68 protein-coding genes (2 of these 68 cut by a window edge) are annotated in these 55279 nt (G+C 48.6%); 19 read left to right on the top strand and 49 right to left on the bottom strand.

The window, feature by feature from the left end:
• Together EOE65_RS03565 and EOE65_RS03560 are read right to left on the bottom strand one after the other, a co-directional pair.
• Window positions 1–1850 carry the 5' portion of an OsmC domain/YcaO domain-containing protein gene (locus EOE65_RS03565; protein ID WP_127692915.1) on the bottom strand. It extends 331 nt beyond the left edge of the window, so the window shows 1850 of its 2181 coding nt (coding positions 1–1850); its start codon is at window positions 1848–1850; the stop codon falls past the left edge of the window.
• Between the two features lie 136 nt (window positions 1851–1986).
• Complete coding sequence (locus tag EOE65_RS03560) at window positions 1987–2886, bottom strand: AraC family transcriptional regulator (RefSeq protein WP_164847001.1); 900 nt, start codon at window positions 2884–2886, stop codon at window positions 1987–1989.
• Window positions 2887–2996: 110 nt separating this feature from the next.
• On the opposite strand from EOE65_RS03560, the gene EOE65_RS03555 reads away from it, so the two are divergent.
• Together EOE65_RS03555 and EOE65_RS03550 are read left to right on the top strand one after the other, a co-directional pair.
• The gene (locus EOE65_RS03555) at window positions 2997–3377 is read left to right on the top strand and encodes a hypothetical protein (RefSeq protein WP_127692913.1); all 381 of its coding nucleotides are present in this window, start codon (window positions 2997–2999) and stop codon (window positions 3375–3377) included.
• 160 nt (window positions 3378–3537) lie between these two features.
• A complete protein-coding gene (locus EOE65_RS03550; protein ID WP_127692912.1) occupies window positions 3538–3714 on the top strand; it encodes a DUF6435 family protein in 177 nt (58 codons plus the stop codon).
• 49 nt (window positions 3715–3763) lie between these two features.
• Here EOE65_RS03550 and EOE65_RS03545 read toward each other — a convergent pair whose 3' ends face one another.
• The 4 genes from EOE65_RS03545 to EOE65_RS03530 form a co-directional block, all read right to left on the bottom strand.
• Complete coding sequence (locus tag EOE65_RS03545) at window positions 3764–4381, bottom strand: LysE family translocator (protein ID WP_127692911.1); 618 nt, start codon at window positions 4379–4381, stop codon at window positions 3764–3766.
• 107 nt (window positions 4382–4488) lie between these two features.
• Window positions 4489–4998, bottom strand: a complete 510-nt coding sequence (locus tag EOE65_RS03540; RefSeq protein WP_127692910.1) for a P-loop NTPase family protein — start codon at window positions 4996–4998, stop codon at window positions 4489–4491.
• A gap of 58 nt (window positions 4999–5056) precedes the next feature.
• Window positions 5057–5272, bottom strand: a complete 216-nt coding sequence (locus EOE65_RS03535; protein ID WP_127692909.1) for a TIGR02450 family Trp-rich protein — start codon at window positions 5270–5272, stop codon at window positions 5057–5059.
• A 170-nt stretch (window positions 5273–5442) separates the two neighbouring features.
• Complete coding sequence (locus tag EOE65_RS03530; RefSeq protein WP_127692908.1) at window positions 5443–5661, bottom strand: hypothetical protein; 219 nt, start codon at window positions 5659–5661, stop codon at window positions 5443–5445.
• Between the two features lie 598 nt (window positions 5662–6259).
• On the opposite strand from EOE65_RS03530, the gene EOE65_RS03525 reads away from it, so the two are divergent.
• The 4 genes from EOE65_RS03525 (at window position 6260) to EOE65_RS03510 (ending at window position 9302) form a co-directional block, all read left to right on the top strand.
• Window positions 6260–6907: a hypothetical protein gene (locus EOE65_RS03525; protein ID WP_127692907.1), complete on the top strand. Its 648-nt coding sequence runs from the start codon at window positions 6260–6262 to the stop codon at window positions 6905–6907.
• A 442-nt stretch (window positions 6908–7349) separates the two neighbouring features.
• Window positions 7350–7937 carry a hypothetical protein gene (locus EOE65_RS03520; protein ID WP_127692906.1) on the top strand — a complete coding sequence of 196 codons (588 nt, stop codon included), beginning with the start codon at window positions 7350–7352 and terminating at the stop codon, window positions 7935–7937.
• Between the two features lie 39 nt (window positions 7938–7976).
• On the top strand, window positions 7977–8774 hold the full coding sequence (locus tag EOE65_RS03515; protein ID WP_240656900.1) for a glucose 1-dehydrogenase: 798 nt from the start codon (window positions 7977–7979) through the stop codon (window positions 8772–8774).
• Between the two features lie 93 nt (window positions 8775–8867).
• Complete coding sequence (locus EOE65_RS03510; RefSeq protein WP_206052594.1) at window positions 8868–9302, top strand: hypothetical protein; 435 nt, start codon at window positions 8868–8870, stop codon at window positions 9300–9302.
• Between the two features lie 29 nt (window positions 9303–9331).
• On the opposite strand, the gene EOE65_RS03505 is transcribed toward EOE65_RS03510, so the two are convergent.
• Window positions 9332–10285 carry an IS110 family RNA-guided transposase gene (locus EOE65_RS03505; RefSeq protein ID WP_127692903.1) on the bottom strand — a complete coding sequence of 318 codons (954 nt, stop codon included), beginning with the start codon at window positions 10283–10285 and terminating at the stop codon, window positions 9332–9334.
• Between the two features lie 848 nt (window positions 10286–11133).
• On the opposite strand from EOE65_RS03505, the gene EOE65_RS03500 reads away from it, so the two are divergent.
• The 5 genes from EOE65_RS03500 to EOE65_RS03480 all read left to right on the top strand — a co-directional run bounded on the left by EOE65_RS03500 (window position 11134) and on the right by EOE65_RS03480 (window position 15658).
• Entirely contained in the window at window positions 11134–11535 is a 402-nt protein-coding gene (locus tag EOE65_RS03500; RefSeq protein ID WP_127692902.1) for an OsmC family protein, read from the top strand.
• A 1179-nt stretch (window positions 11536–12714) separates the two neighbouring features.
• Window positions 12715–13491 (top strand): Lcl C-terminal domain-containing protein, encoded by a 777-nt coding sequence (locus EOE65_RS03495; protein WP_127692901.1) that lies wholly within the window; start codon window positions 12715–12717, stop codon window positions 13489–13491.
• A gap of 721 nt (window positions 13492–14212) precedes the next feature.
• The gene (locus tag EOE65_RS03490) at window positions 14213–14614 is read left to right on the top strand and encodes an OsmC family protein (RefSeq protein WP_127692900.1); all 402 of its coding nucleotides are present in this window, start codon (window positions 14213–14215) and stop codon (window positions 14612–14614) included.
• A 57-nt stretch (window positions 14615–14671) separates the two neighbouring features.
• The gene (locus EOE65_RS03485) at window positions 14672–15202 is read left to right on the top strand and encodes a hypothetical protein (protein WP_127692899.1); all 531 of its coding nucleotides are present in this window, start codon (window positions 14672–14674) and stop codon (window positions 15200–15202) included.
• A gap of 99 nt (window positions 15203–15301) precedes the next feature.
• The gene (locus EOE65_RS03480) at window positions 15302–15658 is read left to right on the top strand and encodes a VOC family protein (protein ID WP_127692898.1); all 357 of its coding nucleotides are present in this window, start codon (window positions 15302–15304) and stop codon (window positions 15656–15658) included.
• Window positions 15659–15971: 313 nt separating this feature from the next.
• Here EOE65_RS03480 and EOE65_RS03475 read toward each other — a convergent pair whose 3' ends face one another.
• Window positions 15972–16178: a hypothetical protein gene (locus EOE65_RS03475; RefSeq protein ID WP_127692897.1), complete on the bottom strand. Its 207-nt coding sequence runs from the start codon at window positions 16176–16178 to the stop codon at window positions 15972–15974.
• 580 nt (window positions 16179–16758) lie between these two features.
• Here EOE65_RS03475 and EOE65_RS03470 point away from each other — a divergent pair.
• A complete protein-coding gene (locus EOE65_RS03470; protein WP_127692896.1) occupies window positions 16759–16944 on the top strand; it encodes a hypothetical protein in 186 nt (61 codons plus the stop codon).
• 748 nt (window positions 16945–17692) lie between these two features.
• Here the strand turns inward: EOE65_RS03470 and EOE65_RS03465 are convergent.
• From EOE65_RS03465 to EOE65_RS03275, 40 genes are all read right to left on the bottom strand, one after another.
• Window positions 17693–24511 carry an LPD38 domain-containing protein gene (locus EOE65_RS03465; RefSeq protein ID WP_127692895.1) on the bottom strand — a complete coding sequence of 2273 codons (6819 nt, stop codon included), beginning with the start codon at window positions 24509–24511 and terminating at the stop codon, window positions 17693–17695.
• 31 nt (window positions 24512–24542) lie between these two features.
• On the bottom strand, window positions 24543–25139 hold the full coding sequence (locus EOE65_RS03460; protein WP_127692894.1) for a hypothetical protein: 597 nt from the start codon (window positions 25137–25139) through the stop codon (window positions 24543–24545).
• Entirely contained in the window at window positions 25136–25672 is a 537-nt protein-coding gene (locus tag EOE65_RS03455; RefSeq protein ID WP_127692893.1) for a hypothetical protein, read from the bottom strand. The genes EOE65_RS03460 and EOE65_RS03455 overlap by 4 nt, the downstream gene beginning before the upstream one ends.
• Entirely contained in the window at window positions 25672–26583 is a 912-nt protein-coding gene (locus tag EOE65_RS03450; protein WP_127692892.1) for a hypothetical protein, read from the bottom strand. Before EOE65_RS03450 ends, EOE65_RS03455 begins: the two co-directional genes overlap by 1 nt.
• A 2-nt stretch (window positions 26584–26585) precedes the next feature.
• Window positions 26586–26912: a hypothetical protein gene (locus tag EOE65_RS03445; RefSeq protein ID WP_127692891.1), complete on the bottom strand. Its 327-nt coding sequence runs from the start codon at window positions 26910–26912 to the stop codon at window positions 26586–26588.
• Window positions 26912–28069 (bottom strand): hypothetical protein, encoded by a 1158-nt coding sequence (locus tag EOE65_RS03440; RefSeq protein ID WP_127692890.1) that lies wholly within the window; start codon window positions 28067–28069, stop codon window positions 26912–26914. The genes EOE65_RS03445 and EOE65_RS03440 overlap by 1 nt, the downstream gene beginning before the upstream one ends.
• Window positions 28070–28107: 38 nt before the next feature.
• On the bottom strand, window positions 28108–28533 hold the full coding sequence (locus EOE65_RS03435; protein ID WP_127692889.1) for a hypothetical protein: 426 nt from the start codon (window positions 28531–28533) through the stop codon (window positions 28108–28110).
• Entirely contained in the window at window positions 28533–29057 is a 525-nt protein-coding gene (locus EOE65_RS03430; protein WP_127692888.1) for a glycine-rich domain-containing protein, read from the bottom strand. The genes EOE65_RS03435 and EOE65_RS03430 overlap by 1 nt, the downstream gene beginning before the upstream one ends.
• 35 nt (window positions 29058–29092) lie before the next feature.
• A complete protein-coding gene (locus EOE65_RS03425; protein WP_127692887.1) occupies window positions 29093–29983 on the bottom strand; it encodes a hypothetical protein in 891 nt (296 codons plus the stop codon).
• Window positions 29976–31436 (bottom strand): hypothetical protein, encoded by a 1461-nt coding sequence (locus tag EOE65_RS03420; protein WP_127692886.1) that lies wholly within the window; start codon window positions 31434–31436, stop codon window positions 29976–29978. The genes EOE65_RS03425 and EOE65_RS03420 overlap by 8 nt, the downstream gene beginning before the upstream one ends.
• Window positions 31433–32065: a phage adaptor protein gene (locus EOE65_RS03415; RefSeq protein ID WP_476739121.1), complete on the bottom strand. Its 633-nt coding sequence runs from the start codon at window positions 32063–32065 to the stop codon at window positions 31433–31435. Before EOE65_RS03415 ends, EOE65_RS03420 begins: the two co-directional genes overlap by 4 nt.
• Before the next feature lie 2 nt (window positions 32066–32067).
• Window positions 32068–32478 (bottom strand): hypothetical protein, encoded by a 411-nt coding sequence (locus tag EOE65_RS03410; protein WP_127692884.1) that lies wholly within the window; start codon window positions 32476–32478, stop codon window positions 32068–32070.
• Between the two features lie 68 nt (window positions 32479–32546).
• Complete coding sequence (locus tag EOE65_RS03405) at window positions 32547–33542, bottom strand: N4-gp56 family major capsid protein (RefSeq protein WP_127692883.1); 996 nt, start codon at window positions 33540–33542, stop codon at window positions 32547–32549.
• A 179-nt stretch (window positions 33543–33721) separates the two neighbouring features.
• Complete coding sequence (locus tag EOE65_RS03400; protein WP_127692882.1) at window positions 33722–34660, bottom strand: hypothetical protein; 939 nt, start codon at window positions 34658–34660, stop codon at window positions 33722–33724.
• Between the two features lie 41 nt (window positions 34661–34701).
• Window positions 34702–34902, bottom strand: coding sequence for a hypothetical protein (locus EOE65_RS03395; protein ID WP_127692881.1), 201 nt, complete (start codon window positions 34900–34902; stop codon window positions 34702–34704).
• The gene (locus EOE65_RS03390; RefSeq protein ID WP_127692880.1) at window positions 34902–37004 is read right to left on the bottom strand and encodes a hypothetical protein; all 2103 of its coding nucleotides are present in this window, start codon (window positions 37002–37004) and stop codon (window positions 34902–34904) included. Before EOE65_RS03390 ends, EOE65_RS03395 begins: the two co-directional genes overlap by 1 nt.
• A gap of 26 nt (window positions 37005–37030) precedes the next feature.
• The gene (locus tag EOE65_RS03385; protein WP_127692879.1) at window positions 37031–37747 is read right to left on the bottom strand and encodes a phage terminase large subunit family protein; all 717 of its coding nucleotides are present in this window, start codon (window positions 37745–37747) and stop codon (window positions 37031–37033) included.
• Entirely contained in the window at window positions 37744–38442 is a 699-nt protein-coding gene (locus EOE65_RS03380; RefSeq protein WP_127692878.1) for a terminase large subunit domain-containing protein, read from the bottom strand. The genes EOE65_RS03385 and EOE65_RS03380 overlap by 4 nt, the downstream gene beginning before the upstream one ends.
• Window positions 38426–38992, bottom strand: a complete 567-nt coding sequence (locus EOE65_RS03375) for a terminase small subunit (RefSeq protein WP_127692877.1) — start codon at window positions 38990–38992, stop codon at window positions 38426–38428. Before EOE65_RS03375 ends, EOE65_RS03380 begins: the two co-directional genes overlap by 17 nt.
• Window positions 38993–39232: 240 nt before the next feature.
• Entirely contained in the window at window positions 39233–39568 is a 336-nt protein-coding gene (locus tag EOE65_RS03370) for a hypothetical protein (protein WP_127692876.1), read from the bottom strand.
• The gene (locus EOE65_RS03365; RefSeq protein WP_127692875.1) at window positions 39552–39731 is read right to left on the bottom strand and encodes a hypothetical protein; all 180 of its coding nucleotides are present in this window, start codon (window positions 39729–39731) and stop codon (window positions 39552–39554) included. Before EOE65_RS03365 ends, EOE65_RS03370 begins: the two co-directional genes overlap by 17 nt.
• Window positions 39728–40129: a M15 family metallopeptidase gene (locus EOE65_RS03360; RefSeq protein WP_127692874.1), complete on the bottom strand. Its 402-nt coding sequence runs from the start codon at window positions 40127–40129 to the stop codon at window positions 39728–39730. The genes EOE65_RS03365 and EOE65_RS03360 overlap by 4 nt, the downstream gene beginning before the upstream one ends.
• A gap of 39 nt (window positions 40130–40168) precedes the next feature.
• On the bottom strand, window positions 40169–41293 hold the full coding sequence (locus EOE65_RS03355) for an immunoglobulin-like domain-containing protein (RefSeq protein WP_127692873.1): 1125 nt from the start codon (window positions 41291–41293) through the stop codon (window positions 40169–40171).
• The gene (locus EOE65_RS03350; RefSeq protein WP_127692872.1) at window positions 41294–43105 is read right to left on the bottom strand and encodes an Ig-like domain-containing protein; all 1812 of its coding nucleotides are present in this window, start codon (window positions 43103–43105) and stop codon (window positions 41294–41296) included.
• A complete protein-coding gene (locus tag EOE65_RS03345; protein ID WP_127692871.1) occupies window positions 43105–43338 on the bottom strand; it encodes a hypothetical protein in 234 nt (77 codons plus the stop codon). The genes EOE65_RS03350 and EOE65_RS03345 overlap by 1 nt, the downstream gene beginning before the upstream one ends.
• On the bottom strand, window positions 43335–43601 hold the full coding sequence (locus EOE65_RS03340; RefSeq protein ID WP_127692870.1) for a pseudouridine synthase: 267 nt from the start codon (window positions 43599–43601) through the stop codon (window positions 43335–43337). The genes EOE65_RS03345 and EOE65_RS03340 overlap by 4 nt, the downstream gene beginning before the upstream one ends.
• Complete coding sequence (locus tag EOE65_RS03335) at window positions 43594–43863, bottom strand: hypothetical protein (RefSeq protein WP_127692869.1); 270 nt, start codon at window positions 43861–43863, stop codon at window positions 43594–43596. The genes EOE65_RS03340 and EOE65_RS03335 overlap by 8 nt, the downstream gene beginning before the upstream one ends.
• Window positions 43860–44075, bottom strand: coding sequence for a hypothetical protein (locus EOE65_RS03330; RefSeq protein WP_127692868.1), 216 nt, complete (start codon window positions 44073–44075; stop codon window positions 43860–43862). The genes EOE65_RS03335 and EOE65_RS03330 overlap by 4 nt, the downstream gene beginning before the upstream one ends.
• Entirely contained in the window at window positions 44068–44595 is a 528-nt protein-coding gene (locus EOE65_RS03325; protein WP_127692867.1) for a hypothetical protein, read from the bottom strand. Before EOE65_RS03325 ends, EOE65_RS03330 begins: the two co-directional genes overlap by 8 nt.
• Window positions 44596–44787: 192 nt before the next feature.
• Complete coding sequence (locus tag EOE65_RS03320; protein WP_127692866.1) at window positions 44788–45405, bottom strand: hypothetical protein; 618 nt, start codon at window positions 45403–45405, stop codon at window positions 44788–44790.
• On the bottom strand, window positions 45405–45893 hold the full coding sequence (locus EOE65_RS03315; protein WP_127692865.1) for a hypothetical protein: 489 nt from the start codon (window positions 45891–45893) through the stop codon (window positions 45405–45407). Before EOE65_RS03315 ends, EOE65_RS03320 begins: the two co-directional genes overlap by 1 nt.
• Before the next feature lie 64 nt (window positions 45894–45957).
• A complete protein-coding gene (locus tag EOE65_RS18010) occupies window positions 45958–46113 on the bottom strand; it encodes a hypothetical protein (RefSeq protein ID WP_164847000.1) in 156 nt (51 codons plus the stop codon).
• Window positions 46110–46469, bottom strand: coding sequence for a RusA family crossover junction endodeoxyribonuclease (locus EOE65_RS03310; protein ID WP_127692864.1), 360 nt, complete (start codon window positions 46467–46469; stop codon window positions 46110–46112). Before EOE65_RS03310 ends, EOE65_RS18010 begins: the two co-directional genes overlap by 4 nt.
• The gene (locus EOE65_RS03305) at window positions 46466–46756 is read right to left on the bottom strand and encodes a hypothetical protein (RefSeq protein WP_127692863.1); all 291 of its coding nucleotides are present in this window, start codon (window positions 46754–46756) and stop codon (window positions 46466–46468) included. The genes EOE65_RS03310 and EOE65_RS03305 overlap by 4 nt, the downstream gene beginning before the upstream one ends.
• Before the next feature lie 2 nt (window positions 46757–46758).
• Complete coding sequence (locus tag EOE65_RS03300) at window positions 46759–47259, bottom strand: recombination protein NinB (RefSeq protein ID WP_127692862.1); 501 nt, start codon at window positions 47257–47259, stop codon at window positions 46759–46761.
• On the bottom strand, window positions 47256–47516 hold the full coding sequence (locus EOE65_RS03295) for a hypothetical protein (protein WP_127692861.1): 261 nt from the start codon (window positions 47514–47516) through the stop codon (window positions 47256–47258). The genes EOE65_RS03300 and EOE65_RS03295 overlap by 4 nt, the downstream gene beginning before the upstream one ends.
• Entirely contained in the window at window positions 47513–48067 is a 555-nt protein-coding gene (locus tag EOE65_RS03290; RefSeq protein ID WP_127692860.1) for a replication protein P, read from the bottom strand. The genes EOE65_RS03295 and EOE65_RS03290 overlap by 4 nt, the downstream gene beginning before the upstream one ends.
• Window positions 48039–48929: a hypothetical protein gene (locus EOE65_RS03285; protein ID WP_127692859.1), complete on the bottom strand. Its 891-nt coding sequence runs from the start codon at window positions 48927–48929 to the stop codon at window positions 48039–48041. The genes EOE65_RS03290 and EOE65_RS03285 overlap by 29 nt, the downstream gene beginning before the upstream one ends.
• A 361-nt stretch (window positions 48930–49290) precedes the next feature.
• Entirely contained in the window at window positions 49291–49611 is a 321-nt protein-coding gene (locus EOE65_RS03280) for a hypothetical protein (RefSeq protein WP_127692858.1), read from the bottom strand.
• 54 nt (window positions 49612–49665) lie between these two features.
• A complete protein-coding gene (locus EOE65_RS03275) occupies window positions 49666–49881 on the bottom strand; it encodes a Cro/CI family transcriptional regulator (protein ID WP_127692857.1) in 216 nt (71 codons plus the stop codon).
• A gap of 99 nt (window positions 49882–49980) precedes the next feature.
• Between EOE65_RS03275 and EOE65_RS03270 the strand changes: the two genes are divergently transcribed.
• From EOE65_RS03270 to EOE65_RS03260, 3 genes are all read left to right on the top strand, one after another.
• Window positions 49981–50685 carry an XRE family transcriptional regulator gene (locus tag EOE65_RS03270; RefSeq protein WP_127692856.1) on the top strand — a complete coding sequence of 235 codons (705 nt, stop codon included), beginning with the start codon at window positions 49981–49983 and terminating at the stop codon, window positions 50683–50685.
• 775 nt (window positions 50686–51460) lie between these two features.
• Window positions 51461–52009: a hypothetical protein gene (locus EOE65_RS03265; protein WP_127692855.1), complete on the top strand. Its 549-nt coding sequence runs from the start codon at window positions 51461–51463 to the stop codon at window positions 52007–52009.
• A 106-nt stretch (window positions 52010–52115) separates the two neighbouring features.
• The gene (locus tag EOE65_RS03260) at window positions 52116–53438 is read left to right on the top strand and encodes a hypothetical protein (protein ID WP_127692854.1); all 1323 of its coding nucleotides are present in this window, start codon (window positions 52116–52118) and stop codon (window positions 53436–53438) included.
• Window positions 53439–53621: 183 nt separating this feature from the next.
• Here the strand turns inward: EOE65_RS03260 and EOE65_RS03255 are convergent, their stop codons facing one another.
• Window positions 53622–54044 (bottom strand): thermonuclease family protein, encoded by a 423-nt coding sequence (locus tag EOE65_RS03255; protein ID WP_127692853.1) that lies wholly within the window; start codon window positions 54042–54044, stop codon window positions 53622–53624.
• 313 nt (window positions 54045–54357) lie between these two features.
• On the opposite strand from EOE65_RS03255, the gene EOE65_RS03250 reads away from it, so the two are divergent.
• The 4 genes in view from EOE65_RS03250 to EOE65_RS03235 are tightly spaced (at most 15 nt apart) and all read left to right on the top strand, a layout consistent with a single transcriptional unit that may run on beyond the window.
• On the top strand, window positions 54358–54546 hold the full coding sequence (locus EOE65_RS03250) for a hypothetical protein (protein WP_127692852.1): 189 nt from the start codon (window positions 54358–54360) through the stop codon (window positions 54544–54546).
• Between the two features lie 5 nt (window positions 54547–54551).
• On the top strand, window positions 54552–54791 hold the full coding sequence (locus tag EOE65_RS03245; protein WP_127692851.1) for a hypothetical protein: 240 nt from the start codon (window positions 54552–54554) through the stop codon (window positions 54789–54791).
• 15 nt (window positions 54792–54806) lie between these two features.
• Window positions 54807–55061, top strand: coding sequence for a hypothetical protein (locus EOE65_RS03240; RefSeq protein WP_127692850.1), 255 nt, complete (start codon window positions 54807–54809; stop codon window positions 55059–55061).
• Window positions 55058–55279: the 5' portion of a PD-(D/E)XK nuclease-like domain-containing protein gene (locus EOE65_RS03235; RefSeq protein ID WP_206052593.1), read on the top strand. The gene runs 666 nt beyond the window's last position; only the first 222 of its 888 coding nucleotides appear in the window; it begins with the start codon at window positions 55058–55060; the stop codon falls past the right edge of the window. The genes EOE65_RS03240 and EOE65_RS03235 overlap by 4 nt, the downstream gene beginning before the upstream one ends.

Here is a 55279-nt window from a genome sequence, read left to right as displayed (position 1 = left end):
GCGAGGTAGATCAGGATTTTAAGCTCAAGAACAGTGAGCTGGCCCCACACTGTGTTTTCATCAAACTCAACACCAATCAGCGTACGAATATCGGTGTAGTTGTCCTCTTCGCTCTCCTCCAAACGCTCAACCAGTTCAGCTAATGCATCTTCATCTAAGCGATGTAGGTTAAGGATATCTTCGCGGAAGTAGAGTGCCTTGTTTGTGTTATCCCAAATCAGATCTTCCACGGGATAAACTTCAGAAAAGTCCGGCACGATAATACGACACGCCGCGGCGCCTAAATCATCAAACGTGGCAACGTATACCTCTTTCTCTAGCGTTGCCAAGATACCCATCAAGCTTTCACACTCCTGCTCATTGGAGCCGGAGAAATCCCATGCCACGAAAGGGTAATCAGCATTGGTGCTAAAGAAACGCCATGAAATAACACCTGTCGAGTCGATAAAGTGCTCCACAAAGTTATTCGGTTCAGTGACTGCATGGCTGTTGAATGTGGGTTTCGGGACATCATTTAAGCCCTCGAAACTGCGGCCTTGGAGCAGCTCCGTTAAGCTGCGTTCCAGCGCCACTTCAAAGCTTGGGTGCGCGCCAAAAGAAGCAAATACTCCACCGGTTCTTGGGTTCATCAAGGTGACACTCATGACAGGAAACTGCCCACCCAACGACGCATCTCGAACGACAACCGGGAAGCCATTTTCCTCAAGACCTTTGATCCCCTCAACGATTGCAGGGTATTGCGCTAGCACCTCTGCTGGTACCTCAGGTAAAACAATCTCCTCTTCAATAATCTTGCGCTTGATCGCGCGCTCGAAAATTTCAGATAAGCACTGCACCTTTGCCTCAGCTAAGTTGTTACCCGCACTCATACCGTTACTCAGGTAGAGGTTTTCTAGCAAGTTTGAGGGGAAGTAAACCACCTGCTGATCCGACTGGCGTACAAAAGGTAGTGAGCAAATGCCGCGCTCGATATTTCCAGAGTTCGTATCAATCAAATGCGAACCACACAGCTCGCCCTCGGGATCGTAGATAGCACGCGTATACTCATCGAGAATCCCATCAGGTAACTGGTCATCTTCGGTGAGCGGGAACCATTGCTCATTGGGGTAATGTACGAATTCAGCGTTGGCGATCTCTTCGCCAAAGTACTGGTCGTTATAAAAGAAGTTACAGTTCAAGCGCTCAATAAACTCGCCAAGCGCCGAACACAACGCGCTCTCTTTAGTCGCACCTTTTCCGTTGGTGAAGCACATCGGTGATGCTGCATCGCGGATGTGCAGTGACCAAACATTCGGCACGATATTGCGCCACGAAGATATCTCTATCTTCATTCCCAAAGACTCGAGCAGCTCAGACATATTCCGGATGGTCTCTTCCAGCGGCAAGTCCTTACCAAGGATCATCGTCTGGCCTTCATCTTCAATGCCTACTGCCATAATGCCGGAGTCGCTATCAATATTTTCCACCGTCTCGATGGCAAACGTTGGCGACTGCTGAACCACCTTTTTCACTGTGCAACGATCAATCGAGCGCAAAATACCCACGCGATCTTTTTCAGAAATCGTATCGGGTAGTTCAACATTGATCTGGAAGGTTTGGTCATAGCGGTTTTCGGGATCAACGATATTGTTCTGCGATAAACGAATATCATCCGTTGGAATATCCCGCGCGTTGCAATAAACCTTCACAAAGTACGCCGCACACAGAGCAGAAGACGCTAAAAAGTAATCAAATGGGCTAGGCGCAGAACCATCACCTTTATAACGAATCGGTTGATCCGCAATCACGGTGAAGTCATCAAACTTCGCTTCTAGGCGCAGGTTATCTAAAAAATTTACTTTGATTTCCATTTGAAAACTCGTCTTAGTTAGTCAGCAGGCCAACCGGAAGATTGTCAGGCGGCATTCGGCAAGGGCGCTATCTTACAGGATTCAGCAAGATAAAACGAAAGTCGCACCCATATAACGTGTTAGCCAATGTAGCCTTCTAGTCCGCCGCTCTTCTGACCTCGCCCGGTGTCTTGCCGGTCACATGCTTAAACGCTTTACGGAATGCCGCTTCGGACTGATATCCGCAACGCTCTGAAATATCAAACAGGGTTAAATCGGTTGTTTGCAGCAGCTCAGCTGCGGTCAACATGCGCCACTCAGATAGGTAGGCAATGGCTGTTTTGCCCGTTAAGCTTTTAAATTCGGCCGCGAAAACGGCACGGCTCATACCCACGGCACTCGCCAATGAAGCCAGAGTCCAGGGCTTAGCAATATCGGCATGGATCAACGTTAGCGCCTTACCTACTTGCGGTGAAAACAGGGCTTTAAGAAGCCCAGAGGGTAATCCTTTCTCTAGCTGACTGCGCAGGATATGAATGAAGAGCACGTGCGCTAAATAGTCGACAGCTAACGAGGCACCTGCGCCCTGCTCTTCGAGCTCAGCGATAAGCAACTGCAACAGAGCGCGCGTATTACCTAGGCGGCTGGTATCGCTCAGCTCTAACACAATCACTGCTGGCAAACTATCCAACAAAGGCCAGTCGGCTTTGTTCTCAAACATAAAGTGGCCGCAGGTTAGCCCGGTCACCTCCCCCTGCGCGGGAGCCCCCAACTGCGCCATCGTTTGATCAACCAGTTCAGCATTCGGGCAATGGCTCTCACTGCTTAAATAGTGCTGCGCATCATGCGGAAATATCACTAAATCCCCCGCCGACAACAACCTCGGGGCCTCATCCTGCAAATGCAGCCAACTGCGGCCGCTGTGCACTAAGTGAAATGGTACAGAGCGGCTACCAGACGTATCGACCGCCCAACAGCCCTGAAAATCGGTATGCAGGTAAACCTCCGCTTTAAGGCGCAGCCACTTCAAGATATCGCTGAGAGCATCGGTATGCATAAAAATACTCCTGAACATAAATACGAGACATTAAGACATATATCGTCTTAATAAGCGCGTTTAAAGTAAACCCCACAAACATAAAGCAAAGCAAAACCAAGGAGAAACACATGCAGTTCTTTAAACGAATCACAGCACTGTTTGTATTGTTAGCTGCTGTTGCTGCGGCACCATTTGCTACAGCGGGCACGCCAGAAACACGCGCTGATGGCGTAACAGTTATCAACCTAGATCAATATGGTGGTCACTTCACCGCTGACGAAACGTTAGCCGACCTAAAAGCGGGCGAGTATGAGTTTGTTGTAACAAACAAGACAGACAAGATTGTTGGCTTCCAGATTCAGAACTTTAAGACTCATGCAGGTCTGGACATGTTCCCACTTGAGCCGGGTCAAACGCGTATCTCTCGCGTATCAGTTACGCAAGATGGCGTTCGTTTCCGTTGCCCGATCAACCCAACACCTTGGTACGATTTAGACAACATCAACTAAGTCTCCAACAACGTTAGTTAACAAGGCGGCCAAACAGGTCGCCTTTTTTATTGCTCAGTTATAGAGGAGCAGATCAGCACATGAATACAAGTCAGCAACGCTCATCGCTTTTATCAAACGCCCCGTATAGAAATGAAAGCAAATTTCAGGAGCCACCCTCATGTTTTCATATTTCAAAAGTGACCCAACCAAAAAGCTGAAAAAGCAGCACTCGATGCTATTAGAGGAAGCGATGCATGCCCAACGTAATGGCGACATAATGACCTACTCTAAGCTCACGGCCGAGGCTGAGGCACTGTTTAAACAGATTCAGGATATGGATGGAGAGAAACGCTGATCCTGGGTTAAACGGGCCCACCGCGATCATTCAGCTAGTTTAGCGGTGCTTACTTGATATTCCGACTGCCGAGCATGACTGCCGCTCCAATTAAAAGAGAGCCGCAAATTTTGTTTATAACGCCGTGCGAGCCAAAAGAGAGATGGCCTCTTACCCAGTCTGCGAATCGACCATAGCCAAATAGAAAGGCACCATCCAACGTAAGATACGTTATGCTTAGCACAATAAACTGCGGTAACAGGTCGTTTTGCGGGTTAATAAATTGAGGAAACAGCGCTGCAAAGAAGATAACCGCTTTTGGGTTTGCGGCAGAGGTGATAAAGCCCTGCCAGTAAAGTGAAGATACCGACCGCTGCGCAGCCTCTTGCCCACAGTGTAATGGCTGCGATGATAAAATCTGTCGCGCACCTAAATACACAAGGTATGCCACACCTGCCCACTTCACCACCATGAAGAACGTTTCGGAGCGGGTGACCAAACTCGCTAAACCAACGGACGCTACAATCATCTGTAAGAAGTTAGCCGTAAGATCACCTGCTGCGGTATACATTGAGCGCCCCAAACCATAGCTGATGCTATTTGAGAGCATCAACAGCTGGCTCGGGCCCGGCGTACTCATCAACACCAGCACAGTAGCCACGTAAGTGAACCAAACGATAGCATCCATATAATCACCTTAATCACTGCCGTTAAATACTCAGGGAGCCCAAGATATACCTTTCAATGGATCAATAATCTGCTTAAAGCAACTTAAAAACGCAGCAACCCGCCTTATCATGAGCCGTGTTGCTGCTGCCGAACCCTTTGCAGCGCATCGGCTGCCGATGTCGCGATGATGAGGGTTTTCTCGTGGTCAAGGTCGGCCAGTTTTTCCATCAATAGTGGTTTCGACTTACGAGGATAATACCAAAGAAATTTGAGAAACCCGAAGTCGACCCGCTCGTTACAGCCTTCAGCTAAATCGTGCCGGTTACGACTGATCAGAGAGCGCTTGAGTGCTCGATAGATACAACTCAGCCGGTTAACATCTAGGAAAATAACGGTATCGCAGGCAGCGAGCCTGATATCTAGTGTGCTTTGATAGTTACCATCAATAATCCACGCCGTTTCTTCACAAAGCGAATGCTGTAGCGCAACCCACGCCTGTTTTTCGGTTTTGACCCAATTAGGCTTCCAGTAAAGCCGATCAAGATGATAAACCGGCAAGTGCAGCTCATCAGCTAACCAAACCGAGAGCGTAGATTTACCTGAGCCACCAGACCCAACCACCATCACTTTTTTCATCGTGCCTATTTCGACAATACGCTTTAGTTCCGAAACCTGCGAGGCAACACGTTAAGCACTACTTCCAACCTTGACGCCAATAAGCTTGATCTTTGAGGGAGCGCCAGTCGATCGATATTTCACGCTTAGACATAACCGCCTCGATCAAACAATGCACCACCTGCCCCTCTTCATCAAACTCGACCTCAGTGACTAAAAAGTGCTTCTCTTTATTGACCGGTTTCACAGCGGTCCATTTGCTGTGCAGGAGCTTTTTCGGGTTAATTCTATGCATGGGTTTCGCCTAGCTGTTAATCAATACTTGCTATACGTAACCACCATTGAACCTAGTTCACCTGAAATCTATTTTGAAAAGAGGTACTTACAAACGATCAAGCCAACCCAGCGCCGTGCGCATTGAATAGGTAAAAGGTATACAGCCACAGTGACTCGATAAACTTGGTGCTAGTCATCATCCTGCATCGGTATCATAAAAGCACCCGCATTAAGGCCTGCAATGCGCACAGCAATCAGCGCCTCATCTTCTGGCGACAATGTGCTTAAGCCATCTTCGATCTTGAAAAGGTGCTCATCCTTAACCGCATCGAACACGATCTTGCCAAGGATTTCGCCACTTTGATTGATACAGTCCAACTCTTGCTGGATGGGGAAGAACAACACCATGATTAGCGCCCATATACAAAAAATCGAGACCGGATAATAAGCTTTGCGCTGGTCCGACTCAATTGGTACTGCAGCTATGTAGCCAGCGTAGAGCCAAAAAAGCTAGCAAAGGTCACTCGCAGTATAAAATCACGAATACCTTGAGCCATGTAACTGCTGGTACAGCCATCGGAGGAAACGTATTGGCAACAACTTATTTTTTACTAGTGAACCGAGAATAAGTTACAGAAAAGTAATAATGGTGGAGCCTAGCGGGATCAAACTAGCAATAAAAATTATTTAATTACAAACACTTAAATATCAAAAAAACAAAAAAGCACCCCCACACATACCCATATTCTTTACGTTAGTAGTCCGAACCTAAGCCGTGCGAATACTTACTTTTAGCTATTTAGATCTAAAAAATGCGGGGCGCTCATTATTTCCGCACAGAATGTGTGATTAAATTGCCAAAATTCTAATAAAGCTAAGGAAGATCAATAACATGCACAGAAGCATAGGAGCACTATCTCTTTGCTCAGTTTTGGCAATGGCTTCAACAAACTCACAAGCCGCACCACGACCAGATTTAATGCTTTGTGGCACGTCAGATGCTAGTTTGTCAGACGTATACACCAGCCCTAATTCATACAACGAAATCACGGGATGTACGCCGGACTCCAACACAGAAGCCTTGCTCATAACTAGAAACGCGACGATTGCAGGCAATGGTGCTCAATGGCTAAGCTACTTGAACAATGGCGGCGTTATTATTACCGAGTATAACAATCCAGAACCAGTCTATAACGAACTCTACGGTACGTCATATACCAACGATTCCGCCGGCGACTGCCGCGATATGATCATGCCCTCTACTATCGTGAACGCCAGCGATCCTTTCTGGGTTGCAACCGGAGGTATAACTCCGGTTCCTGACTCTGAAGATAGCTGTGGTAGTGATTTAGCCGATATAGTAGCCGGCGAGGGCGGAACCGTAATAGCACTAGGTGAGCGTACACCTGAAGGCACAACCTCCTTAGCATATAGATCTCAGGGGTTAGGTGTGTTGTTTCTAACTGGTGCAGATTGGCAAGACAGCAGCACAGCCAGCGCTGGAGCGGAGGCATCATCTGCTCAACTATTCGGGCACATGATCGCCTACTCATCTGCCGCTACATCTAATGCTATTCCAGTGCTACCGGCGTGGGCAATGGTACCCCTGCTCGGTTTGATTGGGTTAGGTGCTCGCAAACACTTGAAGAAGTAATACTTAGTTATGTAAAGAGACCCTCACCTTGGGGTCTCGCTCCTATGTCACTGCTGCCGCTCAATTTCGTAACACGTCTCTTCATTAGCAAAGTTTCTACCAGCGTTTTGCATCCATACAGCCTTGATCCTGTTCACATGAGCGGGTATTGTTTTAAGAGGATTGTGACGAGCATGCGCTCAAAGTAAGCGATGCTTGGCAGCAGGAAGCTGGATTCTACGAAGGATACCTTTCAAGGCTATATGGGTACACAGAATTTTTTCCTGCCGCTTGTCAAAGCAAAAATTTACCATTTAAATTTTCGTTGAGCTCATGGTGCTGTGCTGGTTTAAAGGGCTTGGAAACAAGTCTAAAAGCCAGAAAAAACAAAGGTCTTTGAATAATTATTCACGACTCCCACCAGAATGCTGGCGCATTGAGAGTTTGGAGAGGGGGGCCTTCATTGCCGCATCAGCTCAATGGATTCAATATAATCTTTGGTCTCATCTCAAGAAAGCCGGCAGAGCTGATCGACAATCTTCGTCTGGAAGCGGAACACCGCAAAACTATCCGACAAACGGAGCTCGAACAATCGCGGTCAGAGCTATTCGCGATTAAGGAGCAGGAGCTAATTGAGCGAGCTAAACGCGATGAGGAAGTAGGCAGGATAGAGGATGCAGACGCAAAAGAAAAACTGACCGCCCAGCTCGAAAGTTTGCGCCGGGAGCGTGATCAGCTCTCAGATCAACTAAAGAATCAAACGATAATTGGGGGAACAACTGAAGACAGCATTTCATCGGAAGCCATCGAGATTCTGAAGGCAGCGCCTGAAAGCACGAGTGGTACGATTCTTAAACCAAGATCTATCGGAAATCGATCTATTCAAGTTGGCAAGAAATCACTTGGCTCCGAGGACTCTAGAGATTTCGCGCAATACGAGGACGCACTTGAGGAGCTAATTTCCCACGGTCTCGTCAAAAGTCTCGGCGGTAAGGGTGAGATGTTTAAGCTAACTAGTAAAGGATGGCAAACCGCAGATACGTTCCACTAGATCGCTGCAGGTAAAATTTGACATTAAGAGGGTAGAATTTTGAAACTCCAAGGAAAAGTTGCTTTGGTCACTGGCGCTGCCAAAGGAATTGGTGAGTCGATAGCTCGGCATTTTGCAGAGGAAGGCGCTTTTGTTTATGTAGCGGATATCGATAGCGACAATGGGCAGCAAGTAGCGTCATCCCTCGGTCAATTTGCTTGCTTTGCTTTGTTGGATGTTCGCCATGAAGGTGCTTGGCAAAGACTGACAGAGGAAATAATCAGGGCACACGGTCGGCTTGATATTGTCGTTAACAATGCCGGAACTACTGGCTTTGAAGAAGGCTACGTCCCGCATGACCCAGAAAACGCGACCTTGGATGCTTGGCGCAAGGTGCATGAGACAAACCTCGACGGGGTATTTTTAGGCTGTAAGTACGCCATCAAAGCCATGCGCGCCACAGGTAAGGGATCTATCATTAATATGTCGTCGCGTTCTGGTATTGTTGGTATTCCAACTGCTGCTGCCTATGCTTCCAGTAAAGCGGCTGTGCGGAATCATACTAAAAGCGTTGCCTTGTACTGCGCACAGCAGAACTTAAAGGTGCGGTGTAATTCTATTCACCCTGCCGCAATTTTGACACCTATGTGGGAACCGATGCTGGGTAATGGCCCCGAACGTGAGGCGAATATGGCCGCCTTTGTTCAAGATACACCGCTTAGGCGCTTCGGCTTGCCCGAGGAAGTAGCCTGTGTTGCTGTAATGTTGGCTTCAGATGAGTCTGGCTATTTGACAGGAACAGAGATCAATATTGATGGTGGTATTCTTGCTGGTTCAGCAGGCGCACCTGCGAAATAACGTCTAACAAAGCGTGGCACTTAATCCCTACAGTCGCTGGAATGTTGTCTACCTGCATAGCGTTACAAGCTATTTAGAATAATGGAGTACCAATTGAACTTAAAAGGAGTTCTTGCATTGTCCATAGGGGCATTAATTGCAATTGCTACGGCGGTAGCGCACCTATCATGTATTTTTTTGGGCCCATCATGCTATCAGGCGCAAATGGCCCCCCCTGAGATAGTGCAGTCGGCGACTGAGGGAACTCTATTAGCCCCAATGGCTACCCTTATTATTTCATTCCTATTTTTAGTCTGCGCCGTATTTGCCATGTCTGGCGCTGGTTTTATAAAGAAGCTGCCATTCATTGAACCTGTCTTGGCAACTATTTCAGGATTGTCTTTGCTGAGAGGTTTAGCGACTATCCCTTCATCTTATGCTTTTCCAGAAATGGTCAGTGCCTTTAGCATTACAGCAGGGTTAATTTGGTTTGTCGCCGGTTTACTATATTTTTATGGTTTTCGAAGTTTGCGTCAGCCTAGTTCATAACAAGTGACTGTGGTGTTTAGTCAACTGTTTTAAGCTGTTTTCTGGCACCACAACTCTTCATTTTTTACCATTGTGTTTAAGATTACGATCATCTTCCTCATGCAAGCAACGATAGCCACTTTAGGGATTTTCCCAGCAGTCTTAAGACGTTCATAGTAACTTTTGAAAACGGGGTTACATTGAACGGCTGACAGCATCGCCATAAACATCACAGTTCTAACCCGGTGCCTGCCGCCACGTATTCGTCGTTTGCCATTGAAGGAACCACTTTCCTTATTCATAGGTGCTACACCGACGAGCGCCGCGATCTCTTTGCGGTTTAAGCTACCTAGCTCTGGTAGCTCACTGAGCAGGATATAAGCTAAGACTTTACCGACACCTGGCACACTGGTGAGGACTTCAGTTTTGAGTCGCCAGTGCTTTACCTGGCTCACCAAATCATCGATTTTTTTAGTGACTTTGTCGATCTGGTGTTCTAAATGTTTCAACATGGATTTGATAGAGCTATGAAGTTCTTTGGGCATAATCTGTAGTCGATTTTTCTCCATTGTCTGCATCTCTAATAGCTGTGATCTTCTGATCAGTAAGTCTTTGATAATTCGCGACTGTTTATCGGGTAGAGCCTTGCTATCCGGTTTCATAGTGGCAGCAAACTTGGCAATTATTGCTGCATCTATTTTATCGGTTTTAGCGAGTACGCCGAGGGCTTGTGCAAAGCGGCGTATCTTGATCGGGTTGATCACTGAAACAGGAATTCCCGCTTTATCGCAAGCGTAGACAAAGGCATGTTCATAGCGCCCGGTAGCTTCCGTAACGACACGTTTAACCTGATGCTCTAATAGGACTTGTATAACTTTTTGAATCGCTTTAGATTCGTTAGGTATAGAGAAATGGATATCGAGCGGATGAAGGACAATATCCAGTTGCGACTTACCGACATCAACGCCGACGTTGATCTCAATTTGGCTTTCCATAGTTTCCATAATAAGCTGACTCTGCTTTGCTATGTGGGCTCGAGGCCCCAATGACTGTTCGAGTTATTGCTATAGAGTTATGCAGTGCTTCCCACTTGTTACCGGTCTCTCAAAGAGGAGCCAACAATCAATCGAGCTACTGCATAAAGGCCCTCAACGGCCATTGAGGGTGGGCCTCCAATTTATCCGGAAATGGAACGGAATTAACCATACAAGCACGTCAAAAGTCGCCCTTTATAAGCGCGGGCTGGACTCGCTACCCTACAATCTGCAGACGCTTTCTTTAGTTATATTTAAGATGTCCTGAAAGTGAGACGTAAGAATACCAAGAGACTGCTAGACCACAAGCACCACTCGACCATGGATATCCATGCAGATACTCGTGGCCAAGATTGGTTTTAGTGGGTATTGGCAACCCATAAGCCCCCAGTGAATAACCAGTCCTAGATAGGATTGCAGTTTTTATACCTATTTAGGAAAAGGTTTTGCGGAAAATGCAAGAGGAATTTTGGGTTGTCTTGGGGGGAAAGGGTTCCTTCTGGAGGCTGTCACACTGATTATAACCAAACAAGTGCAACTCCCTGCCCTACTTTGCCTGAAACCGCTGATGATTAAGCCTTGATCCCGTTCATATGAGCGAGTACTGTTTTAGGAAGATAGTGGCGAGCGTGCGCATAAGCTGTTCGACGCAGAGAGCAAGTAAGCTAAACTGGGTGAGGCAGGTCTTCGAGGCATAATCAGTTTAATATTCTCATAGTTCTTCACGCCCAACAAAGCAGAAGAATAAAATTAATATTCAACCGCAACATAATCACACCATAAATAATAAGCGAAATCCTTAAACAAAGTAGGAAAGTATGAGTATAAAAGTAAAATGGGACGGCGATTGTCGTTTTAAAGCTTCGACGCAAGGCGGTTTTACATTTGATATTGATGCTACGAGTAACCAAGCGCTTTGCCCAACAGAAGTTCTTTTATCGGCTCTAGGCTCATGCAGTGCAACGGATGTCGTTTTGATACTACAGGAGCGCGGTTTTGAAGTTAAGAGTCTAGAGAACCAAATTAGTTTTGTTTTGACTGAATCTGAGCCTCGCTTGTATAAGTCAGCTAATCTGCACTTTGTAGCAAAAGGCACTGGACTTTTTGAGTCCGATATCTTGCAAGCTGCTGAAGAATCGGTGAAAAAAAATTGTCATGTTTGTCTTATGCTGGCTCCGGCAATTAATATCACTTATTCGGCAAAAGTAGACGAAAAATAAATTTAACAGCTGTTAATTTAAAACCTTAATTTAGCGCCAGTCTAATTAGGATATTATATGAGTGATAAAATAATCGCAGTTTTGCTAGCTGGCTCCATATCTTTAATAGTTTCGCTTTCAATCACATGGTGAAGATCTTCTGTAGAGTTAAAGAAGCTTAAACAAGAAATTGAGCATCAGTATGCTTCAAAGCTATTCGAGGCTAGATTAGAAAGGTACCCATCCTTATATTCCTATGTTTCCAGCTTTGCAAAACTCTTAGAGAAAAACCAAGCTTCTCTAGATGACTTAATAACATTAAAGAACCAAGTTGATACATGGGATAGCGATAATGCCCTTTTATTAAATAGCAATTCAGTTCGCATAATGTACCGACTTCGAAAGTTACTATATGCGTATACAGAAAGAAACACACCTCTTTGTATAAATGATAGAAAAAATATAAAGAGCGCCATTATAGATATCGAACCTTCAATAAAGTATGAAGTTGGTATACATGATATAAACCCTCTTGGGAAAATTAAAAATGAAGATATAGTACACAATTCATTCGACGAGCTTATACAAGCGGTAAAAGATAGCTCATAAGACTAAACATGCTGGATTCGCCCTGCGACGTCCTCGGCTGCAGGTGCATTATTAGTAGTCTAAATTTATATGTATTAACTTATCCTACCTTGAAAATCATGAGCTACCACATGAGCCGGTAAACATACGATTTACTGAAAAGATCATAGGTGGAAAGTTCTGATAAGAATCATCACGAAGAGACTTACAAATCCTTATGAATGCGTACCGCTCTCATAGGAAAATAGTTTTTGTCCGGTTAGTAAATCATAACCTTGAGAGGTAGATATATGGTGGAGCCTAGCGGGATTGAATCAGCAACAAAAATCATTTTATTACAAATACTTAAATCTTATAAACAAAAAAGAACCCCCAAACATACCCCCAATGATTTTTTAGGGCTCTTTACAGAAAATTGTGTAGTCAGTTTAGCGGTCAGCCATGAAAGACACCCTGCATGAAGCTGCATCCATGTATTTACTTGCCTGCTTTTTATGAATACGGCAGTTTCTGAACACGGCACCGTTTGTATTTAGTACATAGATTTTGCAACAAAACTCAATTTGGTTAAAATCAAGGAAAATCAAACACATCTTCTCTTAGGATTAAATCATGAAAAAGGGACTTTTAGCCCTGGGTGCAGCTGTTGCACTGTCTTCTGTGGCTCCAGCTAATGCTGCATTAGCTCCAGCTTCCCCTGGTCTGATCAACGACACCACTCTTAATATCACTTGGCTTCAAGACGCCAACTTGGTAAAAACCAGTTGCGATGCCAATAATGCCCTTTGGCAAGCTTTTGATCCAAGTACTTCAACAGGTAACACTCGGAGTAAAGCCCAAATCTGTGCGGATAACGGACGTTTAAATTGGTACGAAGCGGAAGATTGGGTTGCTGTGTTAAACTCTCAAAGTTACTTAGGCTATAACGACTGGCGTCAGCCAGAGACCACACAACCGGATGCAAGCTGTTCACTTGTTGATGGCAGTAGTCAAAACTATGGCTACCGTTGTACCGGCTCTGAGCTAGGCCACCTGTTTAATGTCTCATTAGGAAACCCAAACGAGGTAGATAACAGTTGTTTTGGTGTTTATCCACACTGTCTGCAAAACACCGGACCTTTCAGTAATATGCAATCCTTTACGTACTGGTCGGGTACGGAGTACGCTCCTCTTCCTACTTTTGCATTTTACTTCGGTACCGATAACGGCTACCAGGACGAGGACGTTAAGGACGTTAGCAACCTTTTTGTTTGGCCCGTTCGCGGAGGACAATCGGCAGTCGCTCCTACCACTGCCCAAGCGATTCCCGCACTGGGTGGTTTCGGTTTAGTGGCATTGGGTGCTTTATTGGCTGGGCTTGCCGGGTGGCGCATTCGGCTATTTGGGTGATCGAGTTATTTGAAGGTTTCAGGGGGCTACCCCTGAAGCCTAAAAAGTTAAAGCTAGAAGGTGCCGATTTGGTGATAGGGACGTTACGAATACTTACCCACCTATAAGCGGGTGGCATTGCGTTTTAATACTGATCGTTGCAGGCCTTAGCCTCTATCACAGATACTCCTTGGATGCAGAACTGCGCAACCCCAAAAAAGAATTCGTCAGCTTAATTATTCGCGCCAGTACCTATTGATTATCAATTTCATCAGCAAACAGACTGGTCTGCGAAGAACACACCAAGCAATCTCGAATAAATTATCTGCTCGGTATACTCTCACTCAGGAGCGGAGTACTCTTGCTCGAGCACTCGAGACGTAGACCATGAAACACGGCGGAAGATAAGGACATCACATCTGGTAACGTCAATATCGCTATTTGCGTGACTTTTTGGTAATACTTCCCCTATTCTGCCTTACAGCAACAAGTCAACATGCAATCCTTGATCCGGTGCATATGAGTGAGTACTGCTTTAAGTAGCTTGTGACGAGCGTGCGCATAAGCTGTTGACGCAGAGAGCAAGGAAGCTAAGCTGGGTGAGGAGGTCTTCGAGGCATAATCAGTTTAATATTCTTATAGTTCTTCAAGCCCAACAAAGCAGAAGAATAAAATTAGTATTCAACCGCAACATAATCACACTATAAATAATAAGCGAAATCCTTAAACAAAGTAGGAAAGTATGAGCATAAAAGTAAAATGGGACGGCGATTGTCGTTTTAAAGTTTCGACGCAAGGCGGTTTTACATTTGATATTGATGCTACGAGTAACCAAGCGCTTTGCCCAACAGAAGTTCTTTTATCGGCTCTAGGCTCATGCAGTGCAACGGATGTCGTTTTGATACTACAGGAGCGCGGTTTTGAAGTTAAGAGTCTAGAAAACCAAATTAGTTTTGTTTTGACTGAATCTGAGCCTCGCTTGTATAAGTCAGCTAATCTGCACTTTGTAGCAAAAGGCACTGGACTTTTTGAGTCCGATATCTTGCAAGCTGCTGAAGAAGCAGTGAAAAAAAATTGTCATGTTTGTCTTATGCTGGCTCCGGCAATTAATATCACTTATTCGGCAAAAGTAGACGAAAAATAAATTTAACAGCTGTTAATTTCAAACCTTAATTTAGCGCCAGTCTAATTAGGATATTATATGAGTGATAAAATAATCGCAGCTTTGCTAGCTGGCTCCATATCTTTAATAGTTTCGCTTTCAATCACATGGTGGAGATCTTCTGTAGAGTTAAAGAAGCTTAAACAAGAAATTGAGCATCAGTATGCTTCAAAGCTATTCGAGGCTAGATTAGAAAGATACCCATCCTTATATTCCTATGTTTCCAGCTTTGCAAAACTTTTAGAGAAAAACCAAGCTTCTCTAGATGACTTAATAACATTAAAGAACCAAGTTGATAAATGGGATAGCGACAATGCCCTTTTATTAAATAGTAATTCAGTTCGCATAATGTACCGACTTCGAAAGTTACTATATGCGTATACAGAAAGAAACACACCTCTTTGTATAAATGATAGAAAAAATATAAAAATCGCTATTATGGCTATCGAATCTTCAATAAAGTATGAAGTTGGTATACATGATATAAACCCTCTTGGGAAAATTAAAAATGAAGATATAGTACACAATTCACTCGACGAGCTTATACAAGCGGTAAAAGAGAGTTCATAAGACTAAACATGCTGGATCGCCCTGCGGCTTCCTCGGCTGCAGGTGCATTATTAGCAGTCTAAATTTATATGTATTAACTGCCCTTTATAAGGAAGCATTATGACTAATAAAAATATCAACGGTGTAGTCTCAATCATCTCAGTTCAAGAATTTGATCAAGCTCTCAACTTCTATACTCGTCTTTTTATGAGGGAGCCGGATCTTATCCCGATGGAGGGTGTTGCTGAATGGCAAATTCTCCAAGAAGCTTGGGTTCAGCTTGCTTTTGATTCCGAAAGAGCGGGCTCTGCTACTGTAGTTATCACAGTTAATGATATAGAAGAGCAACATCGGCTCTGTACGTCACATAGCTTGCCAATTGGCGATATAACGGAATACCCAGATGTGATAAAAATGGCAGAACTAATTGACCCCGAGGGCAACAAGATATCCTTTGTACAAGATATCTCTCGATAGTCTTCAGTAAAATTAGCGCTCTACACCAAAGTGGCAGTGAACAATCTCCTGCATCCTATCTAGTGCTATGTACAAAGCTAGCAGCAGGTACCAGAGATGAGTGTGACAAGGTAATGCTTGTGTGGTGCGATGAGTTTTTAAGTAAGTGCGAATTCGATAGTTTCCCATCGTTCTTCTCTATCACTCTTACGAGCAGCACCGGCTTCGTTTCCACATAAAAAAAGCGCTCCGAGGAGCGCCTTTAACGGGATGTATGAGTGCTGAGACTCAATTCAAATTAGTCCACTATTACGAGTTATTCAACTAATCAGTATCAGATAGCATCTAGGCGCTGTTCTATCTGCTCAAATTTCTGGTGAAGATCATACAAAATAGTAATTAACGTCTTTTTTGGTAAAGCATCAAGCGACTCGTCTACTGAAATCGCAACAGCAATAGCAGCCCCTTGGCTAGCGAGCAGACTGAGGTCCGACAACTCACTCTGGGTTTTATGACTTAAAGTTTGTGCTAGACTGCTCATGTCAGTTGTCCTCACGTTATGGATCAATTTGATATCTGAGCCCAAAGCAGTTGCAGCTGCTTTGGGCCTTTCTCGTTTCTGGTCGATTTACACATCAAATCCTCGCTTATTTCTTCATGTAATGATGTCTAGTCATACGATGATAACTGATAAATTCAGAACCAATGCGGGCCAAACGTTCCAAAAGAACGCACGACGCAGCAAGTCACCATCTAATACATCAAATCTTATCAATGTTTTTTCTAGCTGCATAAATCCAGTTGCAGATATCCAGCGTTGGATGTTCACAGTATTGCCTCTCGGAAATAATCACTAAAGTACCAATCTGCGAACCTACGCATTGACACAGCGCTTCCTCTACCCTCAAGTCATTTTCCCGCATATATTGTTCATGCTGCGTCTACATCGACCATTAGCTTAGCCAGCTTGGTTGGCCCTTTGTGAACACAGAAAGCGTCCCTAAAGAGTATTCTTTTCGCTGCACTCTTACGCTTGCGAGGTCCCAGTGCGACATCAATTAGATTTATGTGCTTTTCAGGTATATACTGACTTAGTAAATCCATATCAGTTAGAATCACTTATGCAAAGCACAACAGCTACTAGACGTAAGCAGGTACCTAAGCACAGGTTTGATCTGCAACGAATGCAGCAAGCTGTAGAAGGCAAGGACTCCTCTACCGCATTGACTTTATCAGGCAACATGACACCTGAGCAGGTTATGCGTGCGCTAATGGAAGCTAACGTTGAATCAGGTTCTTCTCAGTAATCATTTTCTCAAAGTCTTTCAGAACCTAGTATCTAGCGTAAAGCCCTCAAAGCGCAATGACCCGGATACTGACGGTTATAAGATATCTATCTTCATATCAGAATTCTTAGCCAATGGCTTTGATAGCTCATTGAGAGGGCGAAATAAGCCCTCTTTTCTGGTGCCAACCGATGACCCTCAATGGAAAAAAAAGGTTGACTACGCCAAAAAACATAATCTATATCACTACCATATAGGCATACCTGACTACGAAACAGATTCAAACGGGGATCTGACATCGGAGTATGTGGTCCACTACCAGAAAATAGATAAGTACACAATCAAGCTGGTAGATTTAGACTCACATCCACCCTTTAATCTTCCCCCAGAGACGGTAATGACAGGCTCAAATAACTTTTTGGACATATTGAAAGAAGAGTAACCCTCTTCTCTATGGGAATTTTATCGGCAAGTGGACCTACCTGGATAGGTTAACCTAAAGGCTCTAGAGCAAATTATCCGTTCGCTATACGTTCACCATAGAGCCGAGTATCCTAATGTGAACACTAGGAAAGTGAGCCATGAAACATGACGGAAAATAAGGATATTCTAGGTGATATCGTTACCAACGGTTTTCTTGCATCTATCGTCTGTGTAGGGCTGTATGGGCTAACCGGGGAACGGTTCTTTGCCGGCTTATCAATACTCGGCATACTTCCATTTATGGCCGCAGTATTGATAGCGATTTTTTGCCCCATTGTGGTTTGGATTATAGAACGCTTTGAGTAGCGCGGCGGTATGCCAGGTTAAACTGATCTACCACCTTCTTCATGTCTCGCTCGACGGCTTTAAGGCGACGATCTCGCTCAGCAGCAGACAGGTTCATTGCGTAGATTAGATCACGTCTCTTTCTGAGCATCTTTAGCTGCTTCTCAACTTGCTTCACTTTCGGACGCAGCGATATCAACCCTCTATTTTCCCGATAAAACGCCCCTCTTTCGCGCCCATTAAGCGCTTTAAATTCAGCATACGTTTGCCCTATTTCGTTACGTCGATCATAGAACGCTGATTGATCGGCATACGGCAATACCTGCCCGTTCACTCGACGCAGAAAGAGCGTTTTGTGCAATGGGAGGTCCACGCCATTGGCAACCCGATAGACATTATCAGGAAGCTTATCAGCCACGAAAGCACCCGCACCGCCCGTAACGAAATTTACAAAATACCGCATGACATCAGGGTTGATATCGAGTGCACCGGAGCGCCAACGAGAACCACCGGAGACCTCGTTTAAGAACTCAGCTATAGCTTTGTAGCCCTCGGGTGTGGAACGTCGTGAAAGGTGGCTATCAGGCTTTGGTGTACCGAAGGGAAAGTTTTCGTTATAGATGGAAGAGCCCATGAAGTTCTCATTTGCGACCACATCTACCAGTGGCTTAGCGATAGTGGGCGCAACGTTCTTCATGATGCCAACGCTCAAGGAGTTACTATCCTGAAAACCGATTGGCGAAAAGCTACCTAGCGTCGCCAACATCAAATCTGCAGCAGCACGTGGCACACTGGTTTCACCAATAGCCGCTGCTTCAACCGATGTCCCAAACACATGGAAAATGTTGTAACCGTAAGGCAAAGGAATTTTCCAATAGGAGCCGTCTTGCTCGCCACCCAAGAGAGACTTCATGATTACTAGGTTGCGCTCTTTAACGTACTGCGGCACTTTGTCGTACCAGTTTTCGCCATCCTCATCATCACCTGCTCCCGCCCGGTTAGCCATTGCAATCGCAAACGACCCTGCCATGAGGCCAGCACTGATCTTCTGGGCAGTATGCAATCGCTGCCAAACAGGATCGCCTTTCTCGCCTCGCAAACTACCCATCGTCCGAGCAAAGTTCATGCTGCCCTGTATCGATGCATTCGCAAACATATACAGCGCATTCAGCGTAGTACCTGCCTCGCCGCGCCGGTTAAAGTTCACTGTCATGTTCTTCGCCAAAGACGCCGCTTTCGCTTTGCTGACGCCAGCACGACGAGCATTGACATAAGCACTCAGGCGTACAGCGTTTTCTACCGATTGGTTGAGGTCTTCAACTAGCTTTAAGGTAGCACCACCCCACTTTATAAAGCCTCCCTTCACGCCGCCCTTCGCGATATCAACTAGGTGCTGGATATCGGCCGCCTGACCATCGATATCCTTCATATCGAAGTAGCCAGTTTTAGCACCTGCCTCGCGAAACTCATCAAAGTATGCGGCCCACTCGTTTTTAGACGCTTTACCACGCAGTGATCGATAGATCGAACGCATCGCAACAGGAACATCCTTTACGGTCTGCTTGACGATCTTCTCACCTTGGATCTTACCGTCGGCTCGAGACTGCTCTGCGGATAGATTAAGTACCGCCGTTTGAATATCACGTGCGAAGTTGCCTACAACAAATTCGGGGTTAAATGATGTATTTACCGACGATAGGAACCGGTTAACTTTTGCCAGCCCTTGTATGAAGAAGTTACTCGAATCAGGACCAATGTTCTTCATTGCCTTCATCAAGCGGGGATCTTCGAGCTTAATGTAATATGTAGTGCCGTCACGTTTAGTGCTGAAGTAACGATCAGACAGCATCGCCATGGGAATGGGCCGCTCAACGACCTCCTCGTATTTGTTGCCCGTCTCAGGATCTGTTCTTTGAACAATGCGTCGATCCATCTCTGGCGAGTCGTCGGTAAACACTTGCCAATAGTCAGTGTTCGGATTCTCTTCCACCAGAGCGAGGAAAGCATTACCGACTTCGTTCTTACGCTTACGAATCAACGTTTCGGTCAAGTCTTGTATTGCATATGAGGAAGGGCTGGCAGCTTGTGATTTACGTCCGAGCGCACGCTTTGACTCCTTCCCACCTATCGTAAAGCCCTTGCCGCTGCGAGGTAGTCCTTCTTGCTGCTCATCGACAGCAAAGCCTTTGAGCGGAACATAATGCTCGTATTTGCTTTCCCACGCATCGATCAGGCCGGTATCTTCCAAGCCATTCTCTCGGATTTCGTAGCGGCGAGACTCCAGCAAATCATAAACAATGGTGGCCAGCTTTTCGTAATCCGCTTGTTTACCATCTGCTTCAACGGTACGAAGAACGTCAGCCGCTTCTGCATTAGTCATCCCAGAACCGCCATCCGGGAGATCAGGGTTAATGCTGGCAATATGCGCGTTTCGCTCTGGTGCATGCTTGGCGTACAAGTATTGGTCGAGCTGCTCTTGCGTAATACCCAGCTTCACCATCTGCTTCGCGAGAGGTTCGATGTAGGTATCTCGCATAAGCCGCAGATCGTTCTCTGCCTTACCGTGGAATAGCTCCTCCGCTAGATACGCATCAGATTGTTCAGAGATACTGCCACCAGAAGACTCGATATCAGCCTGTAGCTTTTTAAGCACATGAAACTTATCCGCGATCCAAGAAATAGCTTGGCGAGATATTGTTTCCTCAGGTGCACTGAAGCCGTCATCTAGCGGAGTTTGAGTGCGAGAGAATCGCGTATCTTGATTGTACTCTTCAACAGCGTTCGCTAGACTGTAAATGGCCTCTGCAGAGCGGATTGAATCCAGGTTAATGCCATCGGCTTTAGCGACTGTCTCAACCCACCAAGCTGCAGAGGTTTTTTCGTTTAGCTCCACAGACTCAAGAGAGTAAAGAGGATTATTTTGTCCTGAACGAGCGGTTTCCTTAACCGTGAGTTTTACAATGCTCGCTTTTCCATCAACCACAAATGGCGCAAAGTAACGATGAATTGCTTTGATGCTAGCCTCACCTTTACTGTCAGCCTTTGACCAGCCCAAAACAGCCTTTTCGAACAAGTGATCCGCGTTAGCAACCGCCATTGAATGACCAGCTGGGCTCTCTGATTTTGTAACAGCTTTGCGGCTCAACATTTTGTCGAGCGTGTTGCGAGATACCACGGCCTCCATTTGTGTTTCTTCATTAACTAAAACACTCCCCTGGAAGTCTTTCACAGCTAACCGTGCCTCAGAGAAGTTGTGTGCCGAACGCTTTGCTTGGTAGTCGTCGAGTGCCCCCCCGTGCAAGTCTCCTGCGGTGCTTGGCTTACTGTCTTCAGCAGCATTTGATGGAGTACTTGGAACTTCAGCGTCATTGGAAGCTGGCTCGCCATACATTGCATCTTCAAAGGTTTTGATAAAGCGAGGGTCATGAGTCAGTGTAGTAATTCGCGCTTCACCTTTAACAACCGCTTTTCGAGCAGCAGCGACGACTCGCAGAATCTCCACGTCGGTCATGGTATCGAGCGACTCGGCAAACCGAGTACCAGACATCACCTTGCGAAGGCCGCGGCGAATGATATGCGCGATCCGCTGAATCAAGTCTGGGGCGACTTTACCGGTCCCAGCGATATGCGCGACGAGCTCATCAGCCATCATTTGGCGACGCTCTGCTATGCTCATACCGCTGCTGTTATCCCAATAGCCTGAAAGGTCGAAACCATACTTCTGGCCTAACTGCTGAATACCAGAGTAGCCGCCCACTTGTTCAAAAAGACGATCCATATGGAATTCAAGCGCGCTACCATAGAGCTGCCGTAATCCGTAGTGACCAAGCGCTTCGTGCAGTACAATACGTTCCACGTCGGCTTCAGTCCGAATCTTGTCAGCTACGAGGTAAAACCGGCCATTATGGAATACGCCATCTATTTGGTTACGTGCGTTTTGCTCATCTATGGTGGCTTGAAGATCCGCAGGAAGCTCGCGATCCGTCGCAACGGTTATCATTTCGGGAGCATTCGCCCAGTCAGCGGTAATACGAACGGCAATCGCATCTACTTGATCACGCGAGATCGGCGTGTTTGTATTACGCGAAGCACCAGACCGTGAAAAACTCGCAGCACCAACAGGCCGATACATACTCTCGCTTATTTCGTAATCACGATTTCGGCCCTTATTCTCCACGAACCCCAACCGCTTATACCATGCTGTTAACTTCGCTTTATTGCCGCCAAAATCAGATGATGGTGTGAGAACGAGAGTTTTCTGCTGCTTATCTGCGTGGCTGATAATCTGTTCCATAACTGCCGATCCAATACCTTTGGAACGTAGCTCTGGAGGCACTTCTATCTTAGAGACTTCGAGTTGAGTATCGCTTTCCATTACGCTGAGCTTTACCTCAGGATGGAGAGACTTAATGGAGTCGATGAGAGTTTGAGTCTCGGGCGTTCGACTAAACCGACTCTCGATAGTATCTCTATTGAATTTGCGTACTGTGTCGTCGCCAGCGCGTGCACCTGTATCATGCGCAGAGTAAATAACAGCATTAGGGGCTTTGCCATTGTGCATGGCCAAGCGGCGCACAGCCTCAGATAGGAAGGACTTGGTCGCAGTATTGCCGATATTGAGCTTGAGGTATTTCAGTCCCTGAGGACTGGTTTTGCCAGTGTCGCTTAAGTATTCCGTACCGGCCAGAGCTTGAGCCGCCGCGCCGCCTTCAACAGGTCCAAGAACGCCAACCTCATATTCGTTGTTGCCGGTATTTTTGAGAGATACCGTTAAAATGGACGCGCTTTCAGTAGCGCCTTTCTGCATCAGTTCAGGAGGTATTACTCTAAGAGTAAACACCTCTTGGCCTGCTTTATTTCGTGTTACTTGTCCGTCGGTGACGATTCCTCGGAACCCTGCGACTTCGCCTCCAAAGAACAGAGTTTCTCTACCTCCGCCAGGAGTTCCGGCGAGAACTCGTGGTCTGCCCCGGTCAAATCCATGTCCAGCGGTGATTCTTTCTTCCACCCAAGCTTTTTGAGCCTCTCGACTGTTTCCGGGTCCGCGTCGAAGTGCGCCATTATTAAACTCCTCCCAAAACGTTTTCTTCGCTTCAGAAGTATATTCAGGATCAATGCTGCTGTCTTGTTGGCTGGGTGCCAAACCATTATCAGGCACTTCAAGAGAAGCATCAGGCAATAACGCTGCGCTTTCTGGAGTAGCACCCACATCAACACCGACCTCTAGCGGTTGATCATAGGTTTCACCTACCTTTGCACCCTCTGTCTTTACAGAGCTAGCAAGCTCACCACCGACAACCTCACCAGTACTCACATAAGGCGCAGGAAACTGGTTAGCCACCTCTCGAACTTGCTCGTTGGTCTCTGTCGCACTTCGAAACAGATCATCTGCCCGACGGTACATGGCTTCTGCAAGCCGCTCGTTACCGCCGGCCTTTGCCCTCGCAGCGCGCTGGTAAACACGCTTGGCAGTCGACAAGGTAGACACCTCATCAGCAAAGCCCATTCGCTCCGCCGCGATGATCAAGCCGTCAATACCAGACATATCACGATGTGACGCCGTTGGCCGCTCTTCAAACACAGGGGCTTCTTGAATCAGCGTTGCACTGTCTTGGGCGCCAGAATCAATTTGCTCTCGTGCTTTCTGAATTTCAGTGGATGTCGCAACGGCATTTGGTAGTTCTTGGCTGGCCGTATCCGCCCTAGCAGACGCCTGGTCAAGAGCATCGCCCCCAGCTGCCGCAGCCTCTTCGCCGGCGCTTTTGATATTGGAAGACGCATTATCAAGTATAGTACGGGTGGCAACTGCGACATCGATGGGCGTCGTTACAAGCTCACCCACGGCCTCTGCCGCAATCGCTCGACCATCTGTGATCTGGCCGTCAGTAACCAGCTGTGCGCTGGCCTCCCCTGCAGCTCCGCCCCCAATCTGAACGGCACCCTGAGTGGCCATATTGGTTAACTGCTTCGTTACACCTTTTCCGAAGCCAAGACTTTTGGAAGCCAAGCCCATTGTTAACGCATCTGCTGTGCCGATTGCCGCTGCTCTTTTTCGAGCTTTACTTACCGCATTGGTCAGCAGCTCAGGCCGCGCGCTAAGCGCCTCTCGGAAACGCGCTGCGTTCGTTAAGTCGATTCCGCTTTCGCGAAGCTCTTCGGCCACAGTGGCCGCAAACTCAACTCGTGCAGAACCAAGTCCACTGCCTAACGCGAAACCTACAGGCCCTGCTGCACTCATAAGCGCTCCAGTGCCCAGAGCCTCCAAAGACCCATACGCAGAGCTTGCTCCAATCTCCGTTACAATCGTGAACGGGTCAGCCAAGAAGTCGTCAACTATCGATGATTCATCCTCGCCACTTCCCTTCAGGAACCTTTGAGTGGTCGGAGACAGTACCGCTTTGCTCGCTTCCTTTTGGTGATACTCTGCATCATCAAGCGTGGTTTGAAGATCCTTATCCAACTCTTGGAATTGGCCGGTTGCAGCGAGCGATCTGCGCTTCAATTCATCGCCCGTCATACCCATGAAAAGGCTTGTACTAGGCTTCTGAGTCGACAAAGACGCGAAGCTTGGGTCATTGATATCGGAAGCCTTTTCCGCAGCGGTGTTGAGCTTGGTATTTCCCATCACAGAGTGATAGCTAGCCACTGCGTTGCTCAACAACCCAGTGGGTTTTGGCGTCGTCGCGAAGGTAACAAGTTCCTCATGACTTAGGCCGGCTAATGAAGGGTTAATATCAGGAAGAATGGAGATGATTTCCGCGTCAGAGTACTTCTCGACACCGGGGTTTTGTTTCTTAAAATCGTCTAGGTAACTGCTCATACGTGTCTCACGACAGGTTATTGTGGGCTGTTTACTTTGCTCCGAATTTACTTTGAAGTGCCTGCAGAGCGTTTTGCTTTAAACCAGCTTTTTGAAAGTACTCGTTCTCATAGAACTCGCGAGCTTTCTCTCGATCTCCACCAAACTGACCGAAGTCGCTCTTATCCGTTGAAAGCCAACCAGCCTGCTGATTGATCTTTTCTTCTGCATACTGATGCGCGGCCGCCATATGATCGGGCGAAATAGCTCCACCTTCAGCGGCAGACGGATTAATAAATTCCCCCGTCGCAGTATCCAACACGCTCTGGCTTCCATCGTCTTGCGTAACTGGCTTATAGCGCCCAACTTTAAGTCCCGGTGTTTGCGCTGCTTTCACTGACGCCAGAATACCTCGCTGTTTACGATCCTTTTCGCCCTCACTCTCTCTAAAGGCTAGCTCCTTCGTCAGCCTCTCATTAGCACCGCGCTCGCGCTGCTGAGCTACAGCCATGCTGTTGTTGTGGCGAAGCATTTCCAGCGCACGCGCTTTCTTCTCTGCCATCTCTTCTTTACGGCGGGAGACTTGCCCCTCCGCCACACCAGCGACGCCGCCCACCAAAGCCGTTGCTAGAAGTCCACCGATACTCACATTACACCTCCGTTCGATGGCGCTTGCTGAGGCTGCTGGCCGCTAGTTTTCATCTGCTTCAGTTTCTGCATTAGTCGCTGGAAGTCCTGCCGCTCTTGTTGGGAAAATATCTCCGTCGATGTCTCCTGCGCCAACCGCACAATGGACTTATAGAATGCTTCTTCTGCAATCTTTGGGCCTTGCTCTTTTGGGATAGCACCGCTCTCTAGGTACATATCTGCGACCGCCTGAGACAGCTCCATACCTGCGCTGAATAGGATGCTCGCCTGAACCTGTACTTTTTGCGTTTTGGCGGTAATAAACATCCGTTGGATTAGACGCGCAACGAGCATCCCGATGTTTTCGTGAGGCTGCCCTTGTATTTGCATACTCTGCTGCACCATTTGAACACCTGACTCTGAGTACAAATAATCAAGCATCATAGAGACCAAACCTTCGTAGACCTGGCGTGGATCCATTTGTCCTTGCTTTGGCGCAGCTTGAGGAGGTTGTTGCGTATTTTTCTGTTGAGCGCTTTGTAACAGTCCGTTCATTAAACAGTCCTCAAGGCTTGTTCGGCTTCATCAAAGCCAGTAGTGAAGTTAGCTAGTCGCGTGTCAGGCGCTGCACTTTGCATTTGATAAGGATCTCGGCGAGTGTCGCTTGGTGGCTTAGATATCGCGGAACTAAGTAAACCGCTATCAGCGTTATCATTTGTGGAAATATCTTTATTGGTAACCTCGATATCGCCGTTGAAAGCGCCTTTTATCGCCCCTTTAGTGGCGCGACTTGCGAGCAAGCCGACACCTTGTCCAATCACATTGTTTCCAGTGATCGAGGCGACGCCTCTGCCCGCTAGACCGCCAACTAAGCTGCCAACCTTACCCAGAGCAATGTTGGCTAGAGCATCTTTGCCGATGTCTTTTGCTAGTTGGGTGTTAGAGCGGCTTATTCCGAAGGCTTCGCGCGCCTCACGCTCTTTCATATTATTTAGAGCAGAGTTCGCTAGTGCCCCAAATGGTCCGGTTAGACCAAGCGCAAATTGTCCGACCTTACCGAGCATGCTTGCATTAGTTTTCCCGTATGCATCAACACCCGCACCCAAAATATCGCTTGCTTCAATCTGGGCTGATGACAAGCCTTGAGCTGCATTCGTTGCCTGCTCAAGATTGCCACTTGCTAACGCTGAGTAGGCGTCCATTTCACGGTTCATGTCGTAGGCGCTCATGGTATCCATCGAAGAGCGGCGCCCTACTTCAACCCCTCGTCTAGCCGATTCCCTTTGGCTGGTTGGGCTAGGTGCCGGCGCCGGAGCACCAAGCGCAGCAGTCGCGGCATCTATACCCGCATTGTCACTCGCATCATTGCTGACACCATCGTTCTGCGTACCAAAACCCGTACCTTGTCCTGGTCCAAGGCCTGCATCGGCATCTCCCGGACCAAATCCAAAACCATCACCATCCATAGCTACACCTTTCTAGCCCCGGCCAAGAGGCCGTTTGTGAGTGATTGGTTGTGGCTTGAATAGGTACCAATACCGTTTGTCGGTGCTTGGGCTAAAGACTGTTGATAGCGGCGTTCAGCTGCTTTCTTCTCATCCTTAGCTTGCTGGCGCTGCATCATGTATTGAAGCCCAGCACTGGTTGCACCTTTCCAAAAATCGGGGCTAGACACGTAATCGCCGACCGTTTCGAAGAAGTCGAAGCCATCCGTACTGGCAGCGTCTCCGTCGAACAGATCCCAATCAGATCCACTGCCATCGGATAGCACGGGAATATCTAAATCAAAACTCATTAGCTAACTCCTGGGGCTGGCATATTTGAAAGGTTGATCCATGACAGATTCCAAGTGGGCATGCTGCTGTAGAGCTGTCGAGTAAAAGCCAAATCAGCATCACGGCGCGCAATCGTGTTCTGAATCATTACCTCTTTGTCTTCAGGCTTTATGCTTGGTGACGTTTCAATCTCGTTGATAGAGATCGTTGCCTGCTTAGTAATCTCTTCAACAGCCGCTAGATATTCTCCATGGGTGTTTGCCGTTACATCGTAAGCACTGCGCTCGATACTCAGTTGGTTGTTGTAACGAGCCAGTTCCGCCTGATTTCGGAACTGCTGATGATTAAGTGCGGCATTTTGGCGGAATGCACCATCTTGCAGCGCAAACGGAGAAGCCGCCTCGATAGCAGCACGCTCACCCGCTCCCGCAGCAATTGCAGAGTTCAGGAGCCCTCGCTCTGCAGCGGCCTCTTTCGCGTTTTGTTTTGCAGCTTGGATATAGGGGCTATCGCTCGCGGTAATGCGATTGAGGTGATCTATCGAATACTCGCTTTCTGTACCCGTGCTGCCTGCTTGCGAGGACGGTAGGTTTGAAGAGCTATTGCCCGAAGACGAGCTGGTAGGCTGCCCAGCCTGCTGGCCACCTGTATTGGTTACAGGTCGATATGGTGTACCAGTGGGTGAAATCGTCCATCCGTTATTGTTTGTTTGGCTCGCAGGGCTGGCAGATTGAGACGATGCGATAGCAGACGCTACCTGTGACGCAAGAATACCGCCGTTGCCAGTGCCTGAGCCTGTGGGGCTTGCTTGAGTTTGACCGGCGACGTTACTAGGGTTAGGAGGTTTTACTCCGCCTGTTTTTCCTGTCTGGGGAGCTTGGTAACTTGTTGGGTTCCAAGGGATGCTCTCGAGTTCAGTAGGAGACACCCATTTTGTTTTATTGCCACGCGCCTTTTTGATCGTCTCTGGATCATTTGCTCCAGTCTTCAAACCACCTAAGTGCCCTAGTCGGATCCACTCTGCATGGGTCAGAGGGCCGTCTGTGTCAGTGTATTTCTTACCGGGGTTGGCTGCTTCCCACGCTTTGACATCTTCGTTTGAGATACCGCCCGTTGCGCGGAACATGTCACCGCCGCGAAGGCCTTTAGCAACGGCCTCCTCATATGTCATTGCCATGAATCTTTCTCCTCCGTTTCACAACAGTGGGTTGGTAATTAGCTGATTGCGCTGGCCTGAATAAACATTTCATCAATCTCTTGTGGCGTAAGCCCAAGCTGAGATCCGATCTCGATGATCATCGTGCTATTGCGATGAAAGCTCGCCTCTTGCCACGCTAGCTTAGTCAGAAACGGGGTATCCTGACTTTCCATATATGCTTCAACTGCGGGCAAGTGGCCTGATAAATGAAGTAACGCTTTAGCTTGAAAACGAGTTACCGTTTCAGGGACTGAAAGAGCCGACATATCCTCAGGTGGCGGGGCAAACTCACCACTCACGCTATCATATGTCCAATTGGGGCCAGCGAGTGAGCTCCCTAAGGGGACAACTGCTTCATACAATTCCTGAGCGTGAGCCAAGTAATCGGGCGGACATCGCTGTACAGAAACTACAACTCCACCATTAATCAGTGCATGCCGCATTAGCTAGCCTCCTCTAACCATGAGAGTATCGCCACACCTGCTCCCGGCTGAACGCTAGGAGATCCACCGAAACCATATCGATGAACCGGCGTGACGATCTTCTTGCCGGACTCCCCATCGATTCCGTTGGGCTCTCCACCATCGCCATCAATGCCAACCTTTGGTGAAGTAGACATGCGGACTCGGCCAGCCTTTCCACCAAAAACAGTGAATGTTTTTGCCTGTGTGGTCACCGAGGAATTAGATCCATCAACACCCGAGACATTGATATTAGAAAACCCGGGGCTTTCGGAGTTAGAAATTCCGGCATCACCCACCTGAATATCGACAACCTCACCCGGTGTGAGTGAAATAGGTAGGTCGACAATATAAGCGCCACTTCCCCCGTATGCGGCTATCCCATATTCATGTTCGTTACGCGCCCCACCGCCCCCTCCTGCAACTAGAGTAAGCCGAGCAGCAAACACGCGGTTAGGAACGGTCCACAAGGCTGAGGTATCAAAAACCTCAACGCGCTCTCTCATGTTGCCTCTCAGGCCAAGAGTTTCCTTTAGTGAGCTCAAATCAACCTCCATCCTTCGGTAGGCCCGAAGTATTTAAACGTGCACGCGATATTCGGGATATTAAGTAAGTAGTCATCAGAGCCTCCCTCGATTCGCTCTGCTGTGTTGCCCGAATAGCCCAACAGGGTATCGTCAAAGCTGCCGAGACGAAGGGTGACCTCAGCACCTACAGCGGGACTTAAGGGCATGGGGTAACGCTGCCCCGCGCTTTTCACTAGAACCACATCACCCACCACTAACTGTTGACCAGCGCTCGAGCTTTTCACTGAGTTCGCAGGGGTGACGATGTTCTGAGCCGCCTGAGCATATCCTTGCGCCCGGTTGGCTTCGTGCTCGGCTCGGTCAGCTTGGGCTGATGCGCGACTAACTTCGGCCTGCGCACTAGCCACTTCCCTTCCGGCTTGGGTTACCTGCTCTACTGCAAGGGCGACCTGAGCCGCTGCTGCATCAACTCTGCCTTGCGCTAAAGCAACTTGTTGAGACGCAAGCGCAACCTGGTCACTCGCCTGTTGTCGCTCTAGCTCGGCATCAGATGCAGCCTGCTGGGCAAGTCCAGCAGCATGTTGAGCTTGGTTAACAAGCAATCCACACTGGCTCGCTGACTGTTGAGCTGACTGCTCTAACTGACGAATACCACTTGCAGATGCTTGTGTAACAGGCTTCCCCTGCTCGTCGAACTCAAGTATTTTGCCTTTACGCGTTAAAACGTCCGGTAACTCAAACCCATCTGTTTCAGGCACTGACACCGTTTGCTTAAAGCGCTGATCAGCCTTGTCAAAGCCTGCTGCCACTTCATCAAACTTTGCATCAACATCACCACCGCGCGCTGTCTCGCCTGAAATAAAACGCTGACCGGGGTCGCTGTTGTCATAAAAAGGGTTAGCCACGTTCTAACCTCCGCGCTTCGTATTGCGTTGTATAACCAGTGATTGAGAAAGGTGCCGTGCCATTACGCAGACACGAGAACGTCAGAGCCATGTCTGTTGCCGTCCCAGCAATTGATATCCGATCTCTCGCTTGAATAGGCCCTGACCAAGCGAAGCCATCCCACTGGGCCTGTCCCCAAAAGCCGCCGGCAGCTGAACGCCCTAAAACTTGCGCCCGGTGCCTAGCAATATCAGCATCACCGCCATTGAACTGAGGCAAGACTTTAAGATCGATGGCTTCGGTGTTAGTTAGATCAAGCGCGATCCTGCGTATACGCTTACGCACATCAGGGGATCCGAATGTGTTGAACGCGGTTGTCATCGTTGACACGATATCAAGCCCAGCAAAGCTATCTCCCTGATCAAAGCGATAAACGCGACCATCATCAGAGCCAAATAGAGAGACCTCCTCCCCCGTATCAAGCTCGCCGGAGTAGGAGCATCGAACTGCATGCTCAAACTGTACGGTCGTCGCACCTACCGTTTCGGTCGCATACGTCGTCAAGTAGATACCTTGCCCCTCTTCGCTAAAGACACGGAGCTGATTGGAAGCCTTAGCCACCAACACTGTCGAGGGAACAAAGCCTTGCTTGAAGAGTGGATCAACCTGATATCCAACCGTGGCGGGGGTAAAATCTCCGAAAGCTTGAACTGCCTGCAGGTTGCTAATGCCACGCTCGCTAATGAAGTAAGGGCTGACCATATCGGCAACCGTCCAAGGCTTTGCGCCTGCGTTAGCCGTGAGCCGCTTTAGCTGAAACGATTGCCGAGACTGCCCATAGAGGGCTTGAATACTATTGCGGCAAAAGGCTATCAGCACGCCGCCAGTTGTCGATGAGAATCCGGTCAGCGCGTCCGACGTACCAAACTCGCCAGCGTTACCGCCTGCCCAATCTTCAGGGTTACCAACACCAGAGTGCTGAATGCTACCGACTTCAAAGCCTAGGAAAAGATGGAAATTGTGGCACTTCAACCACTGAGCACCGCTCGGGGCTGAGGTGATTTGAGAAAGGCTGTTGCCATCATATTTCCACGGTTTACCACCGCCGACCATATACAGTGCTCGGTAATAATCCGTCGCTTTGAAGGTATAGTCATCAATCGAGTAACGGCCTACTTCCATGCCGCTACCGACTAGCGTCCAGCCGCTACCCGTATTTTTATACAGTGCTGCGGTGTTTCCTGCTGATTGCTCCCGAATCGCTACATAGTGATCACGGAATGTGGCTACGCCCAAAATAGGCCCTTTACCCGGCACGGTTCCCGTGAGCTCTTCGTACCCTTTGATAGCACGATAACCACCCTCGATCGGACACTCAAAGTTCTGGCAGAACAGCAACTGACCGGGCTTTATTTGATTAGGCGGAGCTGCGAGATTCAAGCCACCCTTAAGCGGCGTATGGATAGAAGTCATACCAAAGGCCTTGCCAAAGAAATGGCTGGTCGATAACTACGCGAAAGCTCGCTGATGTTTTCGTTGTAGCTCTGTCGTGCACGAGCCAGCACTTCAGGTGCATTCTCGTACAGAGCGTAATACTCCATCGCCTTATAGACGATCAGCATGTGAAACCGCTCCGGCATAAGTGGAGTGTCGACGCCTTCCGTTAGAATCTGAGGGGTGCGGTAGTACTCCAGCTCAGCCGGGTAAGGTTGGTCAGGTATCGCGCTAAAGTGAGCGACGTGGCCAGCATTGGTCCAAACCACGGGCAATCCGAGACCGAAGACCGTCAGCCGGTAACGCTCACGAAACTCACCATACGGCAGATGAAACAGCTCTCGCTTTTGTCCCTGATGCTCCAATACAAGCGCGATTGGTAAAGCACAGTCAGTTGGCAGGCTTATCTTTTGTGCATCGACAACTAACGCAGCGTCTTTGCGCATAAACTCCCAATCAGGCGTGCTCGCTTGGATCTCCACCCATGCCTGAGCAATCCAGTCGACAACAAGCTTGTACTCTCCATGCTGCCCGACCACAGAGGCCGGGCCTGTCCCTGACATACCGCACTCCTGACGAAGGCGTTTACAGAGTTCGAGAAAGGTCATAGTTAACCTTGATACTCACGAGACTGGAACGGATAGGCCAGCACCTCTCGAGGCTTCATATCTTTCGGGCTGTAGACTTTCTTTTTCGCATTATTCAGCACTTCAATGACGTAATCAGGCACCTTATGCCACTCGCCACGAGGCATGACGAAAGAACGGCCGTTAACATGGACCTGCACTGGTTGAGTGTCTTTATCGTCCTCTGGAAACATAACCTCAACGTACTTCGTGCCTTCCGGCAGAACGGGTTTCGAAGTATCGGCATCATCACTTTCTAGCGGTTCGCCGAGGACATCTGCAATCTTCTTCAACAAACCTTTCTCAGAGATGTTGGCGCCATAGTTAATACCCAGCTCTTCAGCTTTCGCCTTTAACTGATCGATGTTCAACAATTTCAAATCTTCGATAGACATACTTACCTCACGGCCCTCACAGGCAGTTTAAATTTAGGGGAGCGCCACCATCCTTGGCAGCGAAGCCGTTACTGCATGTTGTCAGTCGCAGCGACTTCTAAGCGGACGATCCAGCCTTCGTTTAGGATCTTGGCTACAAAGTAAGACTTCCAGCCGACATAACCACGTTGACCTAGCGGGTCGCTAGAGTCAGTCTCTTCGACCGGTGTTACCTTCGGCGTAATCGCTTTTTTACCTTTGAGAGGAATACAGCCATAAGCGTCTTGTCCGAAGTAGATGACAGGGTAAACGTCAGCATTCGTGCCGCTGTCGGATACCATGTTCCCAGCAGCACCACCCGCATTAAGGAATGCGTCCAAGTCTGGGGACAGCACATAGCGAACATCTTCAACCTTACCGATTTCATATGGCAGAGGTTTGGTAGTTCCGTACTTCTCGACCGGCGTGAAGCCTGGCATATCGCGAATATCTGATTCCAGATTAGTGTGAGCTACAGCAATGTATGCCGCAGCAATCGCTTCAGTGCCGTACTTCACAGAAGAAGATGCCATCTTGGTGACTTTCTTCGCTTTATTACGTTTTAGCGCTGCAGTCACTGCGCGCTGCAGCTTCAGCTTAATTGGCTGGTTGACACCGCTGCGGGTATTGCCGTTTGCGTAATAGACGCTTGTGCCTGCGCGAATAGCACCCCAAGTGACCGCTTCAATAGTCGCACCGGCCTGCTCACCGCATAACTCGGTACCGACTTTTAGAACCGGATCTTCAGCCATGTCCTGAACGTGATCGGTGATCTCTGCAACGTCACCGTATTGCACCAACGTTGCTTCAACATCTTCAAACTGGATCTGTCGAGAAGCTGGAGTAACACCCTCTTGCAATCCTGCTGTCGCAACAGGGAAAGGAATTGCACGGCGAAACTTAACAGCGTTGGCGGTATTCGTCGGAACCGGTTTGTGCTGCCCGAACTTCGAGAGAATCATCACGGGTTCTGCGTGTTTCAGCATATCTGCCGCAGCCCAAGCGGCAGTTCGTTGGCCAATCGAGCCATAGGTTGTTTGTGGCATTAGGTTTTGCTCCTAAGTGTAAGAAATAAAAAGGGTTTGATTTTCCTTTCACCGGCTTACACGGAGGAGTCATAAAAAAGCCCAGCGTCCATAGAGGCTAGGCATTTATGTTCGTCCGTTTTTTCGGTTACGGGTGTTGCGAGCAAACCAAGCGTTAAGCGTCCGTAGAGGCCATACGCTTAGTCTGCGAATTCGTCAAAAGCTGAATCGAAATCGTCTTCTGCTGCTGATCGCTGAGCATGGCCTTTAGCAGGCAGGGTCTGCGATTGTGATAGCTTTCGGTCTCGATTCGCTTTTCGATGCTGCTCTTGCTGAGTTTGCTGCAGCTTTTGATAGTCCTGATGCTGGTTGAAGCCATTGAGGAGATACGCAGCTTCAGAGGCGTCATTGCTATTCATAAGTTCTTGCACATGCGCAGGCTGGGAAGATATCCAGTCCGTGAACTCTGCTGTACTGACGGTTTGCTGCCAGCCGGGAAACTGCTGATCCAGTAATTGGGCTTGCATCTGATGCTGTTGGTGCTGTGCTTGCTCCTGAATCGGTACAACCTGATTCTGCAGCTGCTGATATGACGTACTTAACTGCTGCAACTGAGCAGCCTGAGCTTGAATCGCACGGGCTGCCTCAGGAAAGGTCTCTGCCAACGCAGACATATCCTGCTCTGATAGGACTGCTTGCTCCTGCTGCGCTGGCGCTGCAACTTGATTCGCTTGAAGCTGGCGTTGCAGCTCATTGATTTGGCGCTGTAGCGTGGGCACTCGTCCCATCTCAGACTGGTAGCGATGCTTCCAAGGGTTATCTTTTGAGTCCCAATCAGTACCCGCTGTCGACTCAACGCCGCTGGCGCTATCCGCGGCCCCCGTGTCGGTTTCTTCCTGATCCCCGCCTTCAGCTTCTGCTTCAGCAGCGGCTTCCTTGTTTGCAAACCGACCTTGCGAGTCTCGGGGCTGCTCAAGTGCTTGATCAGCTTGATGAGTTCGCTCATCGTAAGTCTCGCTATCAACAGGTGATTCACCAGAAAACTCGTCAAAAGCAGCATCAAAATTATCCTCAGGAGACGCCTCTCGTGTTTCAGCTGGCATTTGAGTTTCTGTAGGTTGGCTTTCTTCTTGGTGCATAGTTCCTCCAGCGATCTTCGCAGATGGCTATAGGTTACGGGTTAAAGGTATTCTTGCGGTTTTGTGGCAACAGGAGTCTTGCTCTCAGCTAGCTCAAGCAGCTCATCAATGAACTTGATAGCGCCTCGCTGCTGCTCAGAGTTGACGCCACTAATTAGATCGGCAATGGCTACTGCTCGTCGCTCTTCGGAGAACTTAACGACTTCAGCCCAAGTGCGCGATTGCTTATCGATTGAAGACATTAGAATGTGTCCCGGCCTTGGCTTAGGTTCTCGGCCTGCAGGTGTAGCTTGGTTTGCTCTTGATTAGCCTTTAAAGCGGCCATATCGCGCTTGTTCTGCTCTCGTTTCTCCTCGATACCAACTTTTGCCTCTAGTTGAGCAATCGTGATCTCGTTGCGTGCTGCGATCTCCGCTAAGCCTAGCTCTCGCTTCTGCTCTAGCTCCATCTGCTTGATTTGCGCTTCTTGCTGCAATGACGCCTGCTTGTACTCAGCATCGGCTTGCAGTTTCATTTGCTCTAATTGAAGCTTCGCCTGATTTAACTGGAGAGATGGATCAGAAGGCTGATTCTCCGCCGCTTTACGAGCTTCTTCTTGTCTCTGGGTGACCTCCTCTTCCGATAACGCAATCTTGTCGATGGGAATCTCCAGCGACTTCGCTATCTGCTCATGCAGGCCTTTCCAATCCGTTCTGATACTAAACTCTGGGTTTCCAGCAGCGATATTTGCATAGACCATCAGGTTTTCTTGCTGCTTTTCCTTCACCAAGAGGGCGCCAGATCCACGAGCATCAATGGTGTAATCGCCTTTGATATCATCGTTCTCACCGTACTGCATATTCCAGTCGTAGAACCGACCAATCAGTGTACGCGTAATATCGTCATCCCAATTTTTTACAGCTCTTCTCAGCACGATATTGGCAGAGTTCATCAGCATCGACATGCCTTGCGCTGTCTGAGTGATATGACCAGCCTGCTCGCCCTGAGCAATCAGAGGTAAGTTAGTTTCCTCATCCGCTAACTGGCGACCTAAAGAGAATATATTGGCCAATTCGGCTTGATGTGACTGTGTGCTGAAACTTTGAAAAGCGGCGCGAATATCCGTGACTGTCTTCCCTTCACGCGTTAACCAAACCTTTTTAGGTGTTAAAGCCCACTTTCCATCCGCTGGCTGTACGAGGGATTGGTTAATGACGATCTGATCAGCCACTGACTGTCCGCCATTGTCCATCATCATTCGCATAGAAGCGTTGATAATCTTCTGCGGGTTTCGCATCAGGTAAGGCACGCCAAACCCAAAGATACAGCTTTCATCCTTCTCCCAATTGAACACCGAATACGGGAACTCCTCGGTATCCATAGAGTTCAGAGATACCTTTAGCACCTTGTTGGAGGAAAAGAACACGATGCCATAAAGCTCATTATCGAGATTATCGACCTCATCTAGCGTTTTCTCATCGGCCTGCGCAATGCTAAGCGCATCGATCAGTTGCTGCTTTTTAATCGGGCCGTGATACTCCCAAACCTCATACTTATTTGATTCACCAATCGTATCAACGCCGGTTATCTCGCGAATATCATCGATATAGTTTTTAGCGATAGACGCTTCATCTCTATCACCCTTCGCAAACTCGTTAATATTCGAGGTAATCGTATTAGGCAGCTTCGAGAACTCTCGCAACTGCTTTTTAGTCCAAAGATGACGTTCAAATATAAACTCAGCTTCTTCGATCGTTCGCGCGGACATATCTGGGAAAAAGTTCCAGTAATCAACGCGCTCAACTGCGGCGGCTAAGTCCTCTTTAACATCGAGCTCAAAACCATTCTCTGCCTTGCGCCAATGACGTTTAGAGCGTCCAACGACCACTGGCCCCTTTAGAACTCCAGTACCACATTGGCAAGCATCATGAATAATGTCTCGGGATTTCAGCGGGTACTTCGACTCGTTGAGCTGATCATCAATCTCGGTTTGCATGGCATCAGCCATCGCTTTAGCCTGGCGATCATCGCCATGTGCTGAACCTGCGCTACCGGTGATGACGGGGACAGGTGTTGGCTTAATACCCCAATTACGATCATCAGTCGGAAAGAGCATATCCTGACAGCGTGCTTCTGCTGCATTGGTTTTATTGCGCGTCAGGTTGGTGAAAATCTTGGACCCTTCAACTCCTTTAAGCTCTTCCGGCGAATATTCACCGTGGAACTGGCGTAGATCTTCCAACCAACGTTGCTCGATTTGAGAGCGCTTGGAAACCTGCCGGCTAGCCTTCTCGGTCAGTGAGGTAGCCAAGCTATCGAGGCTATCTTTCATATGCTCTAGGGAGCGTGGTTGCTGTTCTTGCATTCGAGTCTCACGACTGGATTTTCTATTTAATATCCGGCTACAGAATCGCCAACTGCCGGACGGCTAAATGTCGTTTCTACGGGCTTCGTTATGGCATGCTCTATACCCATGACGAGATATCTCAACGCATCCATAGCATGGTCATTCTTCTTAACAACCTTGCCTTTTTCATCCCGCCTATAAATGCGATATTCGCTTGCCGTATTCGTTAGAGTTTTGAAAATCTTGAGACGCCCAGTCGATAACCGTTGCAGCACCTCAAGTAAGCCTGCCTCAACCGCTTTTTCAGCCCTAATAAGATTTAGGTCTTCGTTCTCGTAAAGCTCCATGATTCGCTGACCGTCACTCTGATTTGTGCCAGCATAATCAATGTTCCCCGGTATCCAAGCTCCTCTTGCTCTAATCCCTGACGCATGTACGCTTGGTTCCGCATAACCCCTATAGTGCTCGGAGTAGCAATAAATAATGTCACTATCTCTATCAATTGCGCCCCAAATAGCAGCTGTTTTCTTCCAGCCTACGTCGAGCCCATACGCCCTATGGAAATAATCTGGCAGTTGAATTGGATCAATAAATACTTCCTCTTCTGGAATCGGGTAGATAGCACCTGATCCCAGGGACGGAATACCCTTTCGGCGAGCATCTGCTGTGTGCGGGGCCATGCCTTTCGTCATACGCTCGATCATCTCGTCGGAAATGTGCGGTACATCGTCCCAGCCTGCTTGAATCACTGCCCTGCTCATAGCTCACCTACTGATTCCAAGAAACTCACGACCAACTCCGTCAGGCCGCTAAGTGGGGTAAACGTCAATACTGTAAGACCGTGCGTGGTCATAGTTCGAATCAATGCCTCTTCATACACATCAAGGGGACACTCTTCATCGAACCAAATCCAGTCTTCTTCCGTGCCCTGAAAAATTTTACGACCCTGCTCATACGAGCGAAGCTTTAAGGTTGAAACCCCTCCGCTGACATGCTTTACAGCAATCGATTCATAAGCTTCTGGGATGCCCTGCTTCCGCGTGCACTGCTCGATGATCAGGTTGTCGCCAGGTATAAGTCCTGTGCCGAGGTCATCCCAATCGCCACACAGTTTTTTCTGGATGATGTCCCGCGTTGTAATGCCTGTGTCACCAGAAAGAAGTCCTTTAATCGGACGTTCAAATCGGTGTCCTTCCCACCACTCTGGATACAACCCCGTGGCATGACACACAGTTTCATAGCCACCGCCTGACTCTGTTTTACCAACACGGTTACCCGCCATAAAACAGCGCTCGTCATGCTCAGCACCGGCTCTAAAAAACTCCAGATGCTTTTTGTAGAGTTCTCGCCGAAGAGGCCCTTCATCTGGAAACAGATCAAAGAACTTGCGCCTTGCTTTGCGTCGGGCTCTTTCTTCCAGAAGCGCGAGATATTCAAGCCTATCCCGCCTGTTCAAGAGCCGCTATCCGGGCTTCAATTTGATCGTCGGTTAGCTCCTCATGCTGCAGCTTGCCGGAATGCTCAACCTTATCCTTAAACGCCTGTACATTGACATGCTTACCGAGCAGCTCAAGGTTTTTGAGTTTGTCAGGCCATTTGATTTTCTTGAGGATACCAATCATTTCCCGCTCATCGCCCCGGCCTTCATGCAGTTCCGCTACATCCATACCAGAGATGAACTGACGCCAGATCGGCGGCCAATCAGCAATATGTTTGAATGAGCCGTCAGAGTGCATGATGTCGAGCACATCCATCTGATCAATCTCAACTAGCCGCTGAAGGACGTAATCGGCATCGATCTTTGTGCGCTCTATCCGCTGCTCCATAAGCTCAGCGATATACGCATTAATCTCTGGCATCTTCAGCAACTTATAAGCGGTATTGCCTGCTGATGCGGGACTATACCCAGCGGTAATCGCAGCAGATTGCCCTTGCTTCTGAATGATGTACTGACGACAGAACTCGCGGCGCTGCTCTGTCCAATTGAACTCTTTGTTTCTACCCATGCGGCTTCTCTCAAGCGGCTAAATCATCGGTTTTGTTAACGCTGACCGGAAACAGCGAGATATAGACCACCTCCTTTTAGGGCTGCCTAATCATCTTTGCAATGCTCTAGCTTTCCAGCATTGAACTCTCTCGCACACCTCAGTCGCGCGTTGCACTCTTTAATGGCGCCGACATTCAGTATTCCCCAGTTCAGCAAATGCTTTCTCTGGATCCCATCAGCAAGATAAAGCTCGCAGTCTCTAAGGTATCGTTCTGGAATCACTACAGGCGGTTTCGATAAGAAGTCCGTTAGCGCACATGACGCCACGGACAAACTCATCAGAAAGACGGCCATTAGTCGAAGTATCGGCTTCATGTCTCACCCGGGCGGTAATGGTTTGAGTGGATTTACGCTGCTCAGCTAGTTGGCTTTCAAGTACGCGGTCGACTTTAGTTTCTAGCTGCTGACTATCTTTCATCTGCTGTAGCTCACTTTCGAGTACAGCCTTTTCCTGTAGCTCTGTGTAGATGAAATATACGAGCCCTATCGCTAGTGAGGCTGCCACAAAAGGCCAGTACTTAATCGGGCTTAACATAGCGCTCTCCCACGTTTCCGGCATTGTACATACCTAAGATGAGCGTTTGCGCTGCAACCCAAGTACCGCCTTCAAGCTGCCCTGAGAACAGCGCGATGTGAGAGACCAGTGCCGAAACAGCCGCTAAAGCAAATTTTCGACTCCGGTATCGGTCATCTGTCATGCTACGTTTCGCTCGGCTGGATACGATGCCCAAGACAATTGGTAATGCGGTCCATCCTTGAGCGACGCCCAGTTGCCACCCCACTCCAATGGGATACCCAGCTCCTGAGCAGCGGCGAACATAGCCTCGGCTATTTCATAGTAAAGAGGCCAACTCCAATCGACTTGACCGTCTACCCAAGCACCAAGGTCAACCGCGTGGCCGGTTAAGTGGCGACTACGCAAGGTCGTAGATGACCCGGCAGCCAGTAACTTGCGCTGTCGGTCAATTGAACGAACGCCTTCCAGCACAGTGAAATCAACACTCGTCTTTTGAATAGCTCGCTCTACTACGCGCACCAGATCAGGATGAACGCCTTCAAGACGCTCACGGGAACGCTTACCCAGTTTGTAGCTCATAGAAACCTCGCGCCTCACGGCTGGAGTTAGTGGGAATAGCTATGCTGCCGAGGCTGTCCAGCGCACAACCTTTTCGCGGATCTTCGTGCCATCTTTAAATACGGCAACCGTGAACTCATGATCACCGTATCCTTGGAAAGCCCAGTGCAACGAGCCGTCATCAGCCAGTATTAGACCTGCAGGTGTCGCACCAACCAATTCACAATAGAAGCGAGCATTGGCGTCCGCTGGCAAACTTACATCTTCATAAATGATGCTCGGGCCATGTTGTCCAGTAGCAGGCACATCGCTACCTAAGACGCCGCGGGGAGTTGGCTCCGGCTCGCTAGCAGATGAGGCGATTACTGTAACGAACTGCGATACCGTGGCGCGATTTGGGGCAGAGTCTTCCACCGCAAAGATCACCTCATAAGGACCGCCAGGAGTGCTCGTGTCAAAGTCATCACCCGTCACTGTGATACTCGATGTAAGATCGCCATCAGTATCATCGCTAGCTGTGACTGCCGGTGCGGTGTAAGTATCACCTACAGTGAGCTGGATATTGGCAGGTGCGTTTAGCTCGATTGTAGGGGCCGTTGTATCTGCTGGCGGTGGACCACTGGTGAGCCCCGTGCTGCCAGCAGTAAAGGTTGCTGATGCAGAGACACCCTCACCCTCGGCATTGTAAGCGACCACGCTGTAGGTCTGTGTTGTGCCGGTTGGTAGATCGGCGAGGATAAAGCTTTTATCAAAGCTAAAGTGATCATCTCCACCGCCCACCTTTTTTATACGATAGTAAGCCGCATCGCTTCCATCGTACGACCATTCCAAACGATTCTGGGTGTCGCTGACTCTTGTGGAGCTTGTGATCGACAAAGACCCAGAAGGCGGGTTTGCTGGTCCGGCACTTACACCTGCTGTGCTCAATGCCAACAAGCCTTCGGAGCCTTTGCCATCAGCGTTTACAGCCCGTGCTCTAAACTCAAAAGTACTCCAAGCCGCTAAAACTGGCGTTTCAATGGGCCAACTTTTGAAGTCTGCCTTAGGCACAGTAATCCAAGGCTCGCCGCTGTTCATCTGGTATTCGACATAATCGTAGTCATCACCGTTATACTCCGCAGAGACATAAAATCGGTCAAAAACTCTCACGTAAGAAAGGGACATACTCCCTGCCGGTGCTGCCATTTATGAAATCCTCGCCATGTAAATTTTTGATGGAACTCCCGCGTTAGCCCAGAAGTAGATGATGAAACGCATCCCCCTAAGTTCTGTGGCAAAAGCTTTGTTTTCGGTCTTTTCTCCGTGCTCCTCTGGGTATGCTCCGTTTGGAATGACACGCTTGAGCGTATCGTCCGCCAAGTCCACATACACAAACCCTTTGTCCACTGGGAGACCATCCTGATCAGCTATCACGCTGACGCCCGCGTAGTGGCTTAAAACAACACCCTGCGATCCCCACTCAGGTATATATATGCCTGGCATGGAGCTGGCTTTGACCTTAGCTCCGCCCGATGTGAAAGCATCTGTGATCGGACGGATCGGCCCAAAGGTCTCCGTTGCCATATTGAAGATGACATAGGAAGCTGCAAGATCATTCCAAAAGAACAGCTCGTCATCAGAGATCTTGGCAATCCGCGAATCGTTGGTAGTGAAGAAGCCCGGAGGGATTGGGATTCGAGTTATCTGTGTGGGCGCACTGGATGATATTTTGCCAAAGTGATAGTCGGCAGAGACTTTGGAGATCCGGCCATAGTACGTATCGGTAGCGTCATGTCGCACCATATACTGGTTAGGCCCACACTGTAAGTAATCACCCGACACAGCATCAAACGTGTAATCGGCGCCATAGTCGCCTGTATTCGGATTGTAGTACCGGTAGCAGTCACGGACGGTGAACAATGTCCCGTCGGCCCACTCCCCAACGCCTTGATAGGTATGGGCTGAGGTCGGGCGGCCATCAGGCAAAGCTTTGTGGAACCGACCTTCGCTATCGTAATACTCCTCATATTGCCACGCCCCATACCCACCAGTGACGGATAAATCGATTCCCGAGTAGTTGATACCAGACGTTATATTCCCAGCTAAAGTGCAATAATCAGGGTTCCAAGGGTGAACAGGATCAAAAGGATCAGACGGCAGCAGCAGAACGCCCGCCTCCATTTTCAGAAAGTCGGCCTCCCACACGCCGTTCATACTCTGATCTCCATGCCCACCGGGCCATGGGTATCGGGCTTTCTTGGTGGTTTCGTTGTAAGTCTGCCCAGCCCACGCCAACATTGTACCTTCGACCTTTCCGCCCGAACCAAAAGACTGAGTATTAACGTCAAAGCCTTTTGCCGCTAGATCTGCACTGATCTGCGCGATAGGATCAAAGCCCGCCACCTCGACGAAGTGCAGCTCATCCAGAGTCGTGACTGGAATCTTGGCCAAAGACGCTGCGGTTACTTCGCCATTCTGATCCCGCTCTGGCGTCCATATCGTCTGGACAACAGGCGCTTCGCCTTGCCCCAAACGCAAATCAGAGTTACCAAGCGTGCTTACACTGTTTACTGAACGGCCAAGATCTAGGTCAACTGCTCCCGTTGTCTCGAACTCCATGTCTACACTGCTTGGACTGATATCGTGCCCCAAGCTGAGATCATCACTACCAACGGTCTCAATCACCAGCGCAGATCGCGCAATAGCTACGGTAACCTTGATAGAAACCGAGACATCACCCGCCGAGTTCTCAACAGTGAAGCGGAACGCATCGGAGCCAGAGATACCCGAGTTGGGTGTATAGCTAAACTCTCCAGTTGCGGCGCTAAACGAAACGTTTCCATTAATAGGCGAGGCAGTAATGGCAACAGACGAGGCGACAATCGAGCCACTGAGCCCTGTATCAATACCTACAAGATCAATGACAACCGATTCGCCTTCAGAGGTGTTTGCAAAGTGAAACTGTGTCGGCTCACCTGCGCCACTGCCTACACCAAATGACAGATCAAGCTCTAACATCAGTACTCCATGACCTCTACAACTTGAGGAGCCGTGAACGTTATCTCGCTGACGTGCCTCGCAAACGTAGTCACACCACGCGGCATAGTGGCTGTATTCCCATCGAGTTGATAATCAGCATCTGCGATCAATCGAATAGCCAAAACATTACGAAGATCTAGCGTTGTCACGTTGGTGCGAATGCTTGATACCGCAAAGGCCTGAATTGGATTTCCAACAGTGGACTGTCTCACTTTTTACACCTCATTTCCGGTGGCATATGACGCCGCTCCATCTCAGAGTCGTAGGCGTTACGACAGTGGTCGCCTTGCCAGAAAAAGATTGCGTTCACGATACGCTTTGGCCAGCGAACGCCGTGATCACGATCAAGGCGATAGCTGCGGGATGAGATAGCCTCGTCGGGATACCCACCAAGCAAAGCAGCATTGATTAGTTGGTTTAGCGCGATAATGGTGTTCATCAGACGCTCACCAACAGCAGAGATAAACTTACTCATCACAACCTCCGTTTAGAGGCAGATCGATCAACTCTCCGTCGCGGAAGAAACGAGCATTGGTGATCCCCTGCTCTGCATAATGAGCTTTTAGGTCTGCAATGAAGGTGCTGAAGATACCGACGCCCTGCGTTTGTGCCCATGCAAGATGCACATCGACAGAGTTAGGCAACGTGCGCGTGATAACACAACTAGCAGTAAACGACACGCCGTTACCGTCATAGCGCGCGAGCTCAACGAGAGGCTGAATAGATAAGCGGCTCATACCAGCACGGCCTTTAGAGCAGCTAGCCAGCCGAACTCTTGAACAATCGCATACAAGATCGCCCCGATCACGGCCCATTTAATCTGATTCAAGCTACCAACCATTTTGCTGAGAGCTTCGCTCAGCTCACCATGCCCTTTCTTGAGCTCGTCAATCTCTTTCTCGTGATAGCTGACCTGCATCTCTAAGCGATCAATCCGTGATTCACTCACCGCTTCCATCCTTAACAATTACCGGAGCAGGCTGGTTCACGATCACCGGAGCCGGTTGTTCGATCACAGCAGGCGGTGCCGTTGAGTCCACGTGACTGGAACTGTCATTGATCAGATCGCCATCATGAGAGCTATCAACCGAATCGCTGTTATAGCTGTTGCTCGTGTTGTGCCCTGCCGCTTTAAAGCCATCGGCCGCAATCTTTGTTACTGCCGCCCAAGGAGCAATGCCGACTGACTTGTTCACGACGTTGTTCGCGAAGTCCCAGCCATTTGTCTGACGTGGGAGATGCAGTTTGTCGCGCGGATCCTTATATGTGATGTCACAACCTGATGGGCAATGTGCTCTCAACGTGGGCTGCGCCATCTGCGATTTGATTAGCTCTAGTTGGTTTGCACTGATTGGCTCATTCGAAGCACAGCCAGCAAGGCCAAGCATGGCAATTACTAATAGTGCAATGAGAAAGCCCGGGCGCGGGAAATCGCTCCGGTCACCGTTTCTGCGACAGAGGTTTGTCATTTGAATCACCATGATTGATTGGATAGGTCCTACTCAGTCGAGCTTCACAGCTGGACGTTTTCGGAAGGTTGCGCTGTCTCACGACATGGCAAGAGGTCGAATTTCAGGCATAAAAAAACCCCGCCAAAGCGAGGTTTCTTTTCAGCTAGACGCAAAAATCACATCATAGCTATTTACCTGTATAAAATTACACTAATTTGCGTCAGGGTCAACCGGATCTTTAAATAGTTTTAAGGGCAACGGCAAGAATATTCTCTTAGGGTAGCTAATTTCTCCAACAGCTCTCAAGCAAAGAGCCCTGACACACACTAAATCATCCTCTGAAGAGAATCGGAATACATCCCCTATTTTGCGAAGGCCTAGACGCTGACCTACCATATTCCCCGCAATTACAATCTTTTCAGCCTCGCTTTGAAACCCGAGTTCGATCCATTGTTTTGCTGGTATGTAAAAGTAAGTATTCAAAAGTCTGGTGGTATCACTACCCGAGCAGTTGAGAACACATTCATTTGAGGAACATTTAGCCTCAAAAATATTGCTGGTTGCGCTGCGGGCGTCCTTTTTTTCACCTATGAAGTCTTGATACCTAAGAGTAACGACCGCGATATACCAGCCCACCACTGCAGACTGAACAACGCTCGACTCAAACGCACTACCGAAAAGACTCAAAGCCCAGTAGAACGAATCCAGTGCGCCGGTATACCCCATGATGAAGCGAAGCTCCATTAACAAAGCAGTAGAAATCAGTAATACCACTGAAGCTCTGGCTACAAAAAACCGCAGCTGGTCATTCTTGAAAATAGCGAGCACTACCCTGCCTCCTGCACAAACCCCTCTATGATCTCGAGATTATACGCTAGCCGGTCATAACCTACATTTCGATTGTGAGTGTAAGACCGTACCGATACTTCTAACCGATCTGCCAACTCCTTGTTCGAAAACACGCGCTTATAAATTGCTTGATGATACGCTCGAGCAAGAACTGCTGCGGCGTATTTGTCTTCGACATTGCGGAACATAGCCCGAGCCTTTCCATAGTTGTGATGTTCGCGACGCAGGAACCTAGCCTCGCTGATCATCTTATCGTCCGCTTTGTCATTGCTCTGGTGCTCATCTGCTGATGCAAAGGCCGCGGTAAGCTGCTTTTGTCTAGTGATACTAGGGGGACGCTTGTTTGTGATCTGCTGAAACCACTCTAACTGAGATGGTGCGTGCCAGCCTGCAGATAAGCTGGGGCTAAGATAATAAGACACCAGTATGCCTATCAGGTCGTCGATTTGATCCTTTCTGTTCACCATAACTGCTCTTTTTGCCCCTCGATGGTAACCATGTTTACTTATTCGCCCTTAATCGCCTTTCGGGCTATCTACCCCATCGGTCTCTAACTTGCTGCTCGACCTGTTGTTTCTGCTCTGAGCTCAGGTGGCGAGTCTCCCAATCAAATAGCTGCTTTCGGTCATGGCGGTGGCGTCGCTGCTTTATACGCAGGATGAGGTCAGATACCTGGTCATCGTTCATGACATACCCTCAAATTTCGATATCTCTACAAAGCACGCTCCGCCTTTCACAACAGGCCCTCGTATCACTCGAATGTCATCGACTAACTCATCGTCTGCCCATACATTCGCAGCGGTTATGGCATCAAGAACACCTTTGCTGTAGTTATCGATATCGCGCTTTCGGCGACATGGTGGGTATAGCGTTAAGCGCAACGCTAAGCGCCCTGTTTGGACTGGGCCTCGGTACTGAGGCTTGATCGCGGCCACCGCATCTTTTTTAAACTGCCGCCCTCTTTTGCTCATAATTTTTCGGCCTTTCGCAACAGCAGTGATGTTGTTGACCGAGGGCGGAAATGGAATAGAGAACTCGATCATGCGGCCACCTCAATCAGTCCGCGTCGCGTCAACTGCTGCAATGTCAGAACAATCGCTCGGTCCATTCTCTCTCGGCGCTCCTCTCGTGAAAGGTGATGACCATTGTCGATTTCATGGTGGCAGTCTGGGCATATTGCTGCGGTCAGGGAGTCATCGACCTTTTGGCCCATCCCCTTGCCTTCGTTGCGGTGTGCTACTTGAATACCCCAAGCACCACAGAGCACGCATTGGTCTAACTGCCCAACAGCAGCCAACCACTTTCTACTCCGGTAAGGTTTTGCCTTCATGCTCACGCCGCTCTCCTATTCTGCTTTTGCATCTCGTCGTAGTACTCCGCATAGACAGCCAGCGCGGGTTCACTCCACTGCACCCCCATTTCACAGCCTTGCGCATAGAGAAACTCGATAAAGTCCAACGCCTCCGATTTGCGAAACTTAGTGGTTGTTGGCCGTACGGTGATGGTTCGACGCCCGTCCATACTCGTGATGAGTTGCCCCGGGTGTGTTAAGGGCTCGCCCATTGAGAGCTTTTCCTGCTCAAACTGATCAACCAGCAGTGCTTTCCATACCTCTTGGCTGTATCGCTTCTTGCCAAAGAACGTGACCTGCTTGGCGATATCACCAATCATCGCGTGGTACTTCTTCTCCATCGTGCGGGTTTTGCTCTCTTCGGTGATGGATACACAGCAAGGCTTACCGGCCTTTACCATGGCGCAGGCTATTTCCCATGCCCGGGTCATTACAGGCCGCAGCTGTGACTCAGAACGAATCGTTGTCGCTTGCTTACTCATCGCTGCAGCTCCTCCAAGCGCTTTCCAAAATCAGAGAACGGAACACGCAGCAGCGGCTTACTCACTCCCGGCCATAGGGTCAGTGGTGTGGCTGCGTTTCCCTTCTTGAAAACAGTCAGTTCATGCTTATCGAGAATCATGTTGATCAGGAACGTGCTGCATCCAAAGTGAGTAGCGACCTCTGTCAGCGTCTTCTTATCACCATGAGTGCGGATGCACTCCACGATCTCGGTATGGTCGTACTTCAAACCGCTCATAACCGTCTCCGTAGTTCAGCCAGCGCAGCATTCCCCGCCTTCATCGCTTGCTGGGTTGCCACCTTCCGTCCGTTGCGATGATGCTCAAGCGCTCGCGAATTAAGCTCTGGCAGCTCCAGTACTTCGCCGTTCATGACGCGATCACACAGGGCTTCATACTCAGCCTTGAACCGTGGGCGTGTGACCTTGGAGGTTTCAGAGCGCAGTTCAAACCATCCGGTGTTCTTACCGGCGTAGTACACCGCTGGGTGGGTCCACTTGGCGTGCAAAACGCGATGCCCGTTGTTGCAAGCTTCCAAGTACGCGGCCTCGGTCGAAGGCAGTCCAAACTCCTCTGGGGTGGTCATGCAGAGCTTGCGAAACTCACCGAGGTTTGGGACAAACTGACTCTCACGTTTCAGTAGTTTGACGAAACCCTTCTTGATCATGCCCTCGGTCATATCGCGCAAACCCAAGCACCACGTTTGGAAGGACTCCCCGCCAACTTCGCCGTACTGGTTGGCAAACTGCGCGCCATAGATCTCACTCATACGAAGCCACAACTGAGTCATCGATATCTTCACTTGGTCGCTGACCATGGAGTCTCGCGAGGTAGTTGCTTGCGGCGGCGTGCTGGCGGTCGACGGTTGATAGCTTTCCGGGTTGTCCGGCAAACGTTGATTGATTGCTTTGGGCTGCATGGCTTCCCCCCACTGGACTTGCGATTAGTTCATCTTCCCAGCATGTGTTTCTCAGCCAGGTCGACGGGTGCTTCCACTCAGGAACCCAGATACCGGCCATCAGGGCCTGATCTCTGTTTTCTTTCTGAGCTCTCAAGGACTGGATTATTTTTTGGAACAAGAGGTCATCAGGTTTGATCGAGTTGAACGCTTTCAGGGCTTGAGCCTTTGAGCGTTTCACTGGGTACTCGGCATAGAACTTTTCGAATCGATCTGAGAAGACGTCATCAGATGTACTCTTATGATCTTTGGTATCCTGATTATTGGTATTCTGATATGTGGGATTTTTTTCCCTAGGTGGTAGGGATTTTTTTCCCGAGGGGGTAGGGACTTTTTTCCCCACCTCATTCGCTAGGTCGGGAGTTTTTTCCCTACCTACTGATACGGCCTTATTCCATTGCTTTGCCTTCGCAGTGAGTCGGAAAAACGCTCGTGTTTTAGTCGCAAACCGATCCAGTAAACCGGCCTCTTCTAACTGCTGGAAATAGCGTTTTATCGTGTCAGCTTTGCCGGACAAAATCGGTAGCTCTTCCGCAATTTTCGACTTGCTCACCGAGTAGTAGATGCCACCGTTAATACTGACTGGCTCCGCCCACGAGGGAACCGTAAACAGGAACGAGAATAGTGTTGCCTGCTGGAGGTTTAAGCCCCACTCCAAGGATTTAACTTGATCTATGCTGATGGAGAATTGCATTAGCCTTAACGTCCTATGTGAAACCTGAGTCGTGACCGGTTAGCCTGTTCTTAACGGGAGTTGTTCTATGTTGTGCGGAGCGTTCGCCGCGTTCGCTTTGTGCTCGTAACTGAACAGCGCCCTAGCCCAGCCGATAAAGACCAAGACGCTGTTCAGTCCCCTCTCATAGAAAGGGCTACCAGTCGGCACCACCTATGGCGCCAACTGGCGTGTTGCATCCGGCAGTCCTCGCCGAACGACTAAGCTAGATCTCCTGCCAGCTTTTTGAAGCACACTCGGAAATGCGCTTGAAAAAGGAGGCTGATTCAGGGAATCAAACAATCAGCCTCAAGGTGCACAGGGTATTGGGATCGGTAACGGGTCAGCCGTGCAAAGTGTCTGGGCGTCGCGCCTCAGCAAAGAGACGCGAAAAGCGCGCATCGTCACGGGTATCTTGCGAACGCTCTGTGCTGAAGAAATCCATGGAAGCCATGGGATGATTAGAATCGGTGACAAGCTCGCGAGCCTGCGTCAATCTTTCCTCAGCTAACCGCTGCTCTAAACCACCGGGCTTTTTCAGCGCGACGACAAAACAGTCGTGCAAGATCTGCGACATACTTCGGTCGGTTAGCTCGCTGGCACGTTTTAATTGGTCGTTCTCTGGCTTCGTGAGGTGTATGCACTTGTTATGGTCTTTCTTCATGGGAATGAGTCCTTATGCTGCGGCTGGCTGCTTGATTTGTTTTTTGTATGGCCTCTAAGCTGCTGATTTCGGCTTATAGAATGGGTTTTCTGGGTCATCTTCACGACGAGCTTTGAGCTTTCCACTCGTAGCTTTTTCCAACTCACACTGCTTCGTGTATGGAAGGCCGCCCTTTCGGACGTAGTAGGACATGCTCGGCCTCGACAATCCCATTGCCCCTGCGGCTTTCTCATAAGTTTTGAAATACTCGATAGCTTCTTCTGGCGTCATGAAATGTTTCAACCTTTAACCAAAATTAATGACAGAAGTTTAAACACATTAAACAGAAGCGTCAAAGTCTTTAACTAGCAATTTGCTTAAACTATTTACATGGAAAAAACTATTTCGGCTCGAATAGCACAACGAATGGAAGCTTTAGGGCTTTCTCAGGCAGCGCTTGCACGCAAGGCGGGGATTAATCGCGCTTCGGTTTCTCATTGGCTTTTAGGGAATAACAAGCCGTCAGGCGATTCTCTAATTAAGCTGGCTGCCGGCTTAGAGTGCTCGGTTGAGTGGCTGCAGACAGGTATTGGCGAAAACGACAGAGGGGCTGTAGGTCTTGGCCTAGACTCCTCACCGTTGGGGCTAGATTCGAACGGCGGCACAGTCCCAACGCCAATCTATGATGTTGAGTTCGCTGCTGGGTTTGGTGCTGATGCTGGTCTAGAGTCGGAGCCTGAGTACCTGCAAATTCCAGCGTATTACTACACAGAGTCAGGTGTATTCCCTGGCGATGGAATGATCGTGACTGTGCGCGGTGACTCGATGGAGCGCACGTTTTACAACGGCGATAAGCTCATGATCGACAAGTCCCAAACAAAGCCGATTAATGATGCGGTGTTCGCTTTTAACCTCGAAGGTGATCTAAGGGTGAAACGCTTCTTTAGGAAGCTGGATGGTACTTGGAAGATTAGCAGCGATAACAAGGATGATCCCGCTTACGAAGATGAGATCATCTCCCCCGATAGGCTCCAGTTCATCAACATCATCGGACAAGTCGTTGCGCTGGTTCATAGGCCAATAAGACGGATTTAATAAGTTAGGTTAGACATGGAAGTTATAGCTCTTATTGTTATTGGTTTTATTGTTTATAAAATCTTTGACTCAAACTCTTCGTCGAACAAAGAAGAGCTGACATTTACTGAGACTCGCAGGGTTGATAAGCATGGACGAGTCGAAGTTGAACAAACACTAAGTGGTCATGTCTCACAAGAGCATATTCGGTCTGCAATCGACCGCTCTAGGGCATCGCAAAAGCTTGATCAGCCTGTATTTGAAAGTCCTGCTCTGGAAACAACCTCACGACTTGATAGAAGCCAACAAGCCCCCTCTTCCCGAATATATGACACAAGCCACTCCTCGGTTCCTGAGCACTTAGCTATTGAGACCCCGTTCTCTAGTGGCGAGTCAAAAAAGCACCGCAAGCAACGAGACTTAAAGAGAGTCAAGAGTTGTCCGAAGTGCCAGCTCACGAAATCGACTGATGAGTACTATACAACCCAGAAGTACAGCGACGGTTTGAGTAAATGGTGCAAGTCTTGTATCGACGAAAGCAAGACTAAAAGTCACGCCAAAAAAACACGTAATGGTCGCTATAAAATCTGCTCTAAGTGCAACCAAAGACGCGAGAAAAGCAGCTTCTTCAAGTCAACCAAGCAAGCAGATGGGCTAAGCAGGTGGTGTAAATTCTGTCACGCTAAGAACAGGTAATGACTAGAAGCTCGCTGTGAAGTAAGTGCCATGGCTGGCGGGAAGGTAGCCTCTACCGCTCAGCTTAAATTATCAATCTTCGAGGCACAGGGACGTATTTATGAAAGCATCGACATCTTTGCTGATTGCGCTAGCTCTAGGGGTGTTCTGCACCCAAAGTGCAGTCGCTGAGCAACGCCAAGTAACTAAGATGCTCCAGAAAGAGCCGGTTAGTATGCTCGATTGGGGCATAATGCGGCTCGAACAAGATATTGCAAATGGCGTCGTGGCCGACTTTCGCCACCCTAACATGGTGCTAGGCAAACCCAAGGTCATCTATTTACCGAACAACGACCACCAGATATCAATTAACATACCTGCGTTTAGCTCAGGCTCTCAGAGCCTTTCAGCGACAGCCTTATGCGAACAAGTAATTGATTACTTTATTCGTCATAAAACTCTGATGCACTCCTTCTCCACTGAAAAGAGGGCTGAAGCTCTGGCATCCTACCTAAGCTCAATGTTCTCTCATGTGGGCCAAGCTCGATCTGAAGAGGCGTTAGAGATGGGTAAACAGCTCTTGAGAACTACCGAGCTCAATGTAATTTTAGTGACTGACGACCAAACCACAACTGATTGCAGCTCAACGTTCAGTCAAGGTGATATCTAGGGTTGAACAACAAGTCAATCCGAAGCGTATGAAGAGCATTCTGAACGAAGACTTATGGCTTCTACGTCATAAAAGCCAATTAGCACAGACCAGGGAAGGGACTTAAATGACCACCGAAGTTTCAATCATGAACACACAAGCGGTTGCCTTAGCTGCAGATAGCGCGGTAACAGTAACCATAGGTCCGAACGGTGCACATAAGGTCTATAACTCCGTAAATAAACTGTTCGCGCTGTCAAAGTACGAGCCGGTCGGAATTATGATTTATGGCTCAGCATCGTATATGTCGATTCCTTGGGAAACTATCATCAAGACATACCGCAAAATACTATCTTCAACAAAGAGAGATAAGCTTGAACAATACCTCGCCGACTTCCTAGGCCATATAAAGTCTTTAGTCGAAGATAGCCAAGACTTAAACACTATTGAAGCGCAGTACATTGAGGGTTTCATAAGAAGCTTTTATGTCAGGCTCAATGATTACTTCACAGAAGCAACATCCAACCTGTCTCACGATCAAATATCAAAGCAGCTCTCGGAGTTATTTGATACGAGCTTCGAAAAAGCCATAGATTCCATAGCAACGTCAATATGCACCTATGACTCTCTTGATAGCATGGAGAGCAACAATGCAGTCTCGAAGTTAGATCACAACTCTGTCCAGGTCGATCATCTAATTGATGGAGTATTTCAAAACTGGAAAAGCTTCCTGAACCTTGAGAGAAGACAACGAATCATTAAGCTTTGCGCTGAAGCGGCTCCAAAAGAGCCCCCATATTCAGGCTCAGAGTCAGGCATTGTTATCGCGGGCTTTGGGGACAAAGAAATATTTCCAGCGCAAGTCGAAACCAGAATCGAAGGATTCCTCTTCGGCTGCTTGAAACATACACCCATTCAGGCTACCAACATTAGTGAAAAAAATACCGCTTCCATTACTCCGTTCGCACAAGGTGATGTTATAGCAAGCTTTATGAATGGAATGGCCTCTGAGCTCTATCACGCCGTTGGTGGATTAATGTCTCACTTTACTGAAAATGAAGTTCCTGATCAGTTGGTTAAGGCAATGCAAGAAGAGGCACTGAGCCCGGATGTAATTGATAGAATTAACAGGAAAATAAAAAAAGCAGGAATTGATTTCATAGAAACTTCGCAAGCATATTTAGCCGACAAAATGGACAACGAGCATTCGGGACCTATCGTTTCAGCGGTCGGCTTTCTTCCAAAAGAAGAGATTGCGCAATTGGCGGAGTCACTTGTAAACTTAACCTCAGTACGCAGGCGCATGTCTACAAGCTCAGAGACAGTAGGCGGTCCGGTAGACGTTGCCATTATTTCTAAAGGCGACGGGTTCATATGGATAAAACGAAAGCACTATTTCGAGCCTGAGCTCAACAACCACTTTTTCAGTAACTACTATAGGGATGAGTAGCATGGATTTGGACCTTCAAACAGCTCTCAAGATATCACGGGGAGAGTACCGGTACTCTCTAGAAGATTTTGGTAAGGAACAGCAGCCAGCCTCTCAAACTGTTCAAGAGTCAGTTGGTGAATATATGAAACGTGTTCTCTCTAGTAAGACGCCAGATAGCGCTAGTCTTGCAACAGAGAAGCCCTAATCACACCACCCTTCCCTGCGCTTTTTATAGCGCCGTGCCAGCTTCTGCTCTAGGAGCTGGCTTCCAAGATCCACTCCATCGACAAACACATCAGCTATTACCCGAAAGTACTTTCCTCGACGAATGTTTCTAAGCTCCACCCTACTCCCTGCTCTCAGTACGCTTACACTGAACTGCTTGGCTTCTCGTGCTAGCTGCTTTTCATAGGGGCACTTCCCGCGCAACTCTGGCGTATCGATTTCGTTGATTCTGACGGTAATGCCCTTCCCAAGGATCGGTGGCCACTCGTCGATATCCACCTTAAACGAGTCACCATCAATCACGGTGCCAACACGATCTACAACCACATCTCCATATATCTTTCCCGCCATCGCTGCCGGAGATAGCAACAGCAACAGCACCAAAATTCCCTTTTTCATCGAGACATTTTAACACGCTGAATGTTGAGACTCTGATTCGATTGTATAAAGAGCCGATCAATAATGGTTAAACTTTTTGACAAAAAATCTTGCATGTTTTGTTTAATTCATTATTCTTTATGTCAAGAACTTTAACCAATCGTGTAGGCGACTTACCTACCCAACTTAGACCCGCAAGGCGTAAGCCAAACCCCGTAGCGGCGAGTTGCGACCGAATCTGCATAGATGGATAGGTGTGACGGGCGTGTTAAACCACGTTTATTTCTGAGAAGGCAGCCGTAACTGTCTTGCCAGAAACAAACAGGAGAACACTATGGAACGCCAATCCCAGCGGCAACCTAGCCGCGATTACCGCGTGAGAGTGCTGCACGGATACGGCGCACCTCACACTTCCAGCTTGATAGCAAATGAGCAGCGCGTGCGAGCTTGGCTCAACCGCAAGGCTTACAAAGCCGCTATGCCAGCTATCCAATTTGAAATCCCAATCTATAAACCGGAGTAACTGCCATGGACAGCATGACCGTTTACATCGTCACAAACTGGCTCAGTCCTCATGAGCAACGGGTAACCACCATCAAACCAGATGATCTCGATCTCAAGTCAGGCACGGTCATCTTGCAAGAGCTTGAAGTTGCGAAGGTGCAAGGTGACCAGCTAGATGCAGCTATGAAACGCGGCTTAGCTCAGCGTGAAGTCGTTCAAAAGCTCAACCACCCAACGTCACCAGCTGATTGGGTCTACATGTAAGGATTGGAGGACAACATGGACTACATCACTCTGGAAGAAATTGCTTTAGTCCTGATATCAGGCGGCAGTTATCGCACCGGCCCCGGCACTTGGGACGTGATCGACTTCTCCGACGTAGAGGAAAAGATCACCGAAATGGACGGCGAGAACGGCGCCTGTGACGCCATGTTATATGGCGAATTAAAGCAGATAGCGGCTGAGCAAGTTGCTGCTGACACCATCGAACGCATCGCCGCATGGAATGACTGCATTGTGGAGGACGCAGCATGAACATGCCCGCAAATCCATTCGACTTATTAGAACAAGATCAACCGGCCATTGGGTCGGTTTTTTGTGCGCCTGGCTTCTATGAAAACCTCAGTAACGCCGACTATCACGCAGGCGAAGGCATTAGCAAAAGCGGCTTAGACCTTATCGCTCACTGCCCTTCCTCGCTTCCTTGGTCGAAAGAAGCGCCAGTTGACGACCAAAAGCTTAAAGCGATGGAC

Source organism: Neptunomonas marina (genome assembly GCF_004005935.1).
In the GTDB taxonomy this organism is placed as follows: domain Bacteria; phylum Pseudomonadota; class Gammaproteobacteria; order Pseudomonadales; family Balneatricaceae; genus Neptunomonas; species Neptunomonas marina.
Note: the sequence above shows the minus strand (reverse complement) of the source record. Positions and strands in the feature narration are given on the sequence as shown.

Bases quoted from the DNA above. Each gene is read 5' to 3' on its own strand.
- EOE65_RS03560 (WP_164847001.1), bottom strand. From the start codon at position 2,886: ATGCATACCGATGCTCTCAGCGATATCTTGAAGTGGCTGCGCCTTAAA.
- EOE65_RS03555 (WP_127692913.1), top strand. From the start codon at position 2,997: ATGCAGTTCTTTAAACGAATCACAGCACTGTTTGTATTGTTAGCTGCT.
- EOE65_RS03550 (WP_127692912.1), top strand. From the start codon at position 3,538: ATGTTTTCATATTTCAAAAGTGACCCAACCAAAAAGCTGAAAAAGCAG.
- EOE65_RS03545 (WP_127692911.1), bottom strand. From the start codon at position 4,381: ATGGATGCTATCGTTTGGTTCACTTACGTGGCTACTGTGCTGGTGTTG.
- EOE65_RS03540 (WP_127692910.1), bottom strand. From the start codon at position 4,998: ATGAAAAAAGTGATGGTGGTTGGGTCTGGTGGCTCAGGTAAATCTACG.
- EOE65_RS03535 (WP_127692909.1), bottom strand. From the start codon at position 5,272: ATGCATAGAATTAACCCGAAAAAGCTCCTGCACAGCAAATGGACCGCT.
- EOE65_RS03530 (WP_127692908.1), bottom strand. From the start codon at position 5,661: ATGGTGTTGTTCTTCCCCATCCAGCAAGAGTTGGACTGTATCAATCAA.
- EOE65_RS03505 (WP_127692903.1), bottom strand. From the start codon at position 10,285: ATGGAAACTATGGAAAGCCAAATTGAGATCAACGTCGGCGTTGATGTC.
- EOE65_RS03500 (WP_127692902.1), top strand. From the start codon at position 11,134: ATGAGTATAAAAGTAAAATGGGACGGCGATTGTCGTTTTAAAGCTTCG.
- EOE65_RS03495 (WP_127692901.1), top strand. From the start codon at position 12,715: ATGAAAAAGGGACTTTTAGCCCTGGGTGCAGCTGTTGCACTGTCTTCT.
- EOE65_RS03490 (WP_127692900.1), top strand. From the start codon at position 14,213: ATGAGCATAAAAGTAAAATGGGACGGCGATTGTCGTTTTAAAGTTTCG.
- EOE65_RS03485 (WP_127692899.1), top strand. From the start codon at position 14,672: ATGAGTGATAAAATAATCGCAGCTTTGCTAGCTGGCTCCATATCTTTA.
- EOE65_RS03480 (WP_127692898.1), top strand. From the start codon at position 15,302: ATGACTAATAAAAATATCAACGGTGTAGTCTCAATCATCTCAGTTCAA.
- EOE65_RS03475 (WP_127692897.1), bottom strand. From the start codon at position 16,178: ATGAGCAGTCTAGCACAAACTTTAAGTCATAAAACCCAGAGTGAGTTG.
- EOE65_RS03470 (WP_127692896.1), top strand. From the start codon at position 16,759: ATGCAAAGCACAACAGCTACTAGACGTAAGCAGGTACCTAAGCACAGG.
- EOE65_RS03465 (WP_127692895.1), bottom strand. From the start codon at position 24,511: ATGAGCAGTTACCTAGACGATTTTAAGAAACAAAACCCCGGTGTCGAG.
- EOE65_RS03455 (WP_127692893.1), bottom strand. From the start codon at position 25,672: ATGAACGGACTGTTACAAAGCGCTCAACAGAAAAATACGCAACAACCT.
- EOE65_RS03450 (WP_127692892.1), bottom strand. From the start codon at position 26,583: ATGGATGGTGATGGTTTTGGATTTGGTCCGGGAGATGCCGATGCAGGC.
- EOE65_RS03445 (WP_127692891.1), bottom strand. From the start codon at position 26,912: ATGAGTTTTGATTTAGATATTCCCGTGCTATCCGATGGCAGTGGATCT.
- EOE65_RS03440 (WP_127692890.1), bottom strand. From the start codon at position 28,069: ATGGCAATGACATATGAGGAGGCCGTTGCTAAAGGCCTTCGCGGCGGT.
- EOE65_RS03435 (WP_127692889.1), bottom strand. From the start codon at position 28,533: ATGCGGCATGCACTGATTAATGGTGGAGTTGTAGTTTCTGTACAGCGA.
- EOE65_RS03430 (WP_127692888.1), bottom strand. From the start codon at position 29,057: ATGAGAGAGCGCGTTGAGGTTTTTGATACCTCAGCCTTGTGGACCGTT.
- EOE65_RS03420 (WP_127692886.1), bottom strand. From the start codon at position 31,436: ATGACTTCTATCCATACGCCGCTTAAGGGTGGCTTGAATCTCGCAGCT.
- EOE65_RS03415 (WP_476739121.1), bottom strand. From the start codon at position 32,065: ATGACCTTTCTCGAACTCTGTAAACGCCTTCGTCAGGAGTGCGGTATG.
- EOE65_RS03410 (WP_127692884.1), bottom strand. From the start codon at position 32,478: ATGTCTATCGAAGATTTGAAATTGTTGAACATCGATCAGTTAAAGGCG.
- EOE65_RS03405 (WP_127692883.1), bottom strand. From the start codon at position 33,542: ATGCCACAAACAACCTATGGCTCGATTGGCCAACGAACTGCCGCTTGG.
- EOE65_RS03400 (WP_127692882.1), bottom strand. From the start codon at position 34,660: ATGCACCAAGAAGAAAGCCAACCTACAGAAACTCAAATGCCAGCTGAA.
- EOE65_RS03395 (WP_127692881.1), bottom strand. From the start codon at position 34,902: ATGTCTTCAATCGATAAGCAATCGCGCACTTGGGCTGAAGTCGTTAAG.
- EOE65_RS03390 (WP_127692880.1), bottom strand. From the start codon at position 37,004: ATGCAAGAACAGCAACCACGCTCCCTAGAGCATATGAAAGATAGCCTC.
- EOE65_RS03385 (WP_127692879.1), bottom strand. From the start codon at position 37,747: ATGAGCAGGGCAGTGATTCAAGCAGGCTGGGACGATGTACCGCACATT.
- EOE65_RS03375 (WP_127692877.1), bottom strand. From the start codon at position 38,992: ATGGGTAGAAACAAAGAGTTCAATTGGACAGAGCAGCGCCGCGAGTTC.
- EOE65_RS03370 (WP_127692876.1), bottom strand. From the start codon at position 39,568: ATGTTAAGCCCGATTAAGTACTGGCCTTTTGTGGCAGCCTCACTAGCG.
- EOE65_RS03365 (WP_127692875.1), bottom strand. From the start codon at position 39,731: ATGACAGATGACCGATACCGGAGTCGAAAATTTGCTTTAGCGGCTGTT.
- EOE65_RS03360 (WP_127692874.1), bottom strand. From the start codon at position 40,129: ATGAGCTACAAACTGGGTAAGCGTTCCCGTGAGCGTCTTGAAGGCGTT.
- EOE65_RS03355 (WP_127692873.1), bottom strand. From the start codon at position 41,293: ATGGCAGCACCGGCAGGGAGTATGTCCCTTTCTTACGTGAGAGTTTTT.
- EOE65_RS03350 (WP_127692872.1), bottom strand. From the start codon at position 43,105: ATGTTAGAGCTTGATCTGTCATTTGGTGTAGGCAGTGGCGCAGGTGAG.
- EOE65_RS03340 (WP_127692870.1), bottom strand. From the start codon at position 43,601: ATGAGTAAGTTTATCTCTGCTGTTGGTGAGCGTCTGATGAACACCATT.
- EOE65_RS03335 (WP_127692869.1), bottom strand. From the start codon at position 43,863: ATGAGCCGCTTATCTATTCAGCCTCTCGTTGAGCTCGCGCGCTATGAC.
- EOE65_RS03325 (WP_127692867.1), bottom strand. From the start codon at position 44,595: ATGACAAACCTCTGTCGCAGAAACGGTGACCGGAGCGATTTCCCGCGC.
- EOE65_RS03315 (WP_127692865.1), bottom strand. From the start codon at position 45,893: ATGGTGAACAGAAAGGATCAAATCGACGACCTGATAGGCATACTGGTG.
- EOE65_RS18010 (WP_164847000.1), bottom strand. From the start codon at position 46,113: ATGAACGATGACCAGGTATCTGACCTCATCCTGCGTATAAAGCAGCGA.
- EOE65_RS03310 (WP_127692864.1), bottom strand. From the start codon at position 46,469: ATGATCGAGTTCTCTATTCCATTTCCGCCCTCGGTCAACAACATCACT.
- EOE65_RS03305 (WP_127692863.1), bottom strand. From the start codon at position 46,756: ATGAAGGCAAAACCTTACCGGAGTAGAAAGTGGTTGGCTGCTGTTGGG.
- EOE65_RS03300 (WP_127692862.1), bottom strand. From the start codon at position 47,259: ATGAGTAAGCAAGCGACAACGATTCGTTCTGAGTCACAGCTGCGGCCT.
- EOE65_RS03295 (WP_127692861.1), bottom strand. From the start codon at position 47,516: ATGAGCGGTTTGAAGTACGACCATACCGAGATCGTGGAGTGCATCCGC.
- EOE65_RS03290 (WP_127692860.1), bottom strand. From the start codon at position 48,067: ATGACTCAGTTGTGGCTTCGTATGAGTGAGATCTATGGCGCGCAGTTT.
- EOE65_RS03285 (WP_127692859.1), bottom strand. From the start codon at position 48,929: ATGCAATTCTCCATCAGCATAGATCAAGTTAAATCCTTGGAGTGGGGC.
- EOE65_RS03280 (WP_127692858.1), bottom strand. From the start codon at position 49,611: ATGAAGAAAGACCATAACAAGTGCATACACCTCACGAAGCCAGAGAAC.
- EOE65_RS03275 (WP_127692857.1), bottom strand. From the start codon at position 49,881: ATGACGCCAGAAGAAGCTATCGAGTATTTCAAAACTTATGAGAAAGCC.
- EOE65_RS03270 (WP_127692856.1), top strand. From the start codon at position 49,981: ATGGAAAAAACTATTTCGGCTCGAATAGCACAACGAATGGAAGCTTTA.
- EOE65_RS03265 (WP_127692855.1), top strand. From the start codon at position 51,461: ATGAAAGCATCGACATCTTTGCTGATTGCGCTAGCTCTAGGGGTGTTC.
- EOE65_RS03260 (WP_127692854.1), top strand. From the start codon at position 52,116: ATGACCACCGAAGTTTCAATCATGAACACACAAGCGGTTGCCTTAGCT.
- EOE65_RS03255 (WP_127692853.1), bottom strand. From the start codon at position 54,044: ATGAAAAAGGGAATTTTGGTGCTGTTGCTGTTGCTATCTCCGGCAGCG.
- EOE65_RS03250 (WP_127692852.1), top strand. From the start codon at position 54,358: ATGGAACGCCAATCCCAGCGGCAACCTAGCCGCGATTACCGCGTGAGA.
- EOE65_RS03245 (WP_127692851.1), top strand. From the start codon at position 54,552: ATGGACAGCATGACCGTTTACATCGTCACAAACTGGCTCAGTCCTCAT.
- EOE65_RS03240 (WP_127692850.1), top strand. From the start codon at position 54,807: ATGGACTACATCACTCTGGAAGAAATTGCTTTAGTCCTGATATCAGGC.